General features: G+C 70.4%; 45 protein-coding genes and 2 pseudogenes. 20 read left to right on the top strand and 27 right to left on the bottom strand.

Annotated elements, in window-relative coordinates:
* Positions 1 to 71 precede the first annotated feature (71 nt).
* Both ACFWJW_RS06570 and ACFWJW_RS06565 read right to left on the bottom strand, forming a co-directional pair.
* A complete protein-coding gene (locus ACFWJW_RS06570) occupies positions 72 to 743 on the bottom strand; it encodes a TrkA family potassium uptake protein (protein WP_030088864.1) in 672 nt (223 codons plus the stop codon).
* Complete coding sequence (locus ACFWJW_RS06565) at positions 740 to 1,408, bottom strand: TrkA family potassium uptake protein (protein WP_018093582.1); 669 nt, start codon at positions 1,406 to 1,408, stop codon at positions 740 to 742. The genes ACFWJW_RS06570 and ACFWJW_RS06565 overlap by 4 nt, the downstream gene beginning before the upstream one ends.
* Before the next feature lie 328 nt (positions 1,409 to 1,736).
* On the opposite strand from ACFWJW_RS06565, the gene ACFWJW_RS06560 reads away from it, so the two are divergent.
* The 6 genes and pseudogenes from ACFWJW_RS06560 (at position 1,737) to ACFWJW_RS06535 (ending at position 12,906) form a co-directional block, all read left to right on the top strand.
* Complete coding sequence (locus tag ACFWJW_RS06560) at positions 1,737 to 3,725, top strand: NAD-binding protein (protein WP_387235845.1); 1,989 nt, start codon at positions 1,737 to 1,739, stop codon at positions 3,723 to 3,725.
* Between the two features lie 419 nt (positions 3,726 to 4,144).
* Positions 4,145 to 6,196 carry an APC family permease gene (locus ACFWJW_RS06555; protein ID WP_387235812.1) on the top strand — a complete coding sequence of 684 codons (2,052 nt, stop codon included), beginning with the start codon at positions 4,145 to 4,147 and terminating at the stop codon, positions 6,194 to 6,196.
* Positions 6,197 to 6,354: 158 nt separating this feature from the next.
* Complete coding sequence (locus tag ACFWJW_RS06550) at positions 6,355 to 7,683, top strand: class I SAM-dependent RNA methyltransferase (protein WP_387235809.1); 1,329 nt, start codon at positions 6,355 to 6,357, stop codon at positions 7,681 to 7,683.
* 603 nt (positions 7,684 to 8,286) lie between these two features.
* Positions 8,287 to 9,188: pseudogene (locus ACFWJW_RS06545) on the top strand (IS5 family transposase).
* 845 nt (positions 9,189 to 10,033) lie between these two features.
* Positions 10,034 to 10,816 carry a hypothetical protein gene (locus ACFWJW_RS06540; protein WP_387235806.1) on the top strand — a complete coding sequence of 261 codons (783 nt, stop codon included), beginning with the start codon at positions 10,034 to 10,036 and terminating at the stop codon, positions 10,814 to 10,816.
* Positions 10,813 to 12,906: pseudogene (locus ACFWJW_RS06535) on the top strand (UvrD-helicase domain-containing protein). Before ACFWJW_RS06540 ends, ACFWJW_RS06535 begins: the two are co-directional and overlap by 4 nt.
* A gap of 140 nt (positions 12,907 to 13,046) precedes the next feature.
* Here the strand turns inward: ACFWJW_RS06535 and ACFWJW_RS06530 are convergent.
* The 7 genes from ACFWJW_RS06530 to ACFWJW_RS06500 all read right to left on the bottom strand — a co-directional run bounded on the left by ACFWJW_RS06530 (position 13,047) and on the right by ACFWJW_RS06500 (position 23,686).
* Positions 13,047 to 14,066: a 3-oxoacyl-ACP synthase III family protein gene (locus ACFWJW_RS06530; RefSeq protein WP_387235804.1), complete on the bottom strand. Its 1,020-nt coding sequence runs from the start codon at positions 14,064 to 14,066 to the stop codon at positions 13,047 to 13,049.
* Positions 14,063 to 14,716, bottom strand: a complete 654-nt coding sequence (locus ACFWJW_RS06525; protein WP_387235802.1) for an SRPBCC family protein — start codon at positions 14,714 to 14,716, stop codon at positions 14,063 to 14,065. The genes ACFWJW_RS06530 and ACFWJW_RS06525 overlap by 4 nt, the downstream gene beginning before the upstream one ends.
* Positions 14,688 to 16,469, bottom strand: a complete 1,782-nt coding sequence (locus ACFWJW_RS06520; RefSeq protein WP_387235799.1) for a thiamine pyrophosphate-binding protein — start codon at positions 16,467 to 16,469, stop codon at positions 14,688 to 14,690. Before ACFWJW_RS06520 ends, ACFWJW_RS06525 begins: the two co-directional genes overlap by 29 nt.
* Positions 16,466 to 17,482: a GlxA family transcriptional regulator gene (locus ACFWJW_RS06515; protein ID WP_387235796.1), complete on the bottom strand. Its 1,017-nt coding sequence runs from the start codon at positions 17,480 to 17,482 to the stop codon at positions 16,466 to 16,468. Before ACFWJW_RS06515 ends, ACFWJW_RS06520 begins: the two co-directional genes overlap by 4 nt.
* Positions 17,483 to 17,987: 505 nt before the next feature.
* Positions 17,988 to 20,228, bottom strand: coding sequence for a transglycosylase domain-containing protein (locus ACFWJW_RS06510; RefSeq protein ID WP_387235792.1), 2,241 nt, complete (start codon positions 20,226 to 20,228; stop codon positions 17,988 to 17,990).
* A gap of 207 nt (positions 20,229 to 20,435) precedes the next feature.
* Positions 20,436 to 22,826, bottom strand: coding sequence for a glycosyltransferase (locus ACFWJW_RS06505; protein WP_387235789.1), 2,391 nt, complete (start codon positions 22,824 to 22,826; stop codon positions 20,436 to 20,438).
* 14 nt (positions 22,827 to 22,840) lie between these two features.
* Positions 22,841 to 23,686: a hypothetical protein gene (locus tag ACFWJW_RS06500; protein ID WP_387235786.1), complete on the bottom strand. Its 846-nt coding sequence runs from the start codon at positions 23,684 to 23,686 to the stop codon at positions 22,841 to 22,843.
* 306 nt (positions 23,687 to 23,992) lie between these two features.
* On the opposite strand from ACFWJW_RS06500, the gene ACFWJW_RS06495 reads away from it, so the two are divergent.
* The 3 genes from ACFWJW_RS06495 to ACFWJW_RS06485 are packed head-to-tail and all read left to right on the top strand — an operon-like array spanning position 23,993 to position 25,550.
* The gene (locus tag ACFWJW_RS06495; protein WP_040898139.1) at positions 23,993 to 24,625 is read left to right on the top strand and encodes an RNA polymerase sigma factor; all 633 of its coding nucleotides are present in this window, start codon (positions 23,993 to 23,995) and stop codon (positions 24,623 to 24,625) included.
* Complete coding sequence (locus tag ACFWJW_RS06490) at positions 24,622 to 24,747, top strand: hypothetical protein (RefSeq protein WP_387235783.1); 126 nt, start codon at positions 24,622 to 24,624, stop codon at positions 24,745 to 24,747. Before ACFWJW_RS06495 ends, ACFWJW_RS06490 begins: the two co-directional genes overlap by 4 nt.
* A gap of 50 nt (positions 24,748 to 24,797) precedes the next feature.
* Positions 24,798 to 25,550 (top strand): hypothetical protein, encoded by a 753-nt coding sequence (locus ACFWJW_RS06485; RefSeq protein ID WP_387235781.1) that lies wholly within the window; start codon positions 24,798 to 24,800, stop codon positions 25,548 to 25,550.
* Positions 25,551 to 25,631: 81 nt separating this feature from the next.
* On the opposite strand, the gene ACFWJW_RS06480 is transcribed toward ACFWJW_RS06485, so the two are convergent.
* The 13 genes from ACFWJW_RS06480 to ACFWJW_RS06420 form a co-directional block, all read right to left on the bottom strand.
* Positions 25,632 to 25,952: a hypothetical protein gene (locus ACFWJW_RS06480; RefSeq protein WP_387235778.1), complete on the bottom strand. Its 321-nt coding sequence runs from the start codon at positions 25,950 to 25,952 to the stop codon at positions 25,632 to 25,634.
* A 417-nt stretch (positions 25,953 to 26,369) separates the two neighbouring features.
* Entirely contained in the window at positions 26,370 to 28,349 is a 1,980-nt protein-coding gene (locus ACFWJW_RS06475) for an ABC transporter ATP-binding protein (protein ID WP_387235775.1), read from the bottom strand.
* Positions 28,346 to 28,780: a lasso peptide biosynthesis B2 protein gene (locus tag ACFWJW_RS06470; RefSeq protein ID WP_387235772.1), complete on the bottom strand. Its 435-nt coding sequence runs from the start codon at positions 28,778 to 28,780 to the stop codon at positions 28,346 to 28,348. The genes ACFWJW_RS06475 and ACFWJW_RS06470 overlap by 4 nt, the downstream gene beginning before the upstream one ends.
* Positions 28,777 to 29,031 (bottom strand): lasso peptide biosynthesis PqqD family chaperone, encoded by a 255-nt coding sequence (locus tag ACFWJW_RS06465; protein WP_387235769.1) that lies wholly within the window; start codon positions 29,029 to 29,031, stop codon positions 28,777 to 28,779. The genes ACFWJW_RS06470 and ACFWJW_RS06465 overlap by 4 nt, the downstream gene beginning before the upstream one ends.
* 78 nt (positions 29,032 to 29,109) lie before the next feature.
* Positions 29,110 to 30,966 carry a lasso peptide isopeptide bond-forming cyclase gene (locus ACFWJW_RS06460; protein ID WP_387235766.1) on the bottom strand — a complete coding sequence of 619 codons (1,857 nt, stop codon included), beginning with the start codon at positions 30,964 to 30,966 and terminating at the stop codon, positions 29,110 to 29,112.
* A gap of 27 nt (positions 30,967 to 30,993) precedes the next feature.
* The gene (locus ACFWJW_RS06455) at positions 30,994 to 31,104 is read right to left on the bottom strand and encodes a keywimysin-related RiPP (RefSeq protein WP_107070770.1); all 111 of its coding nucleotides are present in this window, start codon (positions 31,102 to 31,104) and stop codon (positions 30,994 to 30,996) included.
* A 586-nt stretch (positions 31,105 to 31,690) separates the two neighbouring features.
* Positions 31,691 to 32,275 carry a GNAT family N-acetyltransferase gene (locus ACFWJW_RS06450; protein WP_387235763.1) on the bottom strand — a complete coding sequence of 195 codons (585 nt, stop codon included), beginning with the start codon at positions 32,273 to 32,275 and terminating at the stop codon, positions 31,691 to 31,693.
* Positions 32,276 to 32,470: 195 nt separating this feature from the next.
* Positions 32,471 to 33,283, bottom strand: coding sequence for a S1 family peptidase (locus ACFWJW_RS06445; RefSeq protein ID WP_387235760.1), 813 nt, complete (start codon positions 33,281 to 33,283; stop codon positions 32,471 to 32,473).
* 236 nt (positions 33,284 to 33,519) lie between these two features.
* A complete protein-coding gene (locus ACFWJW_RS06440) occupies positions 33,520 to 33,762 on the bottom strand; it encodes a hypothetical protein (RefSeq protein ID WP_387235757.1) in 243 nt (80 codons plus the stop codon).
* Positions 33,763 to 33,834: 72 nt separating this feature from the next.
* Complete coding sequence (locus tag ACFWJW_RS06435; protein WP_387235755.1) at positions 33,835 to 34,974, bottom strand: anion permease; 1,140 nt, start codon at positions 34,972 to 34,974, stop codon at positions 33,835 to 33,837.
* A gap of 193 nt (positions 34,975 to 35,167) precedes the next feature.
* The gene (locus ACFWJW_RS06430) at positions 35,168 to 35,518 is read right to left on the bottom strand and encodes a UBP-type zinc finger domain-containing protein (RefSeq protein WP_387235752.1); all 351 of its coding nucleotides are present in this window, start codon (positions 35,516 to 35,518) and stop codon (positions 35,168 to 35,170) included.
* Positions 35,515 to 36,972, bottom strand: a complete 1,458-nt coding sequence (locus tag ACFWJW_RS06425) for an ATP-binding protein (RefSeq protein ID WP_387235749.1) — start codon at positions 36,970 to 36,972, stop codon at positions 35,515 to 35,517. The genes ACFWJW_RS06430 and ACFWJW_RS06425 overlap by 4 nt, the downstream gene beginning before the upstream one ends.
* Positions 36,969 to 38,645, bottom strand: coding sequence for an FAD-dependent oxidoreductase (locus ACFWJW_RS06420; protein ID WP_387235842.1), 1,677 nt, complete (start codon positions 38,643 to 38,645; stop codon positions 36,969 to 36,971). The genes ACFWJW_RS06425 and ACFWJW_RS06420 overlap by 4 nt, the downstream gene beginning before the upstream one ends.
* Positions 38,646 to 39,139: 494 nt before the next feature.
* On the opposite strand from ACFWJW_RS06420, the gene ACFWJW_RS06415 reads away from it, so the two are divergent.
* The gene (locus ACFWJW_RS06415) at positions 39,140 to 40,744 is read left to right on the top strand and encodes an alpha/beta hydrolase (protein WP_387235746.1); all 1,605 of its coding nucleotides are present in this window, start codon (positions 39,140 to 39,142) and stop codon (positions 40,742 to 40,744) included.
* 96 nt (positions 40,745 to 40,840) lie between these two features.
* Here the strand turns inward: ACFWJW_RS06415 and ACFWJW_RS06410 are convergent, their stop codons facing one another.
* The 3 genes from ACFWJW_RS06410 to folE form a co-directional block, all read right to left on the bottom strand.
* A complete protein-coding gene (locus ACFWJW_RS06410; RefSeq protein ID WP_387235743.1) occupies positions 40,841 to 41,521 on the bottom strand; it encodes an NUDIX hydrolase in 681 nt (226 codons plus the stop codon).
* 75 nt (positions 41,522 to 41,596) lie between these two features.
* Positions 41,597 to 42,919 carry an MFS transporter gene (locus ACFWJW_RS06405; protein ID WP_387235740.1) on the bottom strand — a complete coding sequence of 441 codons (1,323 nt, stop codon included), beginning with the start codon at positions 42,917 to 42,919 and terminating at the stop codon, positions 41,597 to 41,599.
* Positions 42,920 to 43,036: 117 nt separating this feature from the next.
* Positions 43,037 to 43,570: a GTP cyclohydrolase I gene (gene folE / locus ACFWJW_RS06400; protein WP_387235737.1), complete on the bottom strand. Its 534-nt coding sequence runs from the start codon at positions 43,568 to 43,570 to the stop codon at positions 43,037 to 43,039.
* Positions 43,571 to 44,201: 631 nt separating this feature from the next.
* On the opposite strand from folE, the gene ACFWJW_RS06395 reads away from it, so the two are divergent.
* Positions 44,202 to 44,498 (top strand): hypothetical protein, encoded by a 297-nt coding sequence (locus ACFWJW_RS06395; protein ID WP_387235734.1) that lies wholly within the window; start codon positions 44,202 to 44,204, stop codon positions 44,496 to 44,498.
* Between the two features lie 223 nt (positions 44,499 to 44,721).
* Here ACFWJW_RS06395 and ACFWJW_RS06390 read toward each other — a convergent pair whose 3' ends face one another.
* The gene (locus ACFWJW_RS06390) at positions 44,722 to 46,161 is read right to left on the bottom strand and encodes a glyceraldehyde-3-phosphate dehydrogenase (protein ID WP_387235731.1); all 1,440 of its coding nucleotides are present in this window, start codon (positions 46,159 to 46,161) and stop codon (positions 44,722 to 44,724) included.
* Between the two features lie 682 nt (positions 46,162 to 46,843).
* Between ACFWJW_RS06390 and ACFWJW_RS06385 the strand changes: the two genes are divergently transcribed.
* From ACFWJW_RS06385 to ACFWJW_RS06355, 7 genes are all read left to right on the top strand, one after another.
* A complete protein-coding gene (locus ACFWJW_RS06385) occupies positions 46,844 to 47,236 on the top strand; it encodes an ATP-binding protein (RefSeq protein WP_387235728.1) in 393 nt (130 codons plus the stop codon).
* Positions 47,237 to 47,571: 335 nt separating this feature from the next.
* Positions 47,572 to 47,943, top strand: coding sequence for an ATP-binding protein (locus ACFWJW_RS06380; RefSeq protein WP_387235725.1), 372 nt, complete (start codon positions 47,572 to 47,574; stop codon positions 47,941 to 47,943).
* Positions 47,944 to 48,160: 217 nt separating this feature from the next.
* Positions 48,161 to 49,843 (top strand): SpoIIE family protein phosphatase, encoded by a 1,683-nt coding sequence (locus ACFWJW_RS06375; RefSeq protein ID WP_387235722.1) that lies wholly within the window; start codon positions 48,161 to 48,163, stop codon positions 49,841 to 49,843.
* 126 nt (positions 49,844 to 49,969) lie between these two features.
* Positions 49,970 to 51,115, top strand: a complete 1,146-nt coding sequence (locus ACFWJW_RS06370; protein WP_387235720.1) for a B12-binding domain-containing protein — start codon at positions 49,970 to 49,972, stop codon at positions 51,113 to 51,115.
* Positions 51,112 to 51,474 (top strand): STAS domain-containing protein, encoded by a 363-nt coding sequence (locus tag ACFWJW_RS06365; protein WP_387235717.1) that lies wholly within the window; start codon positions 51,112 to 51,114, stop codon positions 51,472 to 51,474. The genes ACFWJW_RS06370 and ACFWJW_RS06365 overlap by 4 nt, the downstream gene beginning before the upstream one ends.
* A 205-nt stretch (positions 51,475 to 51,679) precedes the next feature.
* Positions 51,680 to 53,551 (top strand): glycoside hydrolase family 15 protein, encoded by a 1,872-nt coding sequence (locus ACFWJW_RS06360; protein ID WP_387235714.1) that lies wholly within the window; start codon positions 51,680 to 51,682, stop codon positions 53,549 to 53,551.
* Positions 53,552 to 53,689: 138 nt separating this feature from the next.
* Positions 53,690 to 54,238 carry a bacterioferritin gene (locus tag ACFWJW_RS06355; RefSeq protein WP_387235712.1) on the top strand — a complete coding sequence of 183 codons (549 nt, stop codon included), beginning with the start codon at positions 53,690 to 53,692 and terminating at the stop codon, positions 54,236 to 54,238.
* A 126-nt stretch (positions 54,239 to 54,364) separates the two neighbouring features.
* On the opposite strand, the gene ACFWJW_RS06350 is transcribed toward ACFWJW_RS06355, so the two are convergent.
* The gene (locus ACFWJW_RS06350) at positions 54,365 to 54,691 is read right to left on the bottom strand and encodes an STAS domain-containing protein (RefSeq protein ID WP_387235709.1); all 327 of its coding nucleotides are present in this window, start codon (positions 54,689 to 54,691) and stop codon (positions 54,365 to 54,367) included.
* A 335-nt stretch (positions 54,692 to 55,026) separates the two neighbouring features.
* On the opposite strand from ACFWJW_RS06350, the gene ACFWJW_RS06345 reads away from it, so the two are divergent.
* The gene (locus ACFWJW_RS06345) at positions 55,027 to 55,926 is read left to right on the top strand and encodes a SigB/SigF/SigG family RNA polymerase sigma factor (RefSeq protein WP_387235706.1); all 900 of its coding nucleotides are present in this window, start codon (positions 55,027 to 55,029) and stop codon (positions 55,924 to 55,926) included.
* A gap of 128 nt (positions 55,927 to 56,054) precedes the next feature.
* Positions 56,055 to 57,257, top strand: coding sequence for an aromatic acid exporter family protein (locus tag ACFWJW_RS06340; RefSeq protein ID WP_387235703.1), 1,203 nt, complete (start codon positions 56,055 to 56,057; stop codon positions 57,255 to 57,257).
* Positions 57,258 to 57,671: the final 414 nt, after the last annotated feature.

Genomic DNA, 57,671 nt, shown 5'->3' with positions numbered 1-57,671 from the left:
GTTCCCGGGCCCCGGCGTTTCCCGGCCTCCGGCCGGGCGCTACGCGTCCTCGCTTCCGGCCTCCGCCGGGCCTACGCGTCCTCGCGCCGCACCGACAGCAGGTCCTCCAGCTGCTCCTCGCGCGACTGCGCCGCCACGAACAGCAGCTCGTCACCGGCCTCCAGCGCGTCCTCCTTGTTGGGCGTGAGCACCCGCGTCCCGCGGATGATCGTGACCAGGGAGGTGTCCTCGGGCCACTCGACATCGCCGACCCGGGTACCGGCCAGCGCGGCCTCCGGGGGCAGCGTCAGCTCGACGAGGTTGGCGTCACCGTGGCTGAAGCGCAGCAGCCGTACGAGGTCGCCGACGCTCACCGCCTCCTCGACCAGGGCCGACATCAGACGGGGCGTGGAGACCGCGACATCGACGCCCCAGGACTCGTTGAACAGCCACTCGTTCTTCGGGTTGTTGACCCGCGCGACCACCCGCGGCACGCCGTACTCGGTCTTGGCGAGCAGCGAGACGACCAGGTTGACCTTGTCGTCGCCGGTCGCCGCGATGACGACGTTGCAGCGCTGGAGCGCCGCCTCGTCGAGCGAGGTGATCTCACAGGCGTCGGCCAGCAGCCACTCCGCCAGCGGCACCCGCTCGACCGAGATGGCGGTCGGCGCCTTGTCGATCAGCAGGATCTCGTGACCGTTTTCCAGGAGCTCGCCCGCGATGGAACGGCCCACCGCGCCCGCGCCCGCGATTGCGACCCTCATGCGTGCGCCCCCTCAGGACCCGTGGCGAATGCCGCTTCGACCTTCTCGACCTCGTCGGTGCGCATCATCACGTGCACCAGGTCGCCTTCCTGCAACACCGTCTGCGAGGTCGGCAGCATCGCCTCGCCCAGCCGGGTGAGGAAGGCGACGCGGACGCCGGTCTCCTCCTGGAGGGTGCTGATCTTGTGCCCCACCCAGGAGGCCGCGGTGTGCACCTCGGCGAGCTGGACGCCGCCGCTCGGGTCGCGCCACAGCGGCTCGGCGCCCGACGGCAGCAGCCGGCGCAGCATCTGGTCGGCCGTCCAGCGGACGGTCGCGACGGTGGGGATGCCCAGGCGCTGGTAGACCTCGGCACGGCGCGGGTCGTAAATACGGGCCGCGACATTCTCGACACCGAACATCTCGCGGGCCACCCGGGCGGCGATGATGTTCGAGTTGTCACCACTGGAGACGGCCGCGAAGGCACCCGCCTCCTCGATGCCGGCCTCGCGCAGGGTGTCCTGGTCGAAGCCGACGCCGGTCACCCGGCGGCCGCCGAAGGACGAGCCCAGGCGGCGGAACGCGGTCGGGTCCTGGTCGACCACAGCGATGGTGTGCCCCTGGCTCTCCAGGGTCTGCGCGAGCGCGGAGCCCACCCGTCCGCACCCCATGATGACGATGTGCATGCTGATTACCCCGTGCCCTGTACTAGCGCGCTGACCTGCACAAACACCCTGCTCACTACCTTCTTCTCCCAGTACCGGCGACACGGAGCCACGGCTCGTGACAGGACCGGGTGCGGCAGCGGGAGCGCCGGGCGCACCGTGGTCCGGTACAACCGTAGCCGTAATGGCGGTTCCGGTAGGGGGCGCGGTGCGCCGCGGTCTCCGTGGATCCGCACCGCCGGTGTCATGGCCTCCCGCGCCGGGCTGCGCCGCGCCGGGCCCGTAAGGCACGCTACGAGGTGTGCCCAACCTGCCTCTCCAGCCCCAACAGGGCTCCTTCACCTCGCACATGGTGGTCTGCGGCGATGATGCGCTGGCTCATCGCCTGGCCGCCGAGCTCCGGGACGTCTACGGCGAACGGGTGACGCTCGTCGTCCCCTCCGCCCGGGAACCGCACCGCCCCCGTATTCCGCCACCGGCCGGTGCGCTGGGCCGGGCCGGCGCGCTGCTGGGCCGGGTGTCGGCGGCGATGGTGCGTCCCGCGCCGCTGTCGTCCGAGGCCGCCGGTGACGGGGCGGAGCCGGCGGAGGAGACGTTACGGATCCTGGAGGCGGCGCAGCCGGACGACGCGGCGCTGACCGAGGCCGGTATCGCCGGGGCGGACGCGCTGGCCCTGGTCTACGACGACGACGAGCTCAACATCCATGCCGCGCTGCGCGCCCGCCGGCTCAACCCCCGGCTGCGGCTGGTCATCCGGCTCTACAACCGCAAACTCGGCCAGCATCTGGAGGAGTTGCTCGACCAGGCGGCGGCGGTCGCCGCGCTGGGCTCCGAGGAGGCCGGGGACGCGGAGGGCGTGGGCGCGACCACGACCGTGCTGTCCGACGCCGACACCGTGGCCCCCGCGCTGGCGGGCGCCGCGGTCGCCGGCACCAGCAAGGTCATCGAGGCGGACGGGCTGCTGCTGCGGGCCGTGGAGCGTGCGCCGGTGCCACCCGGCCGGCCCGGCGGACCCGGACTGTGCACCCTGGCGCTGCTCTCCGCGTCCGCCAACGACCCGGCGGACGCGGCCGGTTCGGCGGCCGGCGACGAGGGCCCCGTACTCCTGCCGGACGATGCCGCGACCGCGGCCGCGGTCGGCTGCGGCACCGTCGTCCTGGAGACCGTCTCCTATACGGGCCGGCCCATACGGCGCCGATGGCTCCGTGGCCGGGGCGCGCCGCTCGCGTCCCTCTTCTCCCGGCGGCTGCGCTGGTCCCTGGCCGGGGTCGTCGGTGCGGTGCTGGCGCTGGCCGTGGCGTCCTCCCTGACCATGGGCGAGGACCCGGTGCACGCCGTCTACCTCTCGCTGCTGGACCTGTTCGCCATCAACGACCCGGCCGTCAACGATCCGGCGCCCCGCAAGGTGCTCCAGCTGCTGTCCGGGCTGACCGGGCTGTTGCTGCTGCCGGTGCTGGTCGCGGCGGCGTTCGAGGGGCTCGGCACCTTCCGCAGCGCCTCGGCGCTGCGCCGTCCGCCGCGCGGGCTGTCGGGCCATGTGGTGCTGCTGGGACTCGGCAAGGTCGGCACCCGCGTACTGGCGCGGCTGCACGAGATGGGCATCCCCGTGGTGTGCATCGAGGGCGACCCGGAGGCCCGGGGCATCGCCCTGGCCCGCCGGCTGCGGGTGCCGACCGTCCTGGGGGACGTCACCCAGGAAGGCGTCCTGGAGGCCGCGATGATCGAGCGGGCGGCCACCCTGCTCGCCCTGACCAGCGAGGACACCACGAATCTGGAGGCATCCCTCTATGCCCGCTCGGTCAGCCCCCGGCTCCGGGTGACGCTGCGGCTGTTCGACGACCGCTTCGCCACCGCCGTCTACCGCACCCTGCGCGCCGCGCATCCAGGGGCGCTGACCCGCAGCCGGAGCGTCACGTACCTGGCCGCGCCCGCCTTCGCCGGCGCGATGATGGGGCGCCAGATCCTCGGGGCCATTCCGGTCGAGCGCCGGGTGCTGCTGATCGCCCGGTTCGAGGTACGGGGCCATGCCGCGCTGGAGGGCCGTACGGTCGCCGAGGTGCTGCGGCCGGGGCGGCTGCGGGTGCTGGCGGTCGACACCTCCGCCCCCGACGAGCCGGAGCCGGACGCCGCGGGCGCCGCCGCCATGCCCCCGCCGGCCGAGGAACGCACGCCGGCGCAGCTGGTGCACGAACTCGGCGACGACTATGTCCTCCGGCCGCAGGACCGGGTGCTGCTGGTCGCCACCCGGCAGGGCCTGGGCGAGCTGCACGCCCGGAACCGGCGGCCGGCGGAGGCCCGGCAGAGCGGAGCGCGGCAGAGCAGCGCCCGGCAGGGGTGACCACAGCAGGGGCGGGCGGCCGCGCACCGTAGTACGGCTACGGTGCGCGGCGTAGTTCGGCTACGGTGCCGGACCCCGCCGTACGGGACCGTGCCGTCCACCGAGGCCGTACCGCCGACCGCCCGCCCCGCTGCCCCGCCCTCCGGCCCGACCCACCTGCCCCGCCCGCCCCGCCTCCCCACCGTGACCCCGCCATCGCACCCGGTAACAACACTGCCGCTCCCGTGACGAATGCCACGAAGGCGTCCCAGACGGGGCCGTGAGGTGCATACGACGTGCGGATCCTGTGGAGGTGAGGCCCGTGGGGCGCCCCTCAGCAGGCCGGATGCGCCCCGGCCGCCCCGCTCCGCCCCTCCGGGCCGCAGACCGTGCGGGGAGCGGGTGGGCGCGGACCTTGACGAAGGCTTAGCATCCTCTGCGTGTCCAAACTGACCGACGTGCCCAAACGGATCTTGATCGGGCGCGCACTGCGCAGCGACAAGCTCGGGGAGACCCTGCTTCCCAAGCGCATCGCACTCCCCGTCTTCGCCTCCGACCCGCTGTCCTCCGTGGCCTATGCGCCGGGCGAGGTGCTGCTCGTCCTGTCCGTCGCGGGTGTGTCTGCGTACAGCTTCAGCCCGTGGATCGCGGTCGCGGTCGTGGTGCTGATGTTCACCGTCGTCGCGTCGTACCGGCAGAACGTGCACGCCTACCCGAGCGGTGGCGGCGACTACGAGGTCGCCAACACCAACCTCGGCCCCAAGGCCGGTCTCACCGTCGCCAGTGCGCTGCTCGTCGACTATGTGCTGACCGTCGCGGTCTCCATCTCCTCCGGAGTGGAGAACCTGGGCTCCGCGATCCCCTTCGTGGTCGAGCACAAGACCCTGTGCGCGATCGCCATCATCGTGCTGCTGACGCTGATGAATCTGCGCGGCGTCAAGGAGTCGGGCAAGCTCTTCGCGATCCCGACCTATGTCTTCGTGGCCGGCGTCTTCATCATGATCGCCTGGGGTGTGATCCGCGGCGTCGTCATGGGCGACACCATGAAGGCCCCGACCGCCGACTACAGCATCCACGCCGAGCAGGGCGGCCTGGCCGGCTTCGCCCTGATCTTCCTGATGCTGCGCGCCTTCTCCTCCGGCTGTGCCGCGCTCACCGGCGTCGAGGCGATCTCCAACGGTGTGCCGGCCTTCCGCAAGCCGAAGTCCAAGAACGCCGCGACCACCCTGGCCCTGATGGGCGGCCTGGCCGTCACCATGTTCTGCGGCATCATCGGCCTGGCCATGGCCACCGACGTCAGAATGGCCGAGAACCCGGCCACCGACCTGCTCCTCAACGGCAAGCCGATCGGCGCCGGCTACACCCAGAACCCGGTCATCTCGCAGGTCGCCGAGGCGGTCTTCGGCAAGGGCAGCCTCCTCTTCGTCATCCTGGCCGCCGCCACCGCGCTGGTGCTGTTCCTGGCCGCCAACACCGCCTACAACGGCTTCCCGCTGCTCGGCTCGATCCTCGCCCAGGACCGCTATCTGCCGCGCCAGCTGCACACCCGCGGTGACCGTCTGGCGTTCTCCAACGGCATCGTCCTGCTGGCCGGCGCCGCCGCGATCCTCGTCTACCTCTACGGCGCGGACTCCACCCGGCTCATCCAGCTCTACATCGTCGGCGTCTTCGTCTCCTTCACGCTCAGCCAGATCGGCATGGTCCGGCACTGGAACCGCCATCTGGTCACCGAGAAGGACCCGGCCAAGCGCCGCCGTATGCACCGCTCGCGCGCCATCAACGCCTTCGGCGGCTTCTTCACCGGCCTGGTGCTCGTCGTCGTTCTCCTGACCAAGTTCACCCACGGCGCCTGGGTCGCGCTGCTCGGCATGGTCATCTTCTTCGTGACGATGTCCGCGATCCGCCGCCACTACGACCGGGTCGCCGACGAGATCGCCGCCGAGGACACCCCCGACGACGATGTGGTCCGCCCCTCCCGGGTGCACTCCCTCGTCCTGGTCTCCAAGGTGCACAAGCCCACCCTGCGCGCCCTGAACTACGCCAAGCTGATGCGCTCCGACAGCCTCGAAGCGGTCAGCGTGGACGTGGACCAGGCCGACACCAGGGCCCTGCGGGAGGAGTGGGAACGCCGCGGCATCGAGGTGCCGCTGAAGGTCCTGGCCTCCCCGTACCGCGAGATCACCCGGCCGATCATCGACTACGTCAAGTCGCTGCGCCGCCAGAGCCCGCGCGACGCCGTCTCCGTCTACATCCCGGAGTACGTCGTCGGCCACTGGTACGAGCACCTGCTGCACAACCAGTCCGCCCTGCGCCTCAAGGGCCGCCTCCTCTTCACCCCCGGCGTCATGGTCACCTCGGTGCCCTGGCAGCTGGACTCCTCCGAGGCCGCCAAGCTGCGCGCCCGCAAGCGCGCGGAGTGGAACGCTCCGGGTGCGGTCCGCCGTGGCCCGGTCGCCCAGCCGAAGAAGGAGAAGGCCGCCACCAAGAAGTAGCGCGGCAAGAAGGAGCGCGGGCTTGCCGCCGTGCCCCGGTGGCGGGCGTCCGCGCCCGGGCCGGGGCACCGCTCACGGGACGTAGAATTGACGGCTGGCCTCCCTCCGGAGGCCGGCCCCCGTCCCCGCTCACCACCCACCTCAGGAGCCCTCCCGCCATGCAGGCAGAACCCAAGAAGTCGCTGGTCGGCGAGGAGTACGAGGTCGAGGTCGGCCCGGTCGCCCACGGCGGTCACTGCATCGCCCGCACCGACGAGGGCCAGGTCCTCTTCGTACGGCACGCGCTGCCCGGCGAGCGCGTCATCGCCCGCGTCACCGACGGCGAGGAGGGCGCCCGCTTCCTGCGCACCGACGCCGTCACGATCCTGGAGCCCTCCAAGGACCGGGTCGAGGCCCCGTGCCCCTTCTCCGGCCCCGGCCGCTGCGGCGGCTGCGACTGGCAGCACGCCGCCCCCGGCGCCCAGCGCCGCCTGAAGTCCGCGGTGATCGCCGAACAGCTCCAGCGCCTGGCCGGGCTCTCCCCCGAGGACGCCGGCTGGGACGGCACCGTCGAGCCCGCCCCGGGCGACAAGGTCGCCAAGGGCGAGGTCCCCGCCTGGCGCACCCGCGTCCAGTACGCCGTCGACGCCGACGGACACGCGGGCCTGCGCAAGCACCGCTCCCACGACATCGAGCCGGTCACCCACTGCATGATCGCCGCCCCGGGGGTCTCCGAACTCGGCATCGAGAAGCGCGAGTGGCCGCAGATCGCCACCGTCGAGGCGATCGCCGCCACCGGCTCCCACGACCGCCAGGTCATCCTCACCCCCCGCCCCGGCGGCCGCCTCCCCATCGTCGAACTCGACAAGCCGGTCTCGGTCATGCGGGTGGGGGAGAAGGACGGCGGCGTGCACCGCGTCCACGGCCGCCCCTTCGTCCGCGAACGGGCCGCCGACCGCACCTGGCGGGTCGGCAACGGCGGCTTCTGGCAGGTCCACCCGAAGGCCGCCGACCTCCTGGTCGAGGCCGTCATGCGGGGCCTGATGCCCAAGAAGGGCGACATGGCCCTCGACCTGTACTGCGGCGTCGGCCTCTTCGCCGGCGCCCTCGCCGAACGCGTCGGCGACAAGGGCGCGGTCCTCGGCATCGAATCCGGCAAGCGCGCCGTCGAGGACGCCCGCCACAACCTCCAGGACCTCGACCGCGTCCGCATCGAACACGGCAAGGTCGACCAGATCCTGCCCCGCACCGGCATCACCGACGTCGACCTCATCGTCCTCGACCCACCCCGCGCCGGCGCCGGCAAAAACACCGTCACCCACCTCGCCTCCCTCACCCCCCGCCGCATCGCCTACGTAGCCTGCGACCCGGCCGCCCTCGCCCGCGACCTCAAGTACTTCGCCGAGGCGGGCTACGCGCCGCGGCGGATGCGGGCGTTTGATTTGTTTCCTATGACGTCGCATGTGGAGTGCGTGGCTATCCTAGAGCCTACGGCGAAAGGATTCTGACCTGCGGTTTTCGTAGGTTTCTCAGGCGGGGCCGGGCGCGCTCGACCTGTTTCCCGAAGTTCACGGCGTGGAGCGCTGCGTAGGTGCACGCCACGTGCCTCACCTGCGGTTTCGCGTAGCGGAGCGCGGGTGGGAGGTTCTTCGCCACTATCTCACCGAGGCGGTTGGGGAAACGTCTTGACGCTCGTCCGACGCTGCTTCTGGCGGAGCGTCATGACGTTTACTCGGCCAGTTATCGAGCTCAAAGCAGTGGTTCTTCCCGGCGGGGATCGACGCCCGTCGTCTGTCGCCCAGCTAGGCCGTTTCCTTCGGATCATCGGATCGTTGGTCCGGTGTGTCATTGACTGACGCCCAGTGGGCACGGATCGAGCCGCTGTTGCCGGACCGGACACCTCGGCGGGGTGGACGGTGGCGGGGACCACCGGCAGGTGATCGACGCGATCGCCTGGAAGTACCGGACCGGTTCGCCCTGGATGGACTGCCTGCCGAGTTCGGCTCGTGGAAGGGAGCCCACAACCGGCTGCGGAAGTGGGCCGCCGATGGGACCTGGGAGAAGGTGTTCACCGCCCTGCTCGCCCAGGCCGACACCGAAGGCGACCTTGACTGGGTCGTCGCGGTCGACTCCACGATCGTCCGCGCTCACCAACACGCCGCCGGTGCCCGTCAAAAGGGGCACCAGCCGGCGAACCGGCCAACCATGCCCTCGGACGGTCCCGCGGCGGCCTGACCACAAAGACCCACCTCGCGTCCGACCGCCGCTGCTGCCCGCTCGCCTTCGTCATCACGCCCGGCCAGGCCGGCGACGCACCCGCATTCACCCAGGTCATGGACCGACTACGCGTGCCCAGGCGGGTCGGCCGCCCCAGGATCACACCAGATGTGGTCCTCGCCGACAAGGCGTACTCGTCCCGCGCGATCCGTATGCATCTACGGCGGCGCGGAATCCGAGCCGTGATCCCGCAGCCCGCCGACCAGGCCGCGAACCGCAAACGTCTGGGCAGCCACGGCGGCCGTCCGCCGGCCTTCGACCGCGAGGCATACAAGCAGCGCAACAGCGTCGAACGCTGCATCAACAAACTCAAACAGTGGCGCGGCCTGGCCTATGCCGAGATCCACCCCGACGAGAAAGCCGACACCTGCGCCGGTTTCCTCACCGCGCCGGACTCTTCTTCGCAGCCCATGGCATCGGCCGTATCGAGCGCGTCATCACCGACAACGCCTGGGCCTACCGCAAGAGCACAGCCTTCCGGCGAGCCGTGGCCCACCTCGGCGCCGAGCAGCGGTTCATCCGTCCCCACTGCCCCTGGACCAACGGCAAGGTCGAGCGCTTCCTCCGCACCCTGCTCGACGAATGGGCCTACCACCGGCCCTACACCTCAGACGCCGAACGACAGGCAGCATTTCCCGACTGGCTGGACTGGTACAACTACCACCGACCCCACACCGGAATCAGCGGCCACACCCCAGCCAGCCGCGTCACCAACCTCTCCGGACAACACAACTAGATCGTCGCCCTCGCCCGCCGGCTCCTGGCCATTCCCGATCTGCAGCAGCGCGCCATTCGGTCCACCAACGCAGCGAGCGCCAACACTCGGGCCGCAGAACTCGCCGAAACGGCAGGCACGCCCCCGTCGATCATGCAGCTCTGCGGAGGACTGGGCGGCCCGTGGACTCGCGGGAACTGCGTGCCTTCATCGTCAAGCGGCTGGTCGCCAACGAGTGGCTAACCCACACCTTCCCGTGCCATGGAGGCTGCGCCGGGGAAGGCTGCCCAGGAAAGCAAGATCTCGGCACCGGTCTTCCGCTCCGGCAAGCAAATCCCGTCTTTGCGACCGCTGCAGAGTCGATGTCGTCAAGCGGCAGGCGGCTGTCATCTTCCGCTCGCGCTGCGGCTGCTGGGGAGGAGCTGGCGCGGGCGACGGCGGCGCCGAGCGGACCGGCCGGTTCGGGCAAACCCGGCAAGGGCACCCCGCACGCCGGCAACGGCCCAGGAGGGAACACCGGCGCCTCCGGCATCCCCGGCACCGAGGAGATTGAGGCGCGCGAGCCGCATGCCATCAGGCCACTCACCGTGCAGAGGGGCTCTCCGGCCACCGCTCCGATGACGCGGTCACGGAGGAGCCGGAGATCCGGCGCTACGGAGGCGCCCCGCAGGAAACGACAAGATCCGTAGAGCTGTTGCCTGACCCGGTGCCCTGGGGTTTGCCGGAACGCCGTCCGCGAAGCCCGCCTCCGACGGTCCGAAACTGGCCTGAACTGCACGTTTCCGTGAGGCCTCGAGATCGGGCACCGTATCGCCGAGGCACTGGAAGGCAAGCGGCTCGCGGGCGGCCAGGGTCCCGTTCAGGTCATGGCCACTCAGGACGGCAGCGGATGCCCGCTGACGGTCGCCCTCGACCTGCGTAAGGGGCAGGCGGGTGCGGTGTGGACCGCCCTGACCGTGCTCGACGACAGTCCGGAAGCGCTGGGCCGCGACGAGAACGCCCACCGCCGGCGCTGGCAGGCATGGCTGTACTGGACCAATCTGCTGCAGTTCCTCAACGAGGGCGAGGGCGACGCCGTTCAGCTGGCAGCCGGCCAACTTCCGGGCTTCGACCCGCTGGAGCTCGCCGTGACGGGTGGGGCCGGCTGGCTGGAGTCCCGGCGACAGCCGCAGCAGCCCGATACGGAAGGGCCGGCCACCGAAGCCGCCACGGCCGCCGTACCGTCCGCCGAGCCGTCGCCGCACGTCGAGGTACCACTGCCCGAGGCGGCGACGGGAGCCGTGCGCGATCCAGCCTGGGACGAGGTCGTCGACTACCTGGTGGAGGAGCCCGGCCTCGCCGAACTCGTCGACGTACTGATGCGGTCGGCGGCGCCCGCTCCCGAAGCCGGATTCGAGCTCGGTGACGCCGCATGGCCCGCCGAACTGGCCTGGCCCACCCACCGCATCGGTGTCGTTCTCGCCCCTGCGCAAGAGGACGAAGCCGCGGTGGCCGAAGCGCAGGACCGCGATCGTGCTTACGCGGCAGCGGGATGGACCGTACGGACCGCGGTGGAGTGGGACGCACGGGAACTCGCGGCCGCCCTGACCCGGCCGGCCGGAGCAGACGACTGCCCGGCAGTGAACGACGACGAGGAGCAGGACCGATGACCACCACCGGCGCGCCGACCGCGGGCGCGACCCTCCGCCTGCTCGACAAGGCGGACAAGGAAATCGTCAAGCTGGACCGGGCGATCGTCGGGGCGGTCTACAAATTCCAGCACGAGTTCCGTAAAAATCCCGGGGCGCCGGGCTTTGACCTCAAGCCGCTCAAGGGGCACGAGCGGCTGTGGTCGGCTCGGGTCAACCGCGAGTACCGGGCGCTGCTGGTGCGGCTGGACGGCAACGACTGGCTGCTCGTCTCCGTCAAACACCGCGGGCACGTCCACCGCAACCTCGATCGTGGGCGTCGCCGAGCCCCTGATCCCGATCGTTCTCAAGCTCACCACGGACGACGAGTTGCTCGGACTCGCCGAGTATGCCCCGCGGCACACCGGAGAGGTGCTGCTGCGGCTGCGCGACGGGGTTCCCTACCAGCAGGTCATGGACGAGGTCACCGCACCGGTCGCGGTCGAGCCCGAGGATTCGTCCGAGAACGCCCGCGGCGAGGACTGGCAAGCGGCGGCCGACCGCACGCAAGCCGTGGTGATCACCGATGACGAGTCGCTGCAGAGCATCCTTGAGGAAGGCGACTTCGGCCGGTGGAAGGTCTTTCTCCACCCCACCCAGGAGAGGCTGGTGGGACGCACGTACTCGGGGCCTGCCCGTGTGGGCGGCGGCCCCGGAACGGGCAAGACGATCGTTGCCCTGCACCGGGTGAAGCACCTTGTGGACCAGCTGCCCCCCGGCCACAACAAGCCGGTTCTCTTCACCACCTTCAACAAGAACCTCGCCGCCGATCTGCGCGCCCGCCTCCTCTCGCTCGGCGGACCGCAGACGCTCGCCCGCGTCGACATCCTCCATGTCGACCAGTTGGCGACGCGTGTGGTCAGTGAGGCCGACCCGGGGAACGCCAAGCGCAGGATCGATGACACACAGGCGCTGCGTGAGTGGCGACAACTGCTCGTAGAGGCCGGGGAGAGCCGATGGGACGCCGAATTCCTCAGCGATGAGTGGAACCAGGTCATCCTCGGCCAGGCCGTGACGTCGCGAGCCGACTACTTCCGGGCCCGGCGGGCGGGGCGGGGCCGCACCGTGACCCGTCCCGACCGGGCCGAGATCTGGCAGCTTGCCGAGCGCTTCACCCAACGACTCGACGTCAAGGGGCTGGAGACGCACCGTCAGGTCGCCGAACGCGCGGCCCAGCTGGAGATGGCACGCCAACGCAAGATCGAGGAGCGCCGTCGTCAGGAGGAGGAGCGCGGAGGGCCGGGCAATATCCATGCGGAGTCGGGGACCGGCGCCTGGCTGCGCTACCGCTACCGGCACATCGTCGTGGACGAGGCCCAGGACCTCGGTGCCGCGCACTGGAAGATGCTGCGGGCCATGGTGCCGCAGGAGGCCAATGACCTCTTCCTCGTCGGTGACACCCACCAGAGGATCTACGACAACCAGGTCACCCTGGGGAGTCTGGGCATCAACATCCGGGGGCGTTCGGCGAAGCTGACGCTCAGCTATCGCACCACACGAGAGATCCTGGGCACCGCGATCGGCATCCTGGAAGGTACCGACTTCGACGATCTCGACGGCAGCACCGATGACCTCGCCGGATACCGGTCGGTGCTGCACGGTGGACGCCCTTCCCTGCGGAGCGCGGACAGCTGGGACGGCGAACTCGACCTCGTGGTGGAGCAAGTGCAGGCGTGGCACGACGTTCCGCGCGAGTCCGTCGCGGTCTGTGTGCCGACGAACGAGAAGGCCGACGAGGTGGTGGCACGGCTCGGCCGCCGCGGGATCACGGCGACGAAGATCACTGGTGACGGAGTGCGAGGAGCCGAGGGGGTGCACGTGGGCACCATGTACCGCTTCAAGGGACTTGAGTACCGATGCATGATCATCGCCGGCATTTCAGAGGGTCTGGTCCCGCGCTCGGCTGTGGACGCGCCTGGGAACGAACCGACCGACTGCGCCACCGGCGCGAACTGCAGCGGGCCCGCTCCCTGCTGTTCGTCGCAGCCACCAGGGCGCGGGACGCACTCACCATTTCGTGGAACGGTGAGCCCAGCCGGTTCCTTCGCCCTCTGGGGGCAGGCGGCCAATGAATCGCACGCCGTATGAGCTTGGAACGTGTTTGCTGCTGTCTGACGCCGCAGCGTACGGTCAGGCCATTTGGGCCTGCCGAGGGCAGTAGGGGACCGGTCTCGATGAGGGCAAGTCGGTGCAGTACGGCGATGTTCACGGCTCAGGTCCGTCCACTGTGCCAGCGGACGGCGACGGCACCTGCGAAGTCGCCCGCGTGGGCGAAGCCTCCGAGCACCACCAGGTCGCCGTCCTCGACCTGTCGGGAGCTGATCGCGCGGTCCAGGGTGATCGGGATCGCCGCGCCGAAGAGGTTTCCGTACTCGTCGAAGGTGTGCAAGTGGCGTTCGGCCGGCAGGTGCAGCGCTTCCCGCCAGTTCCGTAGAAAAGTGCGGTTGGGCTGGTTGGTGATGAGGGCGTCGATGTCGGCGGTCGCCACGCCGAGCCGCCGGCACAGGTTCGTGACTACCTCGGGAACGAGGCGGTTCCCGCGTGCCAGGACCTTCGCGACGCCGGCCTCGGTGAACCCGATCCGCAGCTGGGACTCTCCCGGTTCCCAGTACTTGCGGCCGTCGTCGAGGACTACGGTCATGTCACCGGCGTACTCGGCGATGTGCCGGGTCTCCACGTCGAGGACCGGCGCGTCGGACGACGTCGTCACGTACCCCACACCGCAGCCGTCGCCCGGGACCGCGGCCTGGGCGAGCCGGCGCACCTGGGACTGGGTGAACCACTGACCCGCGGTGCTTTGGGCATTGCAGATCAACGCGCTCTTCGCCTCGGTGGTGGTGAGGATCTGCCGGGCCAGCTTCAGCATGTACACGAAGGAGGCGCAGCCCGAGTTGGCCACGTCGACAAGCCACTCCGGGTTCAGTCCCAGTCGGCGCGCCACCTCGGTGCCTGCGCCCACGAACGGCAGGTCCGGCAACTGGCTGTGCACCAACAGCACGTCGACGCCTCGGATCTCGTCCCTGCCGTGTCGTTCGATCAGAGGCTGTACGGCGCGTTCGACCATGTCCGCGTTCGTCTCGCCGGCGGCCACGTGGTGCCGTAACGGCGGGACCCGGAACATCGGGTGGTCTCGCAGCTTGTCCTCGGCTCCGGGATACTCGGTGTAGAACTTCGCGGGCACCGGCTCGCCGGGAAGATAGCTCGCGACGTCGGTGAGGCTGACCGTCGTCACCGCGCCACCTCCCTCGACGGAGCCACGCTGACCGGCAGGCCGTTGCGGTGGCGGTGTTCCAGGATCGCCTTGAGGTTGTTCATCTCCACGGTGTGCCCCGCGTAGAAGAGGTCCCAGTAGTCGCCCACCCAGGGCCGGTCCGGGCGGGGCGCCCTCTCGGGATGGGGGTTGGCGTCATAGTAGGGGTGCCGGCAATTGGTCCATGTGATCACCGAACCCGGCTTGTCCAGCACCAGCTGCGCCGGGACGACGCGCATCAGATAGATCATCCACAGCTTCTCGCCCTGGTCCCAGGAGCAGTGGTAGTCCACGGTCATGGCGTCGGGGTGGGCGACCACCTCGCAGTAGATCCTGGTGTCGTCCTCCAGCCGGTCGTGGCCGACCCACAGCCCCGGTGTGCCGGAGGGCACGAAGTCCCGCAGACTGCAGGTCCATTCCTCCAGGTGGTGCCCCTGGCGCAGGTAGTCGTAGGACGCCTCCGGGGGGCAGTCGACGTACTCGTGGAGGGTGCAGTACTGCCCGTAGACCTGATGGTGGGAGTAGACGGCGTGGGTGAGCTCCATGCAGTGGGCGGTCAGTTCCTCCTTGCCTGCGTTCTCGATCCGGAGCAGGCCGGGGATGTCAGCCAACCTGGACGACTCCTCGTTCATCCGAACTCTCCTTTTTCGTCGTGTCGTTGGGGTGCGCGGTGACGCCGGCGCTGTCGGTACGGGCCCGGAAGGGGAGGAACGGCGGGATCTCCCGCGGGTCGCAGTCCACCGCGACGAACGCGGGGCCGCTGCCCGCATTGCCGCGCAGCAGTGCCGCGCGCAGCTGCGCCACGTCGCCGGCCCCGGTGGCGTCGAGCGAGGGGAAGGCGGCGGCCACTCCGGCGGCGAGGTCGGTCCGGGCGAACGAGTCGTCGGTGCGGACACCGCCCTGGAAGAACTCCTCGCGCAGCGCGCACATGGCGTGGGCGTTGTTGTTGAAGATCACGAAGGTCACTGGTGCCGCGTACTCCACGGCGGTGTGTACTTCCATCCCGTGCATGAAGAAGGCCCCGTCCCCGGCGAGGACGTAGGTGCGTCGGCCGGTGGCGAGCGCGGCACCGATGCCGGCACCGAAGGTGTAGCCCATGCCGCCCATGCCGACGGCCACCACGAAGCGGCCGCGGCGCGGTGCCGGCAGCAGATGGATGGCGCTGGCTCCCGCGTTGCCGGCGTCCACGAAGACGTGTGCGTCCTGGGGGAGTGCCGCCTCCACCGCGGCGACCGCCTGAAGGTGGGGGAGGGTCCGCTCAAGGGCACGGGGAGGCGGGCTCGGCGCGGGGGCGGGACGAGGGCCGGCGTGCCGGGGGCAGGGACGGGGGAGAGCCGGCAGGCGGGCGGTCACCGCGAGCAGCGCCTCCCGCAGGTCCCCGCCCAGCGCGGTGCCTGCCACGAAGGGCGGTTCCGGACCGATGCAGAGTACATCGGTCGCGGTCAGGGCCCGGTCGAGGCCGCCGCGTGCCAGCAGCGGCAGCCGGGTACCGACCAGCAGGCACACGTCGGCCCGTCGCAGGCAGTCTTCGACGTTGTCGTGGCCCATCACCCCGGCCACGCCTGCGAAGCGGGGATCGCGGTTGTCGAAGACGTCCTTGGCGTCCGGGGTGACCGCCACCCAGGCCCCGAGGCGACCTGCCAGTTCGGCCAGCTCGGTACGCGCGTCGGCGGCGGCGACGTCCTCACCGGCGATGACGAGGACGCGGCCGGCCGCACGAAGGGTCTCCGACACGGTGGTGAGGGTGGCTTCGTCGAGCCGCGCCACCGGTGCCGACGGCGCCGGCCCGCCCGGGGGAGCGGCCGCGTGGCGGCCGGGCACCCGGATCCGCGCCTGCTGCACGTCCTTGGGCAGCAACAGCACGGCCGGTCCACGTGGAACGGTCTGCGCCGCCGCCAGTGCCCGGGGCAGCAACTCAACGAGCGAGTCCGCGTCATCCACCCGGGCGCAGAACCGCGAGACGGGGGCGAACACCTCCCGGGCGTCGAAGGACCCCGCCTTGCCGCTGGAGTCCTGGAATGCCCCGTGGCCTTCCTGGCCGCTCGGCGGCTGACCCACCAGGGCCAGCACCGGCACCCGCGAGGCATGGGCCTCCGCCAGGCCCGGTACGAGATTCATCGCCCCACCGCCCGAGGTGGCCGCGACGACGCCGAGGCGCCCGGTGGTGCGTGCGTACCCGTCGGCCATGGTGACGGCAGAGAACTCGTGCTTGGCGACGATGCCGCGTACGGCGCCGCTGCGGTGCACGGCGTCGTACAGGTCCTCGATGTTCGCGCCGCCGACGCCGAATACGTGGGAGACGCCGGCCCCGGCGAGTTCCGCGACCAGATGGTCGACCAGGCGTGCCGTTTCCGCGTCGCGCAGGTGGGAGGTCGTGCCGGTCATAAGGGGTTCCTATCCCTCTCGTGGTGCCGGTCGACGAGACCGGCCGGCGAGATGACCTGAAAGCGGTGTCGGTATTCCTTGGGGGTGAGCCCCAGGGTTCGTGCGAAGGAGCGGAAGAAGGTCTCGGAGGCGGCGAATCCACAGCGGCCGGCTATCTGGCTGATCGCCAGTTCGGTGGTCTCCAGCAGTTCGCGCGCCCGGGCGATGCGGGTCCGCTCGACGTACTGGCCGGGTGTCGTGCCCACCTCGCGCCGGAAGACCCGGGCGAAGTTGCGCTCACTCATGTTGGCCTGCCGGGCGAGTTCGGCCACCGAGAGCGGGTTGTGCAGGTTGCCCAGAACCCACTCCTGCGCTGCCCTGATCGGCGGATGATCGGCCAACTGGGCGTCGAGGACGGCGCTGTACTGGGACTGCCCTCCGTGCCGCTTGAGGAACAGCACCAGAAACCGTGCCGTCTCCAGGGCGAGCGCCGCACCGTGATCGGCCTCCACCAGAGCCAGCGCCATGTCGATGCCCGTCGACACGCCCGCGGAGGTCACGAAGCGGCCGTCCCAGACGAAAATCGGCTCGGCGTCCACCGTCACCTCCGGGTAGCGGCACGCCATTGCTTCGCTGTACGCCCAGTGGGTGGTGGCGCGTCTGCCGTCGAGGAGGCCCGCCTCCGCCAGCAGAAAGGATCCGCCACATACGGAGGCGACTCTGCGCGAACGTGCTGCCGCCCCACCGATCCAGGAGACCAGCACCCGGTCCCGCAGTGCGTTCTGGAGACTCCAACCGCCCGGCACGAGCAGTGTGTCGATCGGTCCCTGCCCCGCCTCCAGGGGCGCGGCTTCCACCACCACTCCTGAACTCGTGCGCACCAGTGGTGCGTCGGCGGAGACGAAGTCGACGCGGTAGCGGGCGCCCGACGGGTCGAGGAGCCGGTTGGCGGTATCGAACACTTCAATCGGTCCGGTGATGTCCAGGGCCATCGCTCCCGCGTACACCACCACAACAACACGTCGCTCCAACACAGTCGCAGTCTGTATGGGTCATCGCACTGGCTGCAATGACAGATTACTGACGTATCCGGCCAAGAGCGGCCGGCGGATCGCGGAGAGGGGTACTGGCCAGGCAGTTCGTGTGCCTGGGCGGGCGGCGCTGGGTGGGGCGGCTCACAGGGCGTTGGAGCAGTGGTACGGGGCAGCGACCGTGTCCTACGTGGTGAGACGGTCGTTGGCTTCCGGACAGGGCGGAGGCGTCTGCCTGACCAGGGGCTCTGCGCGACCTTCTCGTCGGGCGGCGTCCAGCATCCCTTGCTGGTCAACGGCCAGGGACGGGCATAGAGATCGCCTTGAGGGTGTCCGCGCAGAGCCTGGGCTGGCGGCTGGATCCGGTGGAGTCCGCAGTGGCCGGACAGCGGATTAATCCGTTCCGCCTACGCCTCGGCCTATTGCAGCCACTCCAGTTCCCCCGCCGAAGCGGACGCGCCATCGGCTCGGACCGACGGGGAGCCCTGAGGTTACCGACGGTTCACGGTCACCGGCACTTGTGGTGGCGGCACTTGGGGAGCGTTGTCGGGGCCGGTGTGGGCGCGGGAGTGGGGGTCGTCTTCTTGCCGGGCTTGGCGTCGCTGGGGTCCCTGCCGTCCCTGCCGGGCCTGTCCGTTTTTCCGTCCTTCTTGTCGGGGGTGGGGGACGGGGAAGGGGTGGGGGCGCCCGGCTCGTTGGTGCCGTGGCCGAGGGAGACGGGGGTGGGGAAGGGGGTGTCGGGGAGGCCGGTGAGGGCGTCGGTCATGTACCGGGTCCAGATGTCGGTGGGGATGTCGCCGCCGAACACCTTCTGCAGGCCGCCGACGCCCACCAGGGACTGCAGCTGGGGGTGGGCCGGATCCTCGCGGAAGAGGACCACGGAGGTGGCGAGTTGGCGGGTGTAGCCGACGAACCAGGCGGAGTGGTAGTCGTCGGTGGTACCGGTCTTGCCCGCGGCCGTCCTGCCGAGGGCCTGGGCCTTGGTGCCGGTGCCCTTGGCTATGACGCCCCGGAGGACGTCGGTCACGTTGTCGGCGATGGCGCTCGGCAGCGCCCGTACGGGGGCAGGGGCGGTGAAGCCCGGGAGGGCGGAGCCGTTGTGGGTCACCTTGGTCACCGAGTAGGGAGTGGCCCGCATACCGGAGGCGGCGAAGGTCGAATAGGCGCCTGCCATGCGAATGGCGCTCGGTGTCGAGGTACCGATGTAGAAGCCGGCGCTGGGGGCGGCGAGGCTGTCGGGGCGCAGGCCGAGGGCCTGTGCCGTGCTCACCACGTTCGGGTGGCCGACGTCCTCCCCCAGTTGCACGTACGGCGTGTTGACCGACTGCTCCATCGCCTTGCGCAGGGTGATGTAGCCCCAGCGCCGGCGGGTGTCGTTGTGCTGGTGGAGGAGGCCGGTGGGGTCCTTGTCGTCGGTGACGTAGTTGCCCTGCTGGTCCTTGATCTTGATGCCGTCGTCACCGTTGAACTTGCTGGCCGGGGTGATCGGCGCCGGGGGCTCGCCGGGTTTCAGTACGGCTCGGTGCTGGAGCGCGGCGGCGAGGACGATGGGCTTGAACGTCGAGCCCACCGGGATGCCGGTGGTGTCGGCGTTGTCCGAGTAGTGGCCGTGGCCGAAGCCGGAGCCGCCGTAGACGGCGAGGATCCTGCCGGTCCTGGGATCGACCGAGGAGGCTCCGACCTGCACGTTCCGGTCGACCGACCGGTGGGCGGGGTCGAGGCGTTGCGCACGGACCTTGGCGACGGCCCTGGCCAGCCCCGCGGTCCGTTTCCTGTCGAAGGTGGTGTGTATCTGGTAGCCGCCCCGGCTCAGGCTGCCGTCGGTGATGCTCCGGTTGTGCGCCTGGGCGTAGGACCGGGCGAGCTGGACCAGGTAGCCGGTCTGGCCCGGGAGACCCGAACCGAGGGTCCACTTCCTGGGTGTCGGGAACCCCGCGGCCGCGTACCGTGCGCGCTGCCCCGGCGTCAGCTTGCCGATCTTCACCATCCGGTCGAGCACCCACGACCAGCGGGCCTTCGCCTTCGCCTTGGCCGTGGGGTCGGAGTCCGCGTGCTGGAAGAGGCTCGGCTCGTTGACCGCCGCGGCGAGGAAGGCTCCCTGGCTCGCGTTGAGCTTCTGCACCGGAACGCCGTAGTACATGCGGGCCGCGGCCTGGATGCCGTTGGCCTGCCGGCCGAAGAAACAGCTGTTCAGATACCCCTGGAGGATCTGCTGCTTGCCCATCGCGGCACCGATCTTGGTGGAGATCAGCAGTTCCTTGAGCTTCCGCGAGACCGTCTGCGACTGGTCGAGGTAGGTGTTCTTGACGAACTGCTGGGTGATCGTCGACCCGGACTGCACGGAGCCGCCCTCGGCCATGTGGAAGACGGCCCGGAGGATGCCCTGCGGATCGATGCCCGGGTCGGTGTAGAAGGAGGCGTTCTCCGCGGCGATGAAGTCCCACCGCACGCCGGCGGGGACCTGCGAGACCGGGACGTTCTGCCGGTTGACGCTGCCGTCGGTGGCCATGACCGTGCCGTCCGACCAGTAGTAGACGTTGTTCTGCAGCAGCGTCCTGGGGTTGGGGTCGGGGATGGTGACCGTGGCGTAGGCGTAGCCCACGGCCGCTGTCGTGCAGCCGAAGAAGAGCAGGAAGAGCGCCAGCAGTTGGCGCACCGACGGCAGCCAGCGGCGCGGGCCCGTCCCGCCCCGGCGCGGGTAGTCGATCCACCGTCTCCCCTGTCTCTCCTCCGGCGTCGCTCTTCGCACACGGCCTGACGTGCCCGGCCCGAAGGGCCGGTTCCGTGCGGCACGCTTGCCGATGGTGCGGACACCCTCGACAAGCCTGTCGCGGTGGGACTGCTGCGACGGTCGGCGCCGGTGTCCGCTCATGGGCTCGGATCACTGTCCTCTCAGAACAACTACTCGGTACAACTGCGATGTTCGGCACAACTGCGATGTTTCGCGCGGTGCGGGCTACCGGAAGCCGTTGTGGGGTGGGGGCTGCCGGTAACCGTTGTGGGGAGGGGGCTGTGGAAGGCCGTCGTACGGTGCCGGTTGGTGGGAGGGGGCGTACCACGCCTGCTGGTGGAAGGGGTCGTACGGCGCCTGCTGCGGCTGACGGTCGTACGGCGCCTGCCGTGTCACACGGTCGTACGGCGCCGATTGCGCAGAGCCGGGTTCCTGCGGAGGCAGATCGTGGCCGGGTGCCTTGGCGCCCACCGCCGCCTGGAGGCTGCCGTACCGCTCCATGCGCTGCCATCTCAGGCGGGAGCCCGCAACGGCGGTGAAGACGGACTGGATCACCACCAGGTACATCAGCTGCCGGTAGACGAACTGCTGCAACGGCAGGCTCCACAGCGGGCCGGGCCGTTCCCCGTCCAGGCGGAACGCGTACCGGCCCACCAGGAGTTGCAGCAGCAGGAAAGCCAGCCAGAGCCCGATGATCCGGACCGGGTCGAGGAAGAGCAGCCCGTACAGGGCGAAGATGTCCACGACGGGTGCGAGCAGCGGCAGCAGTACCTGGAAGAGGAGGAGGTAGACCAGGCCGCGACGGCCCAGCTTCCCGGCGGCGCCGCGCTGCACCAGGGCGCCGCGGTGCTTCCACATCGCCTGGAGCGTGCCGTAGCACCAGCGGTACCGCTGCCGCCACAGGGCGCTCAGTGACGCGGGCGCCTCCGTCCAGGCCACCGCGCCCTCCTCGTAGACCACCCGCCAGCCGGCGCGGCACAGCGCCATGGTGAGGTCGGTGTCCTCGGCGAGGGTGACGTCGCTGACGCCGCCGAGGGCGAACAGCGCGCGGCGGCGGAACGCGCCGACCGCCCCCGGGACGGTCGGCATGCACTCGGCGAGGTCGAACAGACGGCGGTCGAGGTTGAAGCTGACCACGTACTCGATGTGCTGCCAACGGCCCAGCAGGCCACCGCGGTTGACGACTTTGGCGTTGCCCGAGACGGCGCCCACCCCGGGGTCGGCGAAGGGCTGCACGAGCGTGCGGACGGTGTCGGGCGCGAAGACCGTGTCGCCGTCGACCATGACCACCAGCTCGCACGACGCGGCGGCGAGTCCCGTGTTGAGCGCGGCCGGCTTGCCCGCGTTCCGCTGCCGGATCACCCGCACCCCCGGCAGGCGGAGCGACTCCACCAGGTCGCCGGTGCCGTCGGTGGAACCGTCGTCCACCACGATGATCTCCACCGGGTGGTCCGAGGCGAGCAGTGAGCGCACGGCCGCCTCGATCCCGGCGCTCTCGTTGTACGCGGGGACGATGACGCTGACCGGTGCGGTCACCGGCGGCCCCCAGGACCGGCCGCGGCCCGCCGTCCGCAGCCGCCGGTGCCGGCGGGCCGCGATCACCAGGACCGCCGCGCGCAGCACGCTGATCACTCCGGCCACACACAGCAGCACGCCGAGCAGCCACACCGTCCAGTCGCCGGCCTGGAGCAGCTCGATGAGGGCCAGGCCTTGCAGATGGTCGCCGAGCCCGGCGCGCTGGACCGGCCCGGCCATGCCGACCGAGGCGCCGACCGTCGCGAACCGGAAGTGCTGCGCCTTGAGCCGTGGGATCAGGGCGTCGAGCGCGGCGACGGTCTGTGCCCGGTCACCGCCGCCGTCGTGCATCAGCACGATCTGCCCGGCGTGGCCGTGGGGTGTGGCACGGGCGACGATGCGGTCCACACCGGGGCGCTGCCAGTCCTCGGCGTCCTGTGTGGTGAGCGCGGTGACATAGCCGGCCGTGTCCGCCTGCTTGAGGACGGACCAGGCGGCATCGTCCAGTGCGTCGTTCTCCGAGGAGTACGGCGGCCTGAGCAGTGCGGTGGTGACCCCCGCGGCGCCGGCCACCGCCAGCTGCGTCTCGCGCAGTTCCAGGGAACGCTGCCAGGGGGCGAGGCGGGTCAGGTCGGGATGGGTGAAGGTGTGGATGCCGATCTGGTGGCCCTCGGCGACGATCCGGCGGACCAGCTCCGGGTGGGCCACGACCTGGGTTCCGACGACGAAGAACGTCGCGTGCACATGGTTGCGGCGCAGCGCGTCCAGGATGCGCGGCGTCCAGACGGGGTCGGGTCCGTCGTCGAAGGTGAGCGCGAGGGTGCGGTCCTCGACCCGGGCGGTGTGCGCGGAGGTGGCGGCGTCCGCGATCACGGGGCCGCCGTGGGTCACCTGACGGGGCACCGTCTCGTGCCGTCCCCGGGCACCGGTCACGGCGTCCGAGGTGATCCCGAACATGTGCTGGGTGTAGCCCTGGAGCAGGAGGGCCGCCGACAGGGTCACCGCGAGCACGCTCAGCAGGAGCCAGTGGGCGCGGGGGGTGATCTCGTGGGTGCGGCCGGGGCGTTGGGCAGCAGCATTGCGGGGTCGGCGGTCGGTCACGTCGGGGCCTTGGATCACTTCACGGGCTTGTGGGACGAGCCGAGGGCGCGCCCCTTGGAGGAGTGGGCGGGGGTCGCGGTGGCGGCCCTGGTGGGCGCGGCCGTGGGCCGGGACGGGGCCGCGGGGGCGGTGGAGGCTGCCGGCGGATCGGTGGGGCCGGGGGGATTCCGCACCGCGGTGCCGGAGTTCTTCCGCGCCGTGGTGGGGCTCGCGCTCCGCGTCGGGTGTCCGGTGTCGGACGAGGAGTCGGGTGCGGTCGCCGTGGGCGTGGCCGAGTGCGGGGACTCCGCGTGCGGAACGAACGGAGAGCTGATGCTGGGGCCGCCCAGCATCGCGCTGATCAGCACGGCGACATAGCCGCCGGCGGGAATCAGCAGCAGTCGGGCGGCGCGGAGTACGCGGCGCTGGCGTCGCCCCGAGGAATCGACGAAGACGGGCCCCGCTGACTCGCCCTGGGGCGTGTCAGGTTCCGGCACGGGGTGGCCGGGTGTATCGATCACCGGCAGCTGCGCCGTGTCGGACATCGGGAGCTGCTCCGTGTGGAACACCGGCGGGAGCTGCCCTGTGAGGGCGTCGCCGTACAGGGGGTCCCATGCTGTCGTGTCCTGTCCCGTCGGGTGCGTCCACTGCCCCGCCGGGTACGTCCGGTGGGCGGGCTGCACCCCGTCCCAGGGCGGCGAGGCCGTGTCGGTGGCGACGCCTGTGACGCCCCCTCCGTACTCGTGGCCATGGGCATACGCCTGGCCGTGGGCGTACTCCGGGCGGTAGGCGTACCCGTGGCGGCCGTAGGCATAGGTGTAACCGGCGCCGGCGTACGGATCCTCGCCGTACGCCGCTCCGCTTCCGTCTGTCCACCGCACGAGTCGTGTCTCCTGTCCTGGCCGACCAACGCGGTCGCCCGCATAGAGAGAGCGAACTCGGCCGGAACTGTTACACCTGGGCCGCACGGGACGGATGAAGTCTCCGGAAAGGGGTGATTCCGGAAAGGGGTGATACGGGCAAGGAGTGCGCAGATGCGCCGGCCCACCCTCGGCGACGCCGCGAAGAACCACTGGCCGTTGTGACACTTCTGTGCGGGCGGACGCTGTTCACCGTGGGCCGTCGATGCGACCGGAGCGCGGCGGGCGACACGGACTCACCATGAAACCGGAGCGAACGAGGGCAGCTTGGGTCAGGTAGGGCAAACCCGGCGCGCAGCGACGTACGACGAGGAGTTGGGCGCAGCGGTCTCGCGGGCCCAGGGCGGCGACGAGGCCGCTTTCGCGATGGCCTACCGGATCGTGCAGCCGGCCCTGCTCGGCTATCTGCACGGGCTGGTCGGCAGGGACGCGGAGGACGTGGCCTCCGACGCCTGGCTGGAGATCGCCCGCGACCTCGGACGTTTCAAGGGGGACGGGGCCGGGTTCCGCGGCTGGACCACGACCATCGCCCGGCACCGGGCGCTGGACCATCTGCGCCGCCAGCGCGTGCGGCCTCGGGCCGGCGGGACCGAACAGGACGTACTGAACCTCCCCGGTCCGCACAACACTCATGACCAGGCCCTGGAGTCCCTCTCCACCGAGCAGGCCCTGGAACTGGTCCGCGGGCTGCCGCGGGACCAGGCCGAGGCGGTGCTCCTGCGGGTCGTCGTGGGTCTGGACGCTCCCGCCGCCGCACGCGTCCTCGGCAAGCGTCCGGGAGCGGTGCGCACGGCCGCCCACCGGGGCCTGAAACGACTCGCCCGTCGGCTGGGCGTCGGCGGCGAGGCGGACGAGGGTGTGACGGATGGGGCTTCCCGAACGCTGGGGAAGTCGACATGACGACGAGGGCGGTCGAGGGCGACAGTGAACGGTCGGAAGGTGCCGAGGACCGGCACCTCGACGAATCCAAACGGTCGGAGCGGAACGGCCAGGAACGGAAGCGGACATGGGTGAACGGCTGAGCGGCGACGGAGCTCCGGCACGTCACCGGCACGGGCACCCTGACGGCTCCGTGTCCGGCCCTCCGGACGTGCGGGACTCCGCCACGCTGGAAGCGATGCTGGGCGCCGCCCTCCGCGCGGACCGCCCCGACCCCGAGGCCGAGCGGCGGGCCCTGGCCGCCTTCCGGGCCGCCGCCCACGGCGCGGGCGCACCCCGGGCCCGTACCCGGCGCCGGGACGACTGGCGGCCGCGCGAGGAGCGGAGCGTCCGGCGCCCGGTGCGGATGACGTTCGGCGCGGTGTTCGCCAGCCTCGCCCTGGGCGGTGTCGCGTACGCGGCCATCGGCTCGGCCGGCTCGTCCACCGACGGTGCTGGTACCGGCCCGGGGACCACGCGCCCCTCCGCGGTCGCCCCGGACCAGCCGGGCAATACGGCCTCGTCGGCGTCCCCCGGCCGCTCCGGCCCCGGCGACCGGCCCTCCTCCGCCAAGGACACCGAGGCCCACTGCCGCGCCTACAAGAAGGTCGAGGGGCGCGGCAAGGCACTCGACGCGACGGCCTGGCAGCGGCTCGTCGCGGCCGCCGGCGGACGCGACAAGGTCGCCGCGTACTGCTCCGCGCAGCTGGCGCGGGCGACGGCGGCGCCGAGCGGACCGGGCGGCACGGGCAAACCCGGCAAGGGCACCCCGCACGCCGGCAACGGCTCAGGGGGGAACACCGGCGCCTCCGGCCACAGCACGGCCGACGCCAACCCCGGCGGCACGCATAACCCGACCGGAAACGACCGGACAAGCAGCGGGAACGGCGGCGGGAAGCACCCGTAGCCCCGCGGCACCCTCGGCCGGCCGGCCCGCCCGGGGGCACCGGTCGTGCACGTCAGCGTCGGGTGCGGGTGGTGGAGGCGGTCAGTTCACCGCCGTGACCACGTCTGCCTGGTGGGGGAGCTCCGCTAGCTTCAGCTGCTGGGCCTGGAGCATCGGCAGGAGTGCGGTGCGCTGCTCGGGGGAGAGCTGGGGGAGCCGGCGGCCCATGAGCCGGCAGGTGCTGAGCCAGTCGATGAGTGCGGGGTCGGCGGTCCAGCGCTTGGACCGCTCCTGGGTGTCGCTGAAGAACCGTATCCAGTCCAGGGCGGAGTGGGGGTGCGGCGCGGGTGCGCACAGCGCGTCCCTAGTGTCGTCGTCGGCGTAAGCCGCCTCGACGTGGGCGGTGAGGGCGGCGCTGAACACTTGCTGGCAGGGAATGACCGCCTGCAACGTGAGGCGCGCGTGGTCGAACACCGGCACCGTCGGCCGTCGCTCCAAGCCGTCGGCGGTGCAGTCGATGGAGAGGGTTCCGGGGTACGTCCGGACTGCCGCAGCCCCGTGCCGGATCGGCAATCCCCCAACAGCACACGACACCGCGCCCCTACTCAGGCACGGAACAGGAAAAGGTGGCCCTGGACGTGGTGCGCAAGGCACTCGCCGGCGACCACGACTGGCTGCGCGACCTGCGGGCCCAGCATGGTCTTGGCGCCGACGCCGTGGACGCACTGTCGCGCTTCTACGAACTCACGGCGTATGGAGGCGCCGAACCGGCAGCCGGGTGTACCAACTCAAGGAGGAGAGATAAGCCGTCGGTCATGACGCTCGTGGTGAGGCCGTCGGCTACGGCGTTCGGGGCCCTCCGTGCGTGGTCGGCGCCGTGTCCGCACCGGATGTGCCGTCGGCCGGCCGGAGCATTTGGCCGGAGGCCAGTGCGCGGTAGGAGGGGCTGGTGGTCAGCAGTTCCTCGTGGGAGCCGGAGGCGACGGTGCGGCCTTCCTCCAGGACGATGATGCGGTCGGCGTGCTGGACGGTGGAGAGACGGTGCGCGATCACCAGGAGGGCGCATTCCTGGGCGGCTTCCTTCATGAGCGTGGTGAGTGCGGTCTCGTTGATGGCGTCGAGGTGGGAGGTCGGTTCGTCGAGGAGGAGAAGGGCGGGCCGGGCGAGGAGGGCGCGGGCCAGGGCGACCCGTTGCCTTTCGCCGGCCGACAGGGTGTTGCCGCGTTCGCCGAGTACGCCGGACAGGCCGCCGGGCAGTCGTCGGACCACCCCGTCGAGCCGGGCGAGTTCGACGACCCGCCGGACCTCGGCATCACCGGCGCCGGGTGCCGCGTAGGTGATGTTGTCCCGGAGCGAGCCGTGGACGACATGGGTGTTCTGGTCGACGACGGCGATGCGTGCCCGGCATGCTCCGCGGCTCAGCTCGGCTGCGGGACGACCGTCGAACAGCAGCGTTCCGGAGTCCGGTTCGTGGAACCGCGCCACCAGCGCGAAGATCGTGCTCTTGCCCGCGCCCGACCGTCCGACGAGGGCGACCTGCCCGTGCTGGGGGACGGTGAACGAGACACCGTTGAGCACCGGCCGGTCCGGGACGTACCCGAAGCGGACGTCGTGCAGGGCCAGGGCCGGCGCCTCGCCCGGCCCCGTCCGCCCCGTCCGCTCCACCCGCCGGGGCGCCGCACGGACGACGCACCCGCCCGGCACGGTCCACTCCGCGGGCTCAACGGGCTCAACGGGCTCCACGGCCTCAACGAGCTCGACAGCCTCTGCGGGCTCGACAGCCTCCGCGGGCTCAACGGCCTCCACAGCCCCCACAGCCTCCCCGGCCTCCTCCGGCTCCGCCGGCAGCTCCAGCGCCTGCGCGATCCGCTGGTATGCGCCCATGCCGCGCTGCATCAGTCCGACCGCCCGGAAGACCGACGACAACGGCAGCACCAAGTAGGAGGCGTACAGCAGAAAGGCGACCAGATCGCCGAGGGAGTTGGTGTGTCCGTTGACCCGCAGCCCGCCGATGACCAGGACGAGCAGGAAGGAGCCCTGGACGGCGAGTTCGACGGCGGGGCTCATCACCGAGGCGAGTTTCGCGGTCCGTACGCCGGCGTCGTACGCCGCGTCGACCCGCGCGCCGATGCGCGTCGCCTCGCGGTCCTCGGCGCGGTGCACCCGGACCATCGGCAAAGCGCCGAGCGCGCGCTCCAGTTCGGCGGCGACGGCGCCGACGGAGCCCTGCATGTGTGCGGAGGCGGCCCGGATGCCTTTGAGCAGTGAGGTCACGATCAGGGCGGCGGCGGCCACGGTCAGGGCGACCAGAAGCAGCAGCAGCGGGTCGATCCACGCCATCAGGACGACCGCCCCGGCGGCGGCGAGGGCGCCGGTCACCAGGTCGACCAGCGCCTGGGACACGACGTCCCTGAGCAGGGTGGTGTCGGTGGTCACGCGGGAGATCAGGTCGCCGGTGCGGTGCCGGTGGTACTGGTGCATCTCCAGCCGCAGCAGGCGCGCGATGAGGCCGTGGCGCAGTCCCCGTACGACGCCTTCACCCATGCGTTCCAGGACGAAGCGCCCCACCGCGCCGGTCGCCGCCTCGGTGACGAACAGCGCGGCCAGGAGCGCGAGCAGCGGCCAGAAGGTCCGTCCGTGTCCGCCGGCGTCGACGATGTTCCTGGCGAGGAGCGGCTGGGCCAGTCCGAGGGCCGAGCCGGCCAGGGTGAGCACGGTGGCGACGACGACGGAGGCCCGGTGCCCGGTGGTGAGCCGGTACATGGTGGTGACCGCACCCCATGTCGAACGGTCCGGTGTCTTCGTGGTGGCCGCGGTCATCGGGTGGGCCGGCTGACCGGTGCCACGGCGATGAGCCGGGTGAAGTAGTCGTCCGGCACCCCTTCGTCCACGGGGCGGGCATCGACCTCGATCCAGGCGTGCGCCGTGAAGGGAGGTACCACCCGCACCCCGGTGCACCAGGTCGGCCAGCTGCCGCCCAGGCGGCACAGCAGCGCGGCCCCCAGGGAGCGGGGCAGGCAGCCGCGCGGCCCGGCGCAGCGCAGGCTGACCGCGCACATCGCGTCCCGGGCAGCCTTGGCCTGGCCGGGGGAGGCGGGTGCGGCTCCTCGGCGTACGAGGCCGAGTACGGCACGGATGCGGTGCGGGGGCAGGAAGGACAGGACGACGGCGGGGAGGAGGACGAGCCGGGCGGCCAGCCGCCGGGCGAAGGGGACTCCGGTGGGCCGCTCCAGTGCGCTCGGTGTCGTCATACGGCCAGTCCCGACGCGCGCAGCTCCTCGACCAGGGTCGCGACGTCCTGCTCGGCGCGCATGCGGTCGATGCCGAACTCGGCGAGCAGCGCGTCGGCCGCCGCTCTCTCGTCGCCGCCCGCCAGCAGGGTGGTGACGATCAGGCCGGCGGTGGGGTTCAACTCCCAGTACTGTCCGTTGCGTTCGTCCAGCAGGACCGTGCCGTAGTCGGTCGCCGCCGTGGAGACCTTGTCACCGAACCGCAATGCCATGAGGTATCCCTTTCGTGGGGGAGTGAGCAGCTTCGTAGGGGAGCGTGCAGCTTCGCGGGGGAGCGTGCAGCGAAGTGGCTAGGGGGCGGTGCCGGCCCTGTCCTGCGTGGCGTGGGAGAGGCTGCGCAGCCACACTTCGGCGGCGATGGTCGAGTAGAGGATCGCGTCGCGCAGCCCGGGGGTGGCGGGCCGCTGGGCCAGCCGGCGCAGGGCCTCGCCGTCCACCAGGCCGAGCCGTTCCAGCCGGGAGTCCTCCCAGAGCGCCAGCAGGTCACCGCGGTGCTCGCGCAGCCCGTTGGACGCGTCCATGGACGCCGCGGCCTTGTTGGTACGCCCCAGACAGGACTCCGGCACGATGCCGCGCATGGCCGTGGTGAGAAGAGGCTTGTACCGCCAGGGCGTCACACGCTCGCTCGGACGGACCGCCAGACATGCCTCGATCACCCGGTCGTCGAAGAACGGCGACGCCATCGGCACCCCGGCCCGGGACGCCATCCGGTCCCACTGCCGGATGATGCGCGTACAGGAGCGGATCTGCTCCAGGTCGGTGTGCAGGCCCCGGTCCGGATGCAGCGGTACGGCGGTCGCGGCCGCCGCCCGAAGCGCCCGCCCGGCCAGCCGTTCGGCCTCGGGGGTGACCCAGTCGAACAGCCGCGGTGCCATGCCCCAGCCCAGACCGCTGCTGACGGACGCGGGCAGCGGGCCGCGCAGGTCGCGGCCGGCGTCCCCCAGCCATGTCCCGTACGGCCGGGAGTCGGCCAGCGCCCGGGCCATGCCGCCGAGCGGCCACTGCCACAGCGCCCGGAACCCACGAAGCTGCCGCACCGCGAACAACGGGCGCCTGCGCAGCAGGCGGTGGTAGTACGCCTCGGAGCACCACGCCACGTGGTCACCGCCGATACCGGTCAGATGCAGCCGGCTGCCCCGCCGGGCCAGGCCCGGCAGGTGGTGCAGGACCCGCGAGCGGTCCATGACGCCGATGGTCGGCTCGTCCAGCAGGTCGTCGATGCCGAGGAGATCGTCGTAAACCAGTGGTGAATCGTCGGCGTCCCACACCACGTGCTCGACCTGCGGCAGGCACCCGGCGGCCTGCGAGGCCCAGTACAGGTCGGTGTCCGCGGGATCACGCCCCGGCCAGGTACTGGCCACCACCTTGGCGGGCGAGCGAGCGGCCAGAAAGGTGATGGAGGTGGAGTCCAGCCCGCCGGACAGATCGCAGCTGACCACGCCGCCCTGCCGCGTACGGGCCTCGACGGCTCCGCTGAGCGCGGCCCGGACGAGGGGGGCTCCGTCGGCGAGCGACCGGGTCGGCTCCGGCGGCGTCCACCAGCGCGAGTTCCGTACGGACCGCCCGTCCGCCGCGACGATCAGCGCGTCCTGCGGGGGCACGGAGTCGACCTCCCGCCACAACGGTGCTTCGAGCATCGGGTGGGGAACCGGCCACAGCAGCCTGACCGCCACTTGCTCCTCGTCCGGTTCGGCTCCGAGCGCGTCGGCGAGCACATCGGCGCTGGTGGCCGCCACCCGCACCCCGTCGACGAGCGCGTGGAACACCAGCCGCAGACCGGACGCGGTGCCCTGCACCCGGAGCTGCCCGTCACGTGCGGCCACAAGATGGAAGCTGCCGGGCAGGCCGCGTGCCCAGGCGTCGAGTTCGGAGAGATCCCTCAACCGGCCGATCCGGCGCTCCAGTTCGGCGGGGTCGACCGGACAGCAGCCGACGAGGGCGAGGGCGTCCGCGCCGGCGTGAGCGGTCACGATGTCCTCGTCGTGCCAGTGGCCCACCAGCCAGGGGCGGCCGGAGGCGTACGTCAGGGTGCGGGTTCGCGGGCGGGCGAAGCAGCGGGCCACGGCGGCCGCGTCCGCACGGTCGGGAAAGACCGCGAAGTGCGCGTCGCCGGGGCCCGTGCCCGCACCTGGGTGCGTTTCAGTCATGGCTTCGGTTCAGCGAGCCGTCGACCGTCAGTTCTTGCTCAGGACCAGCCGGTCGTTCCCGGAACTGTTCAGGAGCCCGGTCTTCTTCCGGAACGAACCCAGTCGGACGAGCGTCGGCGCTTCGTAAGCCTTCTTCATTGCCGTCTCCTTCGATGCGGATTCCGCCACCCTCCCCAGCCCGGCCACGAGCCGGCCGTCCGGCTCATGAACAGCTGCGCCCGGATTCATCGGAAAACCCGGAACAGGAGCTGCGGCGCGCCACCGAAGCTAGTTGCCGCCCCGCGGCCCCTCGCAACAGGAGAACCACAAATAGGGTTGTATGAATTGGCGTGCGACTCGTGCTCGAAATGGATCGATGGATCCGCACCACTGAATCGGCAGCCGCAGGTCCTGTGTTCCGGCTCCGTTCAGAAAAAACCTTTGGACCTGTGCAGACTTGGAGGCCGTCTTACCCGGCGCACGGGGGCGCAGGAACCCGGAGTGGTCGCCGCCGGGTAGCGCCCGGCCTCGCTCCCCGCACAACCATTCCGCTGCCTTTCGCGCTGGGCGACGATGGACCGTCGGCTTCATCGGTGAGGCGCAAGGTGATGACGGGGGCCCGCCCCTCAGGGACGTGTGGCTCGGCGTCGGCGCATTCGGCGTACGAACGCCCGCTGGGCGAGGATTCCCCCCCGGAACCACCCGCGCGTCCCACCGCGCGGGCCGCGTTCAGGGAAGGGCCGGCTCAGGAACAGGACCGACGCATGTACAGCGCCGTCTCCCCGGCTGATTCCGTCCCCTCATAGAGCGAGGTGTCCAGCCCGCAGAAGGCGAACCCCATGCGCTGATAGGCGCGGATCGCGGGCGCGTTGACATTGGTGACCTCCAGCCATAGGTGTCCGGCACCGCATTCGCCGGCGTGCTCAAGGGCGTGGTCCATCAGGGTCCGTCCCACGCCCCGGCCCCGGTGCGTGGCGGCCACCTCGATGTCGGCGATGGTCAACCGGCGGTTCCAAGGGCTGTATTCGGTGACGATGAACCCGCAGACCTCGTCCCTGTCGACGGCCACGATGGTGCGTTCGTCGTCCGGACCTTCCTCATCGGTCTCGTCCTCCGGCTCATCGTCCGGGAATACCTTGTGGATCGGGGTGGCCAACTGAACGGGCCGCATGGTGAACCCATCCTTGGTGAGTGTCACCTCGAAGATGGTGTCCGTGGTGAACGATCCGTCGATGGCAGCGACGGCCTTCTCGTCCTCGGGGCTCGCCAACCGGTAGACGATCGTTTCCTCGGGGCGAGCGGTCCCGGTGTTGTGTTCAGTGGTCGACATGGCCTCACCGTATGCGCCGGAGCACGGGAGTCGGTGGCGTCAGCGGCAGGGGCGCCTCTCCCGCATTGCCGCCAACTTGGTGGTGGGCAGCGTTCCTTATGGGGCGTCCCCTGGTTTCGGTGGCGGGCTGCTGTCGGAAGGGGGCGAACCGTCGCATCAGGGACGGCCCCCGATATGGGCGGCGGCCGTCGCTGATCAGGTGTTGCGCTTGAGGGTCTTGCGGATCCAGTCCGTGTAGGCGGGCACGTTGCTGTAGAGGCCCGGTCCGGCGGAGCATGCGACGTCCGGGGTTCCGGGGCCCGAGGTGGCTCCGATCAGTTCCCAACGCCCGTGCCGGCCCTTCTGGAGCTGCGGTCCGCCGGAGTCGCCGAAGCACGCCATGGCCTTGGGCACGCGGCTGATGGTGCACAAACGGGTCCGGTTCGCATAGCCGCGGGCGCACTCGGCGTCGGCGCCCCTGCGCGTGTTGAGCTCCTGCAACCGCTCCGCGAACTTCAGCTCGGTGTCGACGGTGGTGCCGAATCCCAGGATCAGGGTCGGGGTGCCCGGCCGCCCGGTCCGCTCCGCGATACGGATGGGCTTCTGGGTGACGGGGCGGTCGAGGCGGACCAGCGCGATGTCGTTCTTGTTCACGGCCTTCCCGTCGCCGTTCACATAGCCGGGGTGGACGACGGTCCGCTCGATGGTCCGGACGGTGCCCCCGGACTTCCGGTGGCCGCTGCCGATCCGGACGGTGCCGTCCAGCTCAAGGTCATCGCCCTGCACGCAGTGGGCCGCCGTCAGCACCCACTGCGGATCGATCAGCGACGCCCCGCACGTACCGTCGTACAGCCCTTGATCCGGGGCCGATTCGGGGATCGTCGCCATGAACGGGTAGTGCTCGGTGGCATCGGTCCCGTTGACGATCGCTTCCGCGCTGCCGGTCATCAGGGTGGCGCACGCCGCGATGGCGAGAGCGGCGGTAGTGGTGCGCGCCGCGCGGCGACGCACTGACTTCACACTGGACAAGGGGAGTTCCTTCCCATGGAGAACCGGATGTGTTCAGCCTGCGCGTCCGAGATCCGCCGAACCATCCGGGCAGCAGGCATGAACACGGTCCAGGCAGCGGGACAGAGCACTGTAGGGATAGCCCCCTAATGGAGCCGCCTAATAGAGCCCTCCAATGAGGGACTCGGCTTCCCGCCGCGCCCTTACGGCCGCTGCACGCTGAGATGGCAGGGGCGGGGGCACCTCCCCCGTCGGCGTCAAGCGCCAATGATCAAGGCGATCCCGTAAGCCGCGACCGCGAGGCAGGAGGCGAAGCAGAGCAGGGCCGCGGCCGTTGCCGCCTTCTGGTGCCGGGCTCCGCGCGCGTCGGAGGAGGCGGGCTCATCGTGGCCGGCGCGGGACCATGCGGCCAGGCCGAGGGAGAACATCACGACCACCACGGTGGTGATCCCGAGGCTGACGGCGAAGACCCCGGCGAGCGTGCCCCAGTTGATGTCCATCCCGTTCTCCCCTTCCTGGACGGCGGCCGTGTCGGCCGGCCTTGTCGGTTCGGCCCAGCCGGTCCGCCCGGATCAGGCGACCGGCTTGACCGCAGACGCCGGTTCCCGTCCCGGTGCCTCGTTGACGTTCTCCGGGTTCACCGGGCGGCGGCGCGAGAGGACGTAGAAGGCGGCCGCGGCGGCGAGGGCGACGACCGCCACCAGGGCCACGCCCAGGTCGCCCTGATCGGCCACCCACGCCGCCACGCCTCCCACGGCGGCCGCGGCCGGCAGTGTCAGCAGCCAGGACACCGCGATCCGCCCGGCGATTCCCCAGCGCACCTGTGCCAGCCTGCGGCCGAGCCCCGCGCCGAGGATGCTGCCGGTGCACACCTGGGTGGTCGACAGCGGGAACCCCATGTGCGACGAGGCGAGGATCACCGCGGTGGCGCTGGTCTCGGCGGCGAAGCCCTGCGGGGCCTGGATGTCGGTGAGCCCCTTGCCCATCGTCCGGATGATCCGCCAGCCGCCCGCGTAGGTGCCCAGCGCGATCGCCAGGCCCGCGCTCAGCACCACCCACCAGGGCGGCTCCGCGCCATGGCTGAGGACCCCGGTCGAGATGAGCGCGAGGGTGATGACGCCCATCGTCTTCTGGGCATCGTTGGTGCCGTGGGCCAGTGCCACCAGGGACGCCGACCCGATCTGGCCCGCGCGAAAGCCCTTCCCGACGGCGCGGCGCGAGGTCCTCCGGGTGATCACATAGGCGAGGTAGGTGGCCAGCAGTGCCACCACACAGGCCACCACCGGCGAGGCCACCGCCGGGATCACGATCTTCTCGATGATCGCGCCGAAGCGCACCGCGGAACCCCCGGCCCCCACCCACACCGCGCCGATCAGCCCGCCGAACAGGGCGTGGGACGAGCTGGACGGGAGTCCCAGGAGCCAGGTGACCAGATTCCACAGGATCGCCCCGATCAGCCCGGCGAAGATCATCACCAGGGAGACCTGGCTGTCCTCGACGATGCCGCCCGAGATCGTCTTGGCCACTTCCGTGGAGAGGAAGGCTCCGGCCAGATTGAGCACGCCCGCGACGGCGACGGCGACCTTGGGGCTCAGCGCCCCGGTGGCGATGGAGGTGGCCATCGAGTTGGCGGTGTCGTGGAATCCGTTGGTGAAGTCGAAGGCAAGGGCCGTGAGGATCACGGCCACGAGCAGGAACGAGACAGCGTCCATCCCGGACCTCCGGGTCGAGGGCGGTCCGGCCGCGCGGGCCCCCGGATCATGTACGAACCGCCGTCCCCTCCCAAGCTAAGCGCCGCTCCGGGTTGCCGCCAACGCGACGGCGCGGGCCGTTAGATGGCGGCGGCCGGCCCAGGTCAGCGCCGTGCCGGAGGCGGGACCGGTCCGCCTGTCCCAGACGGCCCGGCTATCCGAGACGGTCGGCCCAGTCCACCGGGACGCGGCCCGCGGGGCCGGGCGTGGGCTGGTCGGCCGGGTGGCTCTCCGGGGGAGCCAGCGGCGGGCCCGAGGCGTACACCTCCGCGGTGTCGTAGTCGTAGAACCAGGTCTCGCCCGGTTCGAAGCTGCGGATCATCGGGTGCCCGGTGTCCCGGGCGTGGGCGGTCGCGTGCTTGGCGGGTGAGTCGTCGCAACAACCGACGTGGCCGCACTGTGCGCAGCGCCGCAGATGGAACCACCAGCCACCAACGGCGGCACACTCGGCGCAGCCGGTTCCGCTGGGCGGGACCGAGGGGTCGATTCCGTGCGGGGAAGTCATGACGCCTCCTGTGGGGGACGGGGGTCGGTGGGGGCCAGCGGCAGGCGTACCTGGAAGCGGGTGTCGCCGGGGACGGAGTCGAACCGCAGGTCCCCCTGGTGTTTGTTGACGACGATGCGCCACGAGATGTCCAGGCCGAGACCCGTGCCCTCACCCACCGGCTTGGTGGTGAAGAAGGGGTCGAAGATGCGGTCGCGGATCTCCGCCGGGACTCCGGGGCCGGTGTCGCGGATCTCGACGAGCAGATGGTCTCCCTCGCGCGCGGTGCGCACGGTCAGCGTGCCGTCGGCGTCCGTCCCGCTCATCGCCGAGACGGCGTTGTCGATCAGGTTCGTCCATACCTGGTTGAGGTCGCTGGGGTAGGCCGGGATCTTCGGCAGGCCGCGGTCGTAGTCCTTGACGACGGTGATGTGCGGGCCGATCTTCGCGGACACCATCAGCAGCGTGCTGTCCAGCAGCTCATGGACGTCGGTGACCTGGTGGGGCGCCCGGTCGAGTTGCGAGTACTGCTTGGCCGCCGTGACAAGAACCGAGATCCGGGTGGTCGACTCCTCGATCTCGTTCATCAACAGCTCGGTTTCCACGGTGTAGTTGAGCCACCGCACGGCGCCTTCGAGGGTGTCGCCGTCCACGGCCGCGGCGACCTGGTCCAGCCAGTCGATGTCCAGGCCGGCCTGGACGAAGGTCGGCGCGAGCTGCCAGCCGTCCCCGATGCCGTGGTCGTCCAGCCAGCCCGAGAGGGCGTCCTCCCGGTCCGAGGCTTCCAGCGGGTTCAGGGCGGTGGCCTTGGCCACGCGCTCGGCCGTGCGCTCCTGGATGTCGACGAGCGTCTCCAGGGTGTCGCGCCGGTACGGGCGTGCCGCGATGATGCCGAGCTTGTGGCGCATCCCGGCGACCCGCTCGCGGAGCGCGGAGGTGGCGCGCACGGCCGCGGCGGCCGGGTTGTTCAGCTCATGGGTCAGCCCCGCGGACAGCGAGCCGAGCGCCAGGAGCTGTTCCCGCCGGCCGACGGCCTCCTGGGCGCTCTTGGTGCCGAAGAAGAGGCCCTCCAGCAGGTGTACGGCCATCGGAAACCACTCACGCATGATCGTGGCGAAGGTCTCCGCGGGCAGCACGAAGAAGCGGGTGGGCTCGATGACGCGCAGGGAGCTGTTGTAGACCTGCCGCAGGCGGTCTCCCAGATACGCCTGGAAGGCTCCCGCGTACACCCCGCGGCTGGAACTCCGGTTGATCTCCACGTCGTAGTCCCCGATCCGGCGCGAGAGCACGAGGGTCCCTTCGAGCAGCACGTAGAAGCAGGTGGCCGGATCGCCCTCCCCATACACGGGCCCGGGGCCGTACTCCTCCACCCGGCCTTCGCGGCAGAGCAGGGCGAGCTGGTCGGGGGCCAGCTTCTCGAACAGGAACAGCGAGCCGAGTTCCTGCTGACTGCACGGCATCGGCCGGCTGTTCATGACTGCTCCAGATAACGGTGGACGAGCATGACCGCCATGGCGCCCTCTCCCACTGCGGAAGCGACCCGCTTGGCGGATTCGGCGCGGGCGTCGCCGGCGACGAACACGCCGGGGACGTTGGTCTCCAAGTGGTAGGGCGGCCGGTCCAACTCCCAGCCGGCCGGCGGGCGCCCGTCCGCGGTCAGATCCGGGCCGGTCAGCAGGAACCCGCGGGAGTCCCGGAGCACCGTGCCCTCCAGCCAGTCGGTCAGCGGGGCCGCGCCGATGAAGACGAACATCCACTGGGCGTCGACGCGTTCGGTCCGGCCGGTCGCGGTCTCGCGGACGGTGATCTGCTCCAGATGACCCGAGCCGTGGGCGGCGTCGACGACCGTGTTCGTGCGCACCGAGATCGTGGAGGTCTCGTCGACCTGCTGGACCAGATAGTGCGACATCGAGGCGGACAAGGACGGTCCACGCACCAGTACGGTGACCGACTTGGCGCTCCGGGCGAGGTGGACCGCGGCCTGGCCGGCGGAGTTGGCGCCGCCGACGATGTACACGTCCTGACCCTGGCAGGCAGCCGCTTCGGTCAGCGCAGACCCGTAGAACACCCCGCAGCCGGTCAACTCGGCCACCTGGGGGGCGTCCAGCTGCCGGTACGACACGCCCGTCGCGAGGATCACCGAGTGCGCGGCGACGGCGGAGCCGTCCGAGAACCGGACGACACGCGAGGCGCCATGGACTTCGAGCCCGGTGACCTCGCGCGCGGTCAGCAGCTCGGCACCGAATTTCATCGCCTGCCGCCGGGCCCGGTCGGTGAGCTGTGCCCCCGACACGCCATCCGGGAAGCCGAGGTAGTTCTCGATGCGCGAGCTCTGGCCCGCCTGGCCCCCGGTCGCGGAGCGTTCCACGAGGACGGTCCGCAGGCCCTCGGACGCGCCGTACACCGCCGCACCCAAACCGGCCGGTCCGCCGCCGATGACGACCAGGTCATAGAAGTCCGTAGCCGGCGTCGTCGCGAGGCCGACCCGGGCGGCGAGCTCCTGGTCCCCGGGCTCGACGAGCGCGGTGCCGTCCGGGACGATCACCAGCGGGAGCCGCAGGCCGTCCTGGCCCGCCGCGCACAGGAGCCGTCGGCCTTCCGGATCCTCGGACGAGTACCAGCGGTAGGGCACCTGGTTGCGGGCCAGGAACTCCCGTACCCCCGACGAACGCGCCGACCAGCGGTGTCCCACGACCTTGGTGACGGTCACCGGCCGGTGATCGTCGGCCCGCCAGGCCAGCAGGAGATCGTCGAGGACGGGGTAGAGCTTCTCCTCCGGCGGTTCCCAGGGCTTGAGGAGGTAGTGGTCGAGGTCGACGACATTGATCGCGTCGATGGCCGCGCCGGTGTCCGCGTACGCCGTCAGCAGCACCCGCCGGGCGCCGGGATGGATGTCGAGAGCCTGCTCAAGGAACTGGATGCCGTCCATCTCCGGCATCCGGTAGTCGGCCACGATCACCGCGACGGGGGCGCCCCGCAGCTTCAGCTCACGCAGGGCGGCAAGGGCGGACGCGCCGGACTCCGCGCGGACGATGCGGTACAACTCGCCGTAGCGACGCCGCAGATCGCGGGCGACGGCACGCGACACGCCCGGGTCGTCGTCCACGGTCAGGATGACGGTCCGCGCCGGACCGGCGGCCTGCTCCATCGGCATCCCGTCCCCGGTCGATCACCCTTTCCGCGCCGCCGTCCCCTGCCTGTCCGGCACACCAGCGCGTCAGCAGTACCCATTTTAGGGCGATTGCCATGCTTTGCCCTGCAAGATCAGGAGTGCGACTTCCTGTCGACGGGCGCGATCAACGTTCCCGCACTGGCGCCGGCGGGGAGTGACGGCAGGGCGGACCCGCCGCAGATCCTGCGAGCACCTGCTTCCCCTGTCAGCGCATTCCTCGCCCGCTTTTAGGCGATCACATGCGGCGATGACTCACCGAGTTGATCACCGCACCGAACGTGTTCGGACGGCAGCCTCCCGGTCGCGCACCGCCCGAGACTTCGCCATCCGTGACCCCGCCCTACCTGAGGGTGAAATGCAACCCTCCGTCGACAATGCGTAATTCGCCCCAACTGTGACGGGCCCTACAGCGGCGCGGCGGCGCCTGTGCGCATCCTTTGCGGGCAACGAGCGAGAGAGCGAGAGCGTCGATGCCCTTCCCCCGCCGACCCCTGGCCCTGTCTGCCGGTGTGCTGGCCGCCACCACGATGGTGGTGACGGCCTGCGGTGCCGGTGACGCCGCAGCAACCCGGCCCGACGACGCCAAGGGCGGGAACACCTCCGTTCCGGTGCTGCCCGCGCGCTTCACGCAGCAGAAGGTCCAGTGGACGCCCTGTGCCACGGAGGTCACTCCCAGGGCCGTGCCCGGCGCGCAGTGCGGCTGGGTGACGGTGCCGGTCGACTACGCCGACCCGGACGGGAAGACCGTCAAGCTGCGGGTGTCGCGGGTGCAGGCCAAGGATCACGGTCGTCGGCTGGGTTCGCTGCTCTTCAACCCCGGGGGCCCCGGAGCGGGCGGTGCGGCCGACGTGGCCAACGGAGACTGGCAGGCCGGGGCGCAGGCTCGGGCCCGCTACGACCTGGTCGGCTTCGACCCACGCGGCACAGCCGGGTCCGGGCAGATCAAGTGCCCCGACGGCGTGGCGGAGGAACCCGAGAACCCGCCGCGTACCGCGTCGGAGGCCGAGAAGACCTTCGCCGCCGCGACCCGGCGGGCCCGTGCCTGCCAAAAGGCGAGCGGCGCCGTTCTCGCGCACATGGACAGCGTGAGCGTCGCCCGCGATCTGGATGTGCTGCGTACGGTCCTGGGCGACGCCAAGCTGAATTACACGGGTGTCTCCTACGGCACCTTCATAGGCCAGCAGTACATGAAGCTGTTCCCCGGCAAGGTGGGCCGGATGGTGCTCGACGGCGTCGTCAATCCCGCCGCCGACCTGCGGCAGGTCGCCCGGCTCGACATCAAGACCTCCGATGACGCGGTGCGCCGGTACGCCCACGACCTCGTCGCGCGCGGGGATCACCGGCTGGGGGCGACCACCGAGGAGATTCTGCGGAGGCTCACCACCTTCGCCAAGGAGCTGGACCGGAAGCCGCTGCGAGGGGCCGGCGGCGAGGAATTCACCGCCGCCGACTTGTCCATGTACCTGGACACGGCGGTGTCGGGCGAAGCGAGCTGGCAGCGGCTGACCCCGGCGCTGGTGGCCGCCCTGCGCGGGGACGTGACCGGCTTCGACCGGCTGGACGCCGCGGCGGCCGACGAGAGCGGTGGCGAGGAGCTGACGCCGCAGGAGGCACAGACCGAGGAGAACGAGTCCATGAGCATGTCGGCGGTGCTGTGCCTGGACTCCCCGTCCGCGCCGAGGACCCCGCAGCAGATGCTCGCCACCGCCGACGCGTTCGCCAAGCAGTCGCCGCTCTTCGGCCGTTCCTACGCCTGGCAGATGATCGACTGCGCGACATGGCCGCTCGCCCCCACCGGGGCGGCCGAGCCGGTCAAGGCGCCCGGCGCGGCACCGGTACTGCTGGTGTCGTACACCGACGATCAGCTCACTCCACTGGCGAACGCACGGGCCGTGCACCGGCAGTTGGAACACAGCTCGCTCCTCGTACGCAAGGGCCAGGGGCACGCGGCGTACGCCTCGGAACAACCCTCCACCTGCACCGACCGTGCCGTCGACGGATATCTGGTCGGGGGAAAGCTGCCGGGCAAGGGTGAGGGCAAGGGCAAGGGCGAGGTCACCAACTGCTCGGGCTGAGGCGGGGGTTGATGTCCAGGAGCGGTGCGCTCGCCCGAAGAGGGGTGACTGCCGACCCGGCCCATTCACCCTCGACGACGGCGTACGACGACGACATCAGGCCCGAGAACCGTCCGAAGGGTCCTGCTTCCGCTCGTCGGCACTACGCGGGACGGCGGCCAGCAGCCTCTCGGAATGCTGCTCGATGAGGCGTTCCACCGCGAACGTCGGCCGTCCGGCGCGAGCTTGGTCGAGAGTGAGCCAGACGGGCGCCTCACCCTCCTCATTCACGGTCACTTCCCCCTGGATTCCTGATTCCCGGCGCTCATCGACTTCCAGCAGATAAGCATGCCAACGATGCGCGTCAGAACCCCTCCTGCACACATCTCCCCGCAAATACTCGTCCGCAACGAGCCGGAGGTCCCCCTCCATGCCCCGGATTCCCACTTCCTCCCCAAGCTCCCGCGCGGCCGCGCACCTGGGTTCCTCCCCACGTTCGACATGCCCCGCGGGCACGGTCAGCCGGTAAGGAAAGGCGGTCCGCTGGAAAAACAGAAACCTCGCGGACCGGTCGCGTACGAATACCCCGGCGCTCTCGTGCCAGTACTCGCCGTCCGCATCGGTCCACCAGGAGATACGGGGATCGATGACGACGGCTCTTTCCGCCTCGCGGCCGCACGAAGCGCAGGTGCAGCTTTTCCTTCCGTCCACGACGATCCACGTGACCGCCTCGGCACGGCAGTACAGGCAGTATTCGCGGCAGGTGTCGTCCCGCAACAGCGGGAAGTCGATTTTCACCCTGCGCCCCTTCCTGGGTGAAGGTCTGTCATCAGCTGGTACGGCAGTCGGGCACGCCACACTTCCGTGGCTCGGTCAGGGACGCGTGCGCTCGGGCTTGCCGCCGTCCTGGGCTTTGCCGACGTCCGTCGCCTTCGCCAAGGGTGCCGCCCCATCCCGCCCCTCTCTGCCACCCGGCACACCGGGCGACCGGGACACGCCGGCCGCCGGACCGGGCGCGGAGGTGTGCACGGCCGTCAGCAGCAGCACCGCGCCCAGCCCGCCGAAGACCAGGGTCAGGGCAGCGACGACGCCCCACCCCGCGGCAGCGATGACCAGCCCGAAGACCGGTGGGCCCAGCAGAATTCCCACACTGCCGAGCTGGTTGAGGATGCCATTGGCGATATCCACATCCTCGGCGCGGCTCACCGCGGCGGGAACGGCAGCGAAGGCCGCGGAGATCAGCAGGCCGTCGACGACAAGGACAAGCGTGGCCGCTCCGCCGCTGACCGCGAGGGGAAAACCGGCCGAGAAGGCGGGGAGGCAGGCGACCGGCATCAACGCGCCCAGCGGAACCAGTGAGGAGAAGGCCGAGCCGCGCCGCAGCAGCCAACTGGCGGCGAGCCCGCCGACCGCGCTCCCCAGACAGACGACCGCCACCACGGCACCGGTGACCGTCGGCGTGGCCTGCCGCTCCTCAAGGAGAAAGGCCGGCAGCACCATCACCACGGCGACACCGACCAGCGACAGGCTCCCGTACGCCACACCGAGCCGCAACGCCCCGTTCCAGGCACCGGCTTCGCGGTGAGCGCACGGGACCGCTGCCCTCGGCAGCCGAGGCAGAACGGCCGTGAGTACGCCGGCCATGATCAGCGGCCCGAGTGCGGTGAGGGCCAGCCATTGGTTCCATGACCATACGGATTCCAGGGCGCCGCCGGTGACCGCGGCGAGGGCGAGCCCCGTCGGGACGCAGGTGCCCCACAACGCGAGCGCCGCCGCCCGGGTGCCGCCCTGCGCGATGCGGGTGAGGACGACCGGTCCCGCCACGAACACCAGCAGGTAGCCGACCCCTTCAGCGATACGTGCCGCCAGCAGCAGCCCCCAGGATCCGGCGGCCGCGCTGCCGACGGCGGCCACCGACATGACGAAGAGGCCCCAGGAAAGGGCCCGTTGGGCGCCGAAGCGGCGGACCCACCATCCCGCCGGGATGCCGAGGGCGGCGCTCACCGCCGTGATACTGGAGGTGGCCCACGCGAGCGCACCGTCCGACAGACCGAGCGACGTACGCAGCGCGGACCCCACCGGTGCGACGGCACCCAGACCGACCGCCGCAAGCACGCCGGCGAGCCAGGTCGCCAGCGCGTACCTCCACGGCGACGTCGAAGCGCGGCGCTGACTGCGTCTCTTCCTGTCGCGCACGGATTCTCCTTGTGCCGGCCGGCGCGTGGTCCCGCGCGGCCGGGCGTCGAGGGACGGGCCGACCGGCCGCGTGGCGGGAGGGTTCAGTGAGCACACCTCCCGCCACGCGAGTCCGCATCAGTCGTCCAGGCCGAACTTGGCCATCAACTCCTGATCGCCCGCCACATAAGACGTGTCGGTGGTGACGGTCTGGTCGGACGGACCACGACTGCACATGCAGAGGTGGCGACTGCTGGAGGTGACGCGCACGGCTTGAGCGCCGCCGGAGGACATGATCTCGTCAGCGATGTCCTTGACGAGGTACTCCTGAATCTGGAAGCGGCGGCTGAACGCCTGTACCAGACGCGGGAATTTGCCGAGTCCGAGGATGCGGTCACCGGGCACGTACGAGATGTTGACCTTCCCGAAAAACGGCAGGAAGTGGTGGGCGCAGATCGAGAAGAAGTTGTTCTCCTGGATTCGCACCACGCCGGTGTGCTCGCCGTTCACCAGGCAGGTGGTTTTGAGGATCTTCGACGTGTCGATCTCATAGCCACTCAGCAGCTCGCGATAGGCTCGGACGATACGGTCCTCGCACTCCGGTCCGCTGTACCACCCGAGTGCCCTCGTGTCGGTGGTTACATTTGTTTTGAGCCATTCCTCTATGGTCATCTGCGACCTCCATTTCCTGCTCACACCAAGGGCTCCGAACCCGGTGGAGGTCTTTCACTATCCACCCCTGCCTGTTCGTTGAGAACATACCTCCATTGGCCCACACCCGATGAGACCAATATGCAGGTGATGCGCCAATAGCCAAGTATTTAAATCCGCACGGAGAATAAACGTTTCTCCTAGGCTTGAAACGAGCGGCCTGCGGGAATGCGGCGCCCGAAAGAGAAGGCCAAAAATACCCTTCCGGGCGCCGGGGCACACCCGCTCACTCATCGCCTTTCGGCGTGCGGGGGTGAATGCGCCCCACCGCGCCAACTCCTTTACCACTTCATGCAGGAGGGCGTGGACGGCTTCCGTCCGGGCTTGGCGGAGGCGCGGGAGATTCCCGGGGCGTACCGGAAGGTGGCTCGATAAGTGCGGGCGCCGGCCCTGTCGGATGCGTCCAGGCGGGCGTGTAGCAGTCCGGCAGCCGACCCGCTCTCCTGCGGCCGCAGCGGCTTTCCCGCGACCCGGGCGATGGTGAAGGAGGCGGGGCTGAAGAGCCCGTCCTCAGGCGGCGCTTGCCGCCCGGCCCCTCCGGCCGACGTCTGCCGCGTGGCATATCCGCATCCGTTCCGCGATCGTATGCCCCATGAATTCCGACGAATCCGAGATGCGTGAAGCGGTCCGCGAGCTGGCCGCGGCATTAGAGACGATGCTCAACCTGATCAGAGCTGACGCGCTTCCCACCACGCCCGAAGCACACCGGCTCATGCGGGAGGTGATGGTCTTCCTCGACGCGTCGACCGACCAGATCGCCGCCCCTGACAGGCATGCTGAGATCCTCCCCCTGGCCAGCGCGCTCAACAGGCTGGTGATCTCGGCACGGGAACAGATCCTCGACGACGCCGTCGCCGCCTCGCGGATGCCTGACCATCCGGACGTGTAAGGGCTGCACGCCGAACGCCGAACGCCGAACGCCGAACGCCGGTACGAGCGGGGCGAGTTCGGGCCTCGGCCTATGAGAGGTGCAACAGGTAGAACGGCTCTACGGGCTCAGAAGTCGGCCGCCCCCTTGCGGGACCACGCGTGCACGGTGGGTCCTGCAAGGGGGCGGCAATTCCAGCCCGGCGCCGCACATCCCGCCTCGAGTGGGGATGCGCGGCCCTGGATCAGACCGCAGGCGCCGGGTAGGTCGGGTACTCCACCCCGGAGACGTGCTGGACGACGCGGATGACCTGGCAGGAGTAGCCGAACTCGTTGTCGTACCAGAGGTAGAGGATGGCGTTGTCGCCGTCGACCTTGGTGGGGCCGGCGTCGACGATCGAGGCGTGGCGGGAGCCGATGAAGTCGCTGGAGACCGCGTCGGGGGCCGTGGTGAAGTCGATCTGGCGCTTGAGCGGGGAGGTCAGCGAGACGTCGCGGAGGTAGTCGAGGACCTCCGCGCGGGTGGTCTCGCGACCGAGCTGAAGGCTGAGGATCGCGATCGAGACGTCCGGCACCGGGACGCGGATCGAGCTGCCGGTGATCGTCGCGTCGAGGTCCGGCAGCGCCTTGGCGACGGCGGAGGCGGCACCGGTCTCGGTGATCACCATGTTGAGCGGCGCGGAGCGGCCACGGCGGTCGGAGCTGTGGTAGTTGTCCAGCAGGTTCTGGTCGTTGGTGAACGAGTGGATGGTCTCCACGTGACCGCGCAGGACGCCGTACTCGTCCGCCATCGCCTTCAGCGGCGGGACGATCGCGTTGGTGGTGCAGGACGCGCAGGACAGGATCTGCTCGTCGGGCTTGATCATGTCGTGGTTGACGCCGTGGACGACGTTGGGGACGTCGCCCTTGCCCGGGGCGGTCAGGACGACCTTGTCGATGCCGGGGCGGAGGTGCTTCGACAGGCCCTCGCGGTCGCGCCACTTGCCGGTGTTGTCGATGAGGATGGCGTTGTTGATGCCGTGCGCCGTGTAGTCCACCGACGTCGGGTCGTCGGAGTAGATCACCTTGATCTCGTTGCCGTTGGCGATGATCTTGCTGTTCGCCTCGTCAACGGTGATCGTGCCCTGGAACTGGCCGTGGATGGAGTCACGGCGCAGCAGCGAGGCGCGCTTGACGATGTCCTGGTCACCGCCGCCGCGCACGACGATGGCGCGCAGCCGCAGGCCACCGGCCTTCTCGATGAGCAGGCGGGCGACGAGGCGGCCGATGCGGCCGAAGCCGTAGAGCACGACGTCGCGCGGCTCGCGGCGCTCGATCTTGTTGTCGCCCGTGGCGCCGGCGACGGCCTCGGCGGTGAACTCCGCCACCGACAGGCCGCGGTCGTCCTTCTTGTACGTCGCGGCGAGCATGCCGAGATCGATCTGGGAGGGGCCGAGGTCGAGCGTCGTAAGGGCCTGGAGGAACGGCATCGTCTCGGTGACCGAGAGCTCCGCACCGGCGATCTGCCGGGCGAAGCGGTGGGTCTTGAGGATGCTGACCACCGACTTGTTCACCAGGGAGCGGCTGTGCAGCAGGACCGTGACGTCCTGCTCCCGGTGCAGCTTCCCGATGATCGGGATCATCGACTCCGCGATCTCCTCGCGGTTCTTCCAGTTGGTGAACGAGTCGTCATTGACAGCAGTCACAGGCTTATCTTTCGAGCTAGGCGGTGCTCATATGCTAGCGCCCCGCTACTTTCATCATTCAAACGGTCCCGCTCTGCGCGGGATGACGTGACGGCGCCATGGCCGTGGCGCCGTGGGTGCGGGGTGACGGTACGGAGTGAAGAGCTAGGGCAATCTGGGGCAAATACGCCCAAGATGTCGTCTTCGTTGCCTGCTCTCCGCAGTCGAATGGGCGGGGTGCGTCGTGGGTCGGAGCGGGTGTGACATCGGCTACCCGTCTGGGCCGGTGCCCGGCCGTGAACGTGAAGCGGTGCCAGGGAGTCCTGCCCGTTGATGCCGAGCGCGGGGCGGTCGGGCCCTGCGCTGTCTTCCTCCGGCCCGTGCGCTCGGTGTGGTGGCGTGGCGCATGCCGTGGTGTATGTCGTGCGCGGTCGGCGCGCCGGGTGGTGGCGTTTCCGTGTCGGCGTTTCTGTGACGTCCTTCACCGGAGGTATTGCGGCCGGCTCCGCTGCGGAGCGTTGATGGTGAGGTCAGGGGCTGTGCCGGGGTCTTGGCGCCGAGTCGTGGAGAGTGTTGCGTGAACTCTGAGGTCCGAGGGAAGCCGTCAAAGAACCTTCTCGCCGAAGTAGCCTTTTGCGTGGCCCTCGCAGGGGGCGGCGGGTGAGCTCCAGGCGATGTGTCGATCGGGCGTGAGGTGAGAGGTGTGACGGGCACGCAGCAGACCCCGGTGAACAAAGCGGCGGACACACGGGACCGCGTTCATGAGCTGCTGCACGCGCACCGCCCGCCGGTCGATGAACTCTCCGTGATCGATGCCCTGCTGGTCACCTCGGAATTGGTCACCAATGCCCAGCGTCATGGTGGTGGAGTCGCCGGATTCTCCGCCCGGATCGCGGCCGGTCTGCTGGAAGTGACCGTCGCCGATCGCAGCCCTCGTCATCCCGCCACGGTCATCGGGCGGGAAAAGTATGGGGTCGGTGGATATGGGTGGCCGATGATCCAGAAACTCACGTCCTGTGTGGTGATTGTCCCCACGGGCGACGGCAAGACCATTACGGTGACCGTCCCTCTCCGGTTTGACGGCTCGGTCGACTGAGGGTTCGGTTGGGTTGGCGGGCATTTCGTGGTGTGCGCGCCGGTTCCTGGAAAACGTTCGGCAGGCATTGCCGTCGGACCTGATGCCGGTCAACCCCTGGGCTGGGTGGGCCGATGAGGGCGGCCGGGAGTGCGATCCCGTCGTAAGCCGCACCTTCTGTGCGCCATGCGCGGCAGCCCCGCCGGCCGAGTGTTCACCCGCTGCGGCGCCCGTAAGGGGGCCTGAGAGTATTACCGTCCTGCCGTGCGAGAAGGAAGTGCCCCGGCCGGCCACGCCTGCCCGGAGGGTGGCGGCGTCGCCGCGACGGTTCGGGTGCATTGGGGTGGAATGGTGTGATGCAGGGAGTACCTGTAAGAGCAGCCGAGGCGCGCAACTTTGTGCACGACTTGCTGCACAAGATAGGCAGCCCGGTCGATGACCTGGCCCTCGTCGATGCCCTCTTGGTGACCACGGAGCTGGTCACCAATGCCCAACGGCACGGGGGCGGGCTCACGGGGTTCACCGCGCGGGTCGTCGAGGGGTGCTTGGAAGTGGCGGTCGAGGACGGCAGTGCGCACTGCCCCTCCGCCGCTTCCCCTCGCACTCCCGGCCGTGACTCCGGCGCCACGGGTGGCTACGGCTGGCCCCTGATACAACGGCTGGCGCGCAGCGTCGAGATCACCGCGACCGTGACCGGCAAGACCATTCGCGTGATATTGCCCCTTTGACGCTGGTGATGTTGTTGGTGCTGTTCCTGGGGCGTGCATCGCGGGCGGCCTCCAACCCCCGCCCCAATCCGGCCCCCGCCCCCTCTCCGGTCGGCCACACTCCGTCCCGCCGCCCCGGCGACGATTGCCATCCCAGGTCTCCGTGCGGGATGGTGACCGAAGGGGAATGGTCTCTGCCGGTTGTGTGGGGTGATGGGGTGCACTCAGTGAGCCTTGCGTGGTGAAGAGTTCCGACGTATCCGTTGTCACCACGCCGGTGACCGGTGTCGATGCCGGTGCCGCTTGGCAGTCCGCACCCCACCCCGTACTCGTCATCGGCCCGTCCGGGCTCGTGCGTGCGGTCAATGACGCCGCCGTGCTGCTCTTCCCGGCCGCCAAGGCGGGCGTACCGTGCGACGAGGCCCTGGTCTCCTGGCTCGCTGACGCCCACCGGCGCTTCACCGACGCCCATCGGCCCCGCACCGATTCCCTGCGGCTCCAAGACGAGGAGCCGGCGCGCGGACCCGTCGGGGAGCGGAGCTTCGAGGCCCGTCCGAGTCGTGCGGAGAACGGCGACGTGGTGTGGTGGCTGGTCGATGACACCGCCCGCCGGTCGGCGGAGGACGCCCTGCGTGCCGAGCGTGAGCGCACCGCGTTTCTCGCCCAGGCGTCGACGGAGCTTCTCGCCTCCCTGAATGCCGACCGGTGCATGGATGTCACGGCCCGGCTCGCCACGCGGTATCTGGCGGATGCCGCCGTCGTGGTCGCCCCGCCCTCCGGACGGTGGCTGGCGATGAGCTGCTGCGGCCCGGACGGGCGGGTGGTGCGCGACAAGGTTGTCGCCGATCCCACCTGCGTGCCAGGACTGGCCGAAGCCCTGAAGGGGTTTCCTCCTGTGCCCTCGCGCTGGATAGACCCGGCGGCCGTGCCGGACTGGCTGCGGCCGTCCGCGCTGGGGGAGATCGGCTCGGTGGCGGTCACCCCGCTCCCGGGGCACGGCGTGGCGGCCGGCGCGCTGATCCTGATGAGGCGTTCCGACCACGCCGCGTTCCACGAGAGCGAAGAGACCTTCGCCCGGCTGTTCGCCGCCCGCGCCGGAGCGGCCATGTCCGCCGCGCGGCTCTACGCGGAACAGGCGGCCATCACCCGGACGCTGATGCGGGAGCTGTTGCCGCCCCGCCTCCAGCAGCTCAGCGGAGTGGAGTTGGCCGGCGGCTACCGGGCCTCGAACGACAGCGACCGTGTGGGGGGCGACTTCTACGACGTGCACGCGGGGGCCGGGCCCGACGAGGAGTCGCTCGTCGTCCTCGGGGACGTGTGCGGCAAGGGGCTGGAGGCCGCGGTCCAGACCGGCAAGATCCGCAACACCCTGCACGCCCTGCTGCCGCTGGCCACCGATCACCAGCGGGTGCTGCGGCTGCTCAACGGTGCGCTGCTCGATTCCGACCACACCCGGTTCGCCACCCTGGTCCTGGCCTCGGTGGCGCGGCGGGGCGGCACCGTCCGGCTGCGGGTGACCAGTGCCGGGCACCCCGCGCCGCTGGTGGTCCGCGCCGACGGCCGGGTGGAGGAAGCCGCCACCCGCGGTTCCCTCGTAGGCGCGCTGCCGGAGGTGACCTCCACGACGGCCACGCTCGATCTTGCGCCCGGGGAGTCGTGCCTCCTGTACACCGATGGGATCACCGAAGCGATGGGCGGGCCGCTGGGCGATGAGCTCTTCGGCGAGGCACGGCTGCGGTCCGCGCTGAGCGAGTGCGCGGGCCTGCCCGCCGAAGCGGTCGTGGAGCGGATCCGGATGCTCGCCGCCCAGTGGGTGGGGGCCGGCCGGCATGACGACATGGCCGTCGTCGCCATCACCGCGCCCCACCATGCGCACCTCAGCGCGGTGGACGGCCACACCCGGGGCAGGTACACGGCGTGAGAACCGTTGCTTCCACGGGGGCGTGCCGATGACCGCTGACTGGCGGGAAGCAGGGGCGGGGGCCGGTCCGTCCCGCCGTGCCCGTTCGGGGTCCATGGGCGGACGGCTGCCGGGTAGGCGTGCGTCATGACCACTTCGCCTGTTGCGATGGCGGAAAGCCTGGCCGCCTACGTGGACCAGCTGTGGGACGCCGTGGTGACGGTGGATGAGCACGCCGCCGTCCGCCGGCTGTTCGACGCGGTCGACGCCGGTGTTCCGCCGGAGGACGTGCTGCTCGACATCATCGCGCCCGTCCAGCAGCGGGTCGGTGAGCACTGGGCGGCCAACACGATGACGGTGGCGCAGGAGCACGCCGCGACCGCCATCAACGACCGGGTCATCGCGGCCCTCGCACATCACCGGCCGCCCGCGGCCACAGCGGAACGGGGCGGCCGCATCACGGTGGCCTGCGTCGACGGTGAGTGGCATGCGCTGCCCGCCCGGCTCCTCGCCGAGGTGTTGCGGCTGCGCGGCTGGCAGGTCGATTTCCTCGGTGCCCAGGTACCCGCACCTCATCTGATCGCCCATCTGCACCAGACCGGTCCGCGGGCCGTCGCGCTGTCCAGCTCGATCGCCACCCGGCTGCCCACCGCGCACGCGGCGATCACCGCCTGCCAGGCCGCGGGCGTGCCCGTCCTGGTGGGCGGCGCCGCGTTCGGTCCCGACGGCCGCTACGCCCGGCTCCTCGGTGCCGACGCCTGGGCGCCGGACGCCCGTACCGCGGCCGACTTGCTCTCCCGGGGCATGCCGGACACCCGGGCCCCCGCGCTCGGGCACCAGCCCGTCGACGACCTGCCGCACCTGTCCGACCAGGAGTACTCCCTGGTGGCACGCACCGCCCCGCAGCTGGTCAAGGAGACCCTCGCGCAGCTGGAGGAGCGCTTCCCCGCCCTGCGCGACTACTCCGACCGGCAGCGGCAGCACACCGCGGAAGACCTCGCGCACATCACCGACTTCCTCGCCACCGCGCTCTACACGGATGACGACGAACTGTTCACCGGCTTCCTCACCTGGACCGGGGCGATCCTCACCACCCGCGGCGTCCCCGCGCACTCCCTGCACCCGGCCCTGGACGCCCTCGCCGCACAGCTGAAGGACTTCCCGCGGGCGCGGCGGATCATCGGCCATGCGCGGCGCGCCCTGGACGCCGGTACGGATGACGACGCCGGCCCCGGCTCCGTCAGTTCCGACGTCGGCCCCGGCTCCGCCCCCGCCCCCGGATCCTCCGCATGACCTCGTACCCGCCCGACGAGCGCTGCTCCACCGTCGCCACCCCGGACAGGCACACCGCCCATCTCCACCTCACCGGGGACCTGGACCACACCACCGCGGACGAACTGCTTGCCCTCGCCCTCCGGCAGATCGCCGCGCAGCCCGGTCTCCGTGCCCTCCACCTCAACTGCGCCCAGGTGCGGTCCTGCGACCGGATGGGACTCTCCGTCCTGCTGGCCCTCCATCGCCGTACCGACGCCGCCGGGATCCACCTCCACCTGGACGACCGCCCACCCGCTCTGGATCGCCTTCTGACGGTGACGGGCACCCTCGGCCCCCTCACTGCCCCGCCCGGACGAAGCAGCTCCCCTACGGGCTGACACCTCCCGGCTCCCCTACGGGCTGACGCGTACTGGCCCCGCTACAGGCCGACGCGCACCACTCCGGAACGGTCACCCGCGCCGAGGGCGGCCGGCTCATGAACCTGCCGCCCCGGGGCATACGCGAGTTCAGCGGTTCCTCCCGACCAGGCGGGGCGGGCGCGCACGGGCCGGCGGCAGGAGAGGGCGTAAGGGTGCAGGGCCTATGAATGTCCGTCAAAAAGCTCCGGCCGGTGAGGCGGGCGGCGCGGGATATCTGCCCATCGCCGAACACGGGCTGATCGGTGATCTGCGGACCGCGGCGCTGGTCGGGACCGATGGCCGGATCACCTGGTTCTGTGCCCCGCGGTTCGATTCGCCCAGCATTTTCGGGTCGCTGCTCGATGCCGGGAACGGCGGCCACTGGGAGATCGGCCCCGTCGAGGACATCGCCAAGCGCCAGCAGTACTACTTTCCCGACACCAACATTCTCATGACGCGGATGCTGACCGGGAACGGCATCGTCGAGATCCAGGATTTCATGCCGATACGGGCGGAGGGCGACCCCCGTCACCGGCAACGGCTGGTGCGGCGGGTGGTCAGTGTGCGGGGCCGTTCGCGTATCCGTACCGTCATCGCACCGCGGATGAATTACGGCCGGGATCCGCACAAGGTGGAAACCCGGCCGCACGGTGTGCGCTTCCTGGGTGCGGCGCTGGACATCTCGCTCCAGGCCAATGTGACCCTCCGGGCCGAGGGCCAGGACGCCGTCGGAGAATTCGACCTGGCGGAGGGCCGGTCCGCGCTGTTCGTGCTGGAGACCACCCGGCCCTCCCGCGCCGAACCGGCCGTCGATCTGGTCGATACCCGAGCCGCCGAGGAACTGTTCCGGTCCACCGTACGGTTCTGGCGCCGATGGCTGAGCCAGTCCACCTACACCGGCCGCTGGCGCGAAATGGTGCACCGTTCGGCACTGACCCTCAAGCTCCTGACCCACGAACCCACCGGAGCCATCGTCGCCGCACCGACCCTCGGGCTTCCCGAACAACTCGGCGGGGAACGGAACTGGGACTATCGCTATGTCTGGATCCGCGATGCGGCCTTCTCCCTCCACGCCCTGCTGCGGCTGGGTTTCACCCGCGAGGCACAGTCCTTCATCAGCTGGCTGACCTCGTGTCTGCGCGGTGCGCAGGGCGGTGAACACGGCCCGCTACGGGTGCTGTATTCCATCGACGGTGCCGCCGAACTTCCCGAGCACGTCCTCGACCACTGGGCGGGCTATCGGGGATCCGCCCCGGTCCGGGTGGGAAACGGTGCCGCCGGACAGCTCCAGCTCGATATCTATGGCGAACTCTTCGACTCCGTCTACCTGTTCAACAAGCACGGTGCCGGAATTTCCCATGAGAGCTGGATGGATCTGTGTGCCATTCTCGACTGGCTTCTGGAGCACTGGGACAGCCCCGATGCGGGGATATGGGAGACCCGCGCCGGTCAACAACGGCACACCTATTCGCGGTTGATGTGCTGGGTGGCGGTGGAGCGCATGATCCGCATGGCCCGGCAGCGCGGGTTGCCGGGTGATCCGGTCCGCTGGATGTCGGAGCGCGACAAGATCTACCACCAGATCATGGAACAGGGCTGGAACGCCCAGGAACAGACCTTTGTCCAACGCCTCAGCGGCGACGCGGGGGAGTCACCGGAGTGCATTCTCGACGCCTCGCTCCTGATGATGCCGATGGTCAAGTTCCTGTCGCCGGACGATCCGCGATTCCGGTCCACCGTGCGGGCCATCGGCGAGAACCTCGTCACCGACAGTCTGGTCTTCCGCTACGACCCGAAAGTGTCTCCCGACGGTCTGGACGGAACGGAGGGGACCTTCTCGATCTGCTCGTTCTGGTGGGTCGAGGCGCTCGCCCGTACCGGGCGGATCGAAGAGGCCAGAGTGGCGCTGGAGAAGATGTTCACCTATGCCAATCACCTCGGTCTGTACGCGGAGCAGATAGGGCTGACGGGCGAACACCTGGGGAATTTCCCTCAGGCTTTCACCCATCTCGCGCTGATCAGCGCGGCCACGAGCCTGGACGACTTCATGGGCTGAGCCGAAACGCCACACGGCCGACGGAAAGGTGTCCGTCGCCGGCCCGATCGCGGGGCATACTGACCGGCGGTGCCGACTGGGCGCACATTCCCGGAGCGAAGCGCTGTCCACCCCAGGAGAACTGAAGGGCAGGAAACCGTGGCTGACTTTCTCACCGACATCACCACCCTCCGCGAGCGCGCCCGCCGCGAGATGGAAAAGGGACCGGTCACCGAGGCGTACGGAGCCGATCTGGAGCGCGTCCTTCAGGTGCTGAACGAGGCGCTGGCCACGGAAATCGTGTGCACCCTGCGGTACAAGCGGCACTACTACACCGCTTCCGGTCTCTATTCGGAGCCGGTCGCCGCAGAGTTCCTGGAACATGCCGCACAGGAGCAGCAGCACGCGGACAAAGTGGCGCAGCGCATCGTGCAGCTCGGCGGCCGGCCCGACTTCAATCCCGAAACCCTGACGCAGCGGGCGCACGCCGGTTACGACGCCAGTGACGACCTGGTGGACATGATCAAGGAAGATCTGGTGGCCGAACGCGTGGCCATCGCCTCATACACGGAAATCGCGAAATGGCTCGGTGACGGCGACCCGACCACGCGCCGGGTATTCGAAGACCTGCTGGCGCAGGAGGAAGAGCACGCCGACGATCTGCGAGGGCTGCTGGAACGCATTCCGCAGGACAAGAAGACCGACTGACGCGCGCTGCTTCCGGCGTGATTGGCCTGATCGCGGTGGTCGGCGGCGTGGCTTCCCGGTGCCGCGCGGCGCTGGGTGCGTCCCCGCCGGGGCCCCGCCCGGAGCGGGTGAGCCGGGCGCGGGCCCTCAGGAGCCCAGCGCGCCGGGCAGGTCGTCGGCCAGCGTGAAGTATCCGGCGGTGCCGGTGACATCGAAGAGCCGGCGGACGACCTCGTGGAACGGGCCGGCGACGATCAGTGTGCGCTGCTGCCGGTGGTGGGCACGCTGGGCGGCGAGCAGGACATGCAGCACCGTGGAGTCGGCGAAGTCGGTCAGCGACAGATCGACGACGGTACGTGGAGCGCCGGAATCCTCCGCCAGCGCGCAGGTCTCTTCCAGGAGAGGGGCGCTGTCGTGATCGAGGGACCCACTGACGCGGACGACAAAGACCTCGTCCTCGACAGCATGGGTCACCACAGCCGGTGTATGAACGTACATGGGCGACAGCATGTCATGCTTTTCGCGCACAGGTTCTAGACAGCTCTTGTTCGGCCGGTCCAAAGACCGTCCCTCGTATGGCCCCCGTCGCAGGTCCGCGAAGTGCGTCCGCACACCGGCGCCCTCGTTCTCGACCGGAGTGCGGCGCGAGGGCGGCCACATTTCTCATGAATCATTCAGGATTCCGCGGAAGGATCTCCCCGGTCCACCGGCTGCGCCACTCAGCGGGGTGATTGTTCCACCGAAACGCATAAGAAATCCGGTGCCGGGCAACAGGCCAGCTCAAACGACCTGAATCCCGGAGGTGGAGCATGAACACGGTTTTCGAGGACGTATGTGACACACAACTGCCGGGGGCCCATGACGGGCCGTCGCCGCGGGCCGGAAGGCATTCCACCACGCTTCCGCGCGTCGAGGATGCGGGGCGGGTGGCTCCGCAAGACGCCAAGGCACTGTCGCCACTGTTCTTCGAGCGGCTCGCGGAACTCGACGAGGGCACTCCCGAGTATCAGTACGCCCGCAATACGCTCGTCGAGATGAACCTGTCGCTGGTGCGCTGTGTGGCCGCGCGGTACAGAAGTCACCGTGACCAAATGGAGGACATCGTCCAGGTCGGCACCATCGGCCTCATCAAGGCCATCGACCGGTTCGACCTCTCCCGCCGGACGGAGTTCGCGGCCTTCGCCATTCCCCATATCCTCGGGGAGATCAAGCGGTTCTTCCGCGACACCAGCTGGGCCGTCCATGTCCCGCGCCGTCTCCAGGAACTCCGCATCGACCTGGCCCAGGCCATGGAGCAGCTGTCCGCCTCTCTGGACCGTGAACCCACCGTCAAAGAGCTCGCCGGGCATCTGGAGCTCACGGAAGAGGAGATCATCGAGGGCATGGTGGCCGGCAACGGCTACACGGCCGTCTCGCTGCACCTCTCCGGCGACGGCGAGTCGACGGCACCGGGCGGCGGCGGGCCCGTCTTCGCCGACCTTCTCGGCACCACCGACCCCGCCACGGAGCACGTCGAGGACCGGTACGCCCTGGCCTCGCTCCTGCAACAGCTCAACGAACGCGACCGGCTCATCGTTCATCTGCGCTTCGACCGGGAGATGACCCAGGCCCAGATCGGCGCGGTGCTCGGTATCTCCCAGATGCATGTCTCCCGACTGCTCGCCCGCATCATCCAGCAGCTGCGCAGGGGCATGCTCGGCCACAAGTGACCCCGCCGGGCCCGCGATCGGCGTCCGGGACGCACCACCCATGGATGGATCCCCCGTGGCCGGGTACCGGGTACCGGGCACCGCAAGATCCGCCGAGGCGCGGACGGGACACCGGGCGAAGGGACGGCATGGCCGGAGAAGTCAGCGAGCGGCGAACGCGCCCGGCACGGCCGGGCCGGATGGCGCGCGTCCGGCAGTGGTGGGGGCGGGCGCTGGGGTCGGAGGGCCATGAGCGCACCACGGTGCTCCTCATCGCCAAGGGCACCCTGGCGGCGACGATCGCCTGGGTGATCTCCTACCACCTGCTGCACGCGCAGTCGCCCGCGTTCGCCCCGTTCTCCGCGGTGCTCATCATGCAGGTGACCGTCTACCAGTCGCTGCTTCAGTCCTCGCGCTACGTGGGCGCGGTGGTGGCGGGTGTGGCCGTACAGGCCGCGCTGGGGTTTCTCGTCGGGCCCGAGGTGCTGACGTTCGCCCTGGTGGCGGCGGTGGCGCTCACCATCGGACGATGGCCGGCGCTCGGCTCGCAGGGCTCCCAGGTGGCCACCGCGGCGTTCTTCGCCTTCTCCACCTATGTGTCCGCCACCTCGGCCCTCGACAAGAGCACCCAGCTGGGGCAGATCATCCTGCTGGTCCTCATCGGATGCGGGGTCGGCGTCCTCGTGAACGTCACCGTGCTGCCGCCGCTGCGCTACCGCAGCGCCGAGTACGGCATCCGTACGCTGGCCCACGCGCTGTGCGACCTGCTGAGCGACATCTACCCGGTGTTGCGGGACGGCGGACTCGACGAGGAGAGCACCGGACGGTGGCGGTCGCGCGCCGGACAAGCCGGGGAACTGGTCACACAGGCCCGCACGGGGCTGCGGATGGCGCGGGAGAGCCTCCACTACAACCCGCGCCGGCTCGTCCGCCGCGGCCGCCCGCACACCGCCTTCGAGGGCTATGCCGCGGTGCTGGAGGCGCTGGAGCGCACCCTGGGCCAAGTCGCCGCCCTCACCCGGAGCCTGGACCGGTGGAGTGCGGACGAGGACCGCCACCGCTACGGCGCCTTCCTGGCGAGCTACGCCGAATTCCTGGAATCCCTCTCCCGGATCACCCGCGTCTTCGCGGACCTCGACGAGGACCGGCTCGCCGATCAGGCGCCCGAGCTGTGCCAACTGGCCGACGAGGCACAGGACTACCGCCGGCGGCTGGCCGAGGAGGCGGAGCGGGGTCAGCTGCCGCTCGCGGACCCCGGCCGCCCCTATGGAGTGCTGGTCATCGAGGCCGCGCGGCTGATGGAGGAGTTCCAGTACACCTGTGATGTGCTCCAGCACCATGTCGACCGGTGAAGGCCGGGCGGAGTCCGAGGCCGGGCGGAGTTCAAGGTCGGGCGAAGTCCGGTCATTCCTTGACGGCGTTCTCGGCCTTCTCCTTCGCCCCGCGGAGCGGCCCCTGGGATTCCTTCGCGGAACCCTCAGCGGTGGCGCTTTTCTTTCCGACGGCTCGGCCCGCCGGAGCGTACGCCGACCCGGAGCGCGCACTGCGATGGAGGTGAGTCCCCTGCGGGAACAGCGCACGCCCCGGGCCGTACTTCCCGTGTTTCCCCGGTCCCGGTGATGATGCGTCAGGGGACACGGAAAAATAGGGGTGGGCCGGACAACACGGTGTTGTCCGGCCCACCCCCGCGATGCGGGCCGCGGCGGCTACCCCCGGTTACACCCGCCGCGCGTGCCGCCCGCGCCCCCCGCACGCCCGACCAAACC

Origin of the sequence: Streptomyces sp. NPDC127097, assembly GCF_042724075.1 — a bacterium.
Lineage (GTDB): Bacteria > Actinomycetota > Actinomycetes > Streptomycetales > Streptomycetaceae > Streptomyces.
This window is presented reverse-complemented; position numbering and strand designations above follow the sequence as displayed.

What these genes read in the sequence shown, in the direction of transcription:
- ACFWJW_RS06570 (WP_030088864.1), bottom strand. Translation starts at nt 743, where the DNA reads ATGAGGGTCGCAATCGCGGGCGCGGGCGCGGTGGGCCGTTCCATCGCG.
- ACFWJW_RS06565 (WP_018093582.1), bottom strand. Translation starts at nt 1,408, where the DNA reads ATGCACATCGTCATCATGGGGTGCGGACGGGTGGGCTCCGCGCTCGCG.
- ACFWJW_RS06560 (WP_387235845.1), top strand. Translation starts at nt 1,737, where the DNA reads ATGGTGGTCTGCGGCGATGATGCGCTGGCTCATCGCCTGGCCGCCGAG.
- ACFWJW_RS06550 (WP_387235809.1), top strand. Translation starts at nt 6,355, where the DNA reads ATGCAGGCAGAACCCAAGAAGTCGCTGGTCGGCGAGGAGTACGAGGTC.
- ACFWJW_RS06540 (WP_387235806.1), top strand. Translation starts at nt 10,034, where the DNA reads ATGGCCACTCAGGACGGCAGCGGATGCCCGCTGACGGTCGCCCTCGAC.
- ACFWJW_RS06525 (WP_387235802.1), bottom strand. Translation starts at nt 14,716, where the DNA reads ATGAACGAGGAGTCGTCCAGGTTGGCTGACATCCCCGGCCTGCTCCGG.
- ACFWJW_RS06520 (WP_387235799.1), bottom strand. Translation starts at nt 16,469, where the DNA reads ATGACCGGCACGACCTCCCACCTGCGCGACGCGGAAACGGCACGCCTG.
- ACFWJW_RS06490 (WP_387235783.1), top strand. Translation starts at nt 24,622, where the DNA reads ATGACGACGAGGGCGGTCGAGGGCGACAGTGAACGGTCGGAAGGTGCC.
- ACFWJW_RS06475 (WP_387235775.1), bottom strand. Translation starts at nt 28,349, where the DNA reads ATGACCGCGGCCACCACGAAGACACCGGACCGTTCGACATGGGGTGCG.
- ACFWJW_RS06470 (WP_387235772.1), bottom strand. Translation starts at nt 28,780, where the DNA reads ATGACGACACCGAGCGCACTGGAGCGGCCCACCGGAGTCCCCTTCGCC.
- ACFWJW_RS06465 (WP_387235769.1), bottom strand. Translation starts at nt 29,031, where the DNA reads ATGGCATTGCGGTTCGGTGACAAGGTCTCCACGGCGGCGACCGACTAC.
- ACFWJW_RS06460 (WP_387235766.1), bottom strand. Translation starts at nt 30,966, where the DNA reads ATGACTGAAACGCACCCAGGTGCGGGCACGGGCCCCGGCGACGCGCAC.
- ACFWJW_RS06455 (WP_107070770.1), bottom strand. Translation starts at nt 31,104, where the DNA reads ATGAAGAAGGCTTACGAAGCGCCGACGCTCGTCCGACTGGGTTCGTTC.
- ACFWJW_RS06450 (WP_387235763.1), bottom strand. Translation starts at nt 32,275, where the DNA reads ATGTCGACCACTGAACACAACACCGGGACCGCTCGCCCCGAGGAAACG.
- ACFWJW_RS06440 (WP_387235757.1), bottom strand. Translation starts at nt 33,762, where the DNA reads ATGGACATCAACTGGGGCACGCTCGCCGGGGTCTTCGCCGTCAGCCTC.
- ACFWJW_RS06435 (WP_387235755.1), bottom strand. Translation starts at nt 34,974, where the DNA reads ATGGACGCTGTCTCGTTCCTGCTCGTGGCCGTGATCCTCACGGCCCTT.
- ACFWJW_RS06430 (WP_387235752.1), bottom strand. Translation starts at nt 35,518, where the DNA reads ATGACTTCCCCGCACGGAATCGACCCCTCGGTCCCGCCCAGCGGAACC.
- ACFWJW_RS06425 (WP_387235749.1), bottom strand. Translation starts at nt 36,972, where the DNA reads ATGAACAGCCGGCCGATGCCGTGCAGTCAGCAGGAACTCGGCTCGCTG.
- ACFWJW_RS06420 (WP_387235842.1), bottom strand. Translation starts at nt 38,645, where the DNA reads ATGGAGCAGGCCGCCGGTCCGGCGCGGACCGTCATCCTGACCGTGGAC.
- ACFWJW_RS06415 (WP_387235746.1), top strand. Translation starts at nt 39,140, where the DNA reads ATGCCCTTCCCCCGCCGACCCCTGGCCCTGTCTGCCGGTGTGCTGGCC.
- folE (WP_387235737.1), bottom strand. Translation starts at nt 43,570, where the DNA reads ATGACCATAGAGGAATGGCTCAAAACAAATGTAACCACCGACACGAGG.
- ACFWJW_RS06395 (WP_387235734.1), top strand. Translation starts at nt 44,202, where the DNA reads ATGAATTCCGACGAATCCGAGATGCGTGAAGCGGTCCGCGAGCTGGCC.
- ACFWJW_RS06380 (WP_387235725.1), top strand. Translation starts at nt 47,572, where the DNA reads ATGCAGGGAGTACCTGTAAGAGCAGCCGAGGCGCGCAACTTTGTGCAC.
- ACFWJW_RS06370 (WP_387235720.1), top strand. Translation starts at nt 49,970, where the DNA reads ATGACCACTTCGCCTGTTGCGATGGCGGAAAGCCTGGCCGCCTACGTG.
- ACFWJW_RS06365 (WP_387235717.1), top strand. Translation starts at nt 51,112, where the DNA reads ATGACCTCGTACCCGCCCGACGAGCGCTGCTCCACCGTCGCCACCCCG.
- ACFWJW_RS06360 (WP_387235714.1), top strand. Translation starts at nt 51,680, where the DNA reads ATGAATGTCCGTCAAAAAGCTCCGGCCGGTGAGGCGGGCGGCGCGGGA.
- ACFWJW_RS06345 (WP_387235706.1), top strand. Translation starts at nt 55,027, where the DNA reads ATGAACACGGTTTTCGAGGACGTATGTGACACACAACTGCCGGGGGCC.
- ACFWJW_RS06340 (WP_387235703.1), top strand. Translation starts at nt 56,055, where the DNA reads ATGGCCGGAGAAGTCAGCGAGCGGCGAACGCGCCCGGCACGGCCGGGC.